The sequence below is a fragment of the Anaerostipes sp. PC18 genome (genome assembly GCF_039789045.1).
GTDB lineage: Bacteria > Bacillota > Clostridia > Lachnospirales > Lachnospiraceae > Anaerostipes > Anaerostipes hominis.
In genome coordinates this window covers 2,926,594-2,967,500 of sequence record NZ_CP121164.1, presented here as the reverse complement: position 1 = coordinate 2,967,500, position 40,907 = coordinate 2,926,594, and the positions used below count along the sequence as shown (strand labels likewise).

Annotated in this window: 46 protein-coding genes, 8 tRNA genes, 1 rRNA gene and 2 pseudogenes (1 of these 57 running past the window's edge); 46 read left to right on the top strand and 11 right to left on the bottom strand. The window is 43.1% G+C overall.

The features are described from left to right. The 16 genes from P8F77_RS15965 to P8F77_RS15890 all read left to right on the top strand — a co-directional run. A 23S ribosomal RNA gene (locus P8F77_RS15965) occupies nt 1-680 on the top strand (it extends 2,223 nt beyond the left edge of the window). Between the two features lie 101 nt (nt 681-781). Further along, nucleotides 782-854 (top strand) — tRNA-Asn (locus tag P8F77_RS15960). A 33-nt stretch (nt 855-887) separates the two neighbouring features. Continuing rightward, a tRNA-Glu gene (locus P8F77_RS15955) sits at nt 888-959 on the top strand. A 16-nt stretch (nt 960-975) separates the two neighbouring features. Further along, nucleotides 976-1,048, top strand: a tRNA-Thr gene (locus P8F77_RS15950). 34 nt (nt 1,049-1,082) lie between these two features. After that, nucleotides 1,083-1,156: transfer RNA gene (locus tag P8F77_RS15945), tRNA-Ile, on the top strand. A gap of 19 nt (nt 1,157-1,175) precedes the next feature. Beyond that, nucleotides 1,176-1,249: transfer RNA gene (locus P8F77_RS15940), tRNA-Asp, on the top strand. Nucleotides 1,250-1,280: 31 nt separating this feature from the next. Further along, a tRNA-Val gene (locus P8F77_RS15935) sits at nt 1,281-1,353 on the top strand. Between the two features lie 24 nt (nt 1,354-1,377). After that, nucleotides 1,378-1,464, top strand: a tRNA-Leu gene (locus P8F77_RS15930). A gap of 36 nt (nt 1,465-1,500) precedes the next feature. Beyond that, nucleotides 1,501-1,574: transfer RNA gene (locus P8F77_RS15925), tRNA-Arg, on the top strand. A 234-nt stretch (nt 1,575-1,808) separates the two neighbouring features. Continuing rightward, on the top strand, nt 1,809-2,483 hold the full coding sequence (locus tag P8F77_RS15920) for a C40 family peptidase (protein ID WP_270433369.1): 675 nt from the start codon (nt 1,809-1,811) through the stop codon (nt 2,481-2,483). A 252-nt stretch (nt 2,484-2,735) separates the two neighbouring features. Next, nucleotides 2,736-2,870 carry a hypothetical protein gene (locus P8F77_RS15915; RefSeq protein ID WP_270433367.1) on the top strand — a complete coding sequence of 45 codons (135 nt, stop codon included), beginning with the start codon at nt 2,736-2,738 and terminating at the stop codon, nt 2,868-2,870. Then, nucleotides 2,864-2,986: a hypothetical protein gene (locus tag P8F77_RS15910; protein WP_270433365.1), complete on the top strand. Its 123-nt coding sequence runs from the start codon at nt 2,864-2,866 to the stop codon at nt 2,984-2,986. The genes P8F77_RS15915 and P8F77_RS15910 overlap by 7 nt, the downstream gene beginning before the upstream one ends. A 113-nt stretch (nt 2,987-3,099) precedes the next feature. Further along, nucleotides 3,100-3,825 carry an ATP-binding cassette domain-containing protein gene (locus P8F77_RS15905; RefSeq protein ID WP_287520320.1) on the top strand — a complete coding sequence of 242 codons (726 nt, stop codon included), beginning with the start codon at nt 3,100-3,102 and terminating at the stop codon, nt 3,823-3,825. Between the two features lie 12 nt (nt 3,826-3,837). Then, nucleotides 3,838-4,761, top strand: a complete 924-nt coding sequence (locus P8F77_RS15900; RefSeq protein WP_148459508.1) for a SufD family Fe-S cluster assembly protein — start codon at nt 3,838-3,840, stop codon at nt 4,759-4,761. Between the two features lie 40 nt (nt 4,762-4,801). Further along, a complete protein-coding gene (locus P8F77_RS15895) occupies nt 4,802-5,188 on the top strand; it encodes a metal-dependent transcriptional regulator (protein WP_270433358.1) in 387 nt (128 codons plus the stop codon). A gap of 43 nt (nt 5,189-5,231) precedes the next feature. Then, on the top strand, nt 5,232-5,996 hold the full coding sequence (locus P8F77_RS15890) for an SDR family oxidoreductase (protein ID WP_024726372.1): 765 nt from the start codon (nt 5,232-5,234) through the stop codon (nt 5,994-5,996). 54 nt (nt 5,997-6,050) lie between these two features. Here the strand turns inward: P8F77_RS15890 and P8F77_RS15885 are convergent, their stop codons facing one another. Both P8F77_RS15885 and P8F77_RS15880 read right to left on the bottom strand, forming a co-directional pair. Continuing rightward, nucleotides 6,051-6,506, bottom strand: coding sequence for a diguanylate cyclase (locus P8F77_RS15885; RefSeq protein ID WP_287520315.1), 456 nt, complete (start codon nt 6,504-6,506; stop codon nt 6,051-6,053). A 164-nt stretch (nt 6,507-6,670) separates the two neighbouring features. Further along, complete coding sequence (locus P8F77_RS15880; RefSeq protein WP_024726375.1) at nt 6,671-7,558, bottom strand: DegV family protein; 888 nt, start codon at nt 7,556-7,558, stop codon at nt 6,671-6,673. A 244-nt stretch (nt 7,559-7,802) separates the two neighbouring features. Here P8F77_RS15880 and P8F77_RS15875 point away from each other — a divergent pair, with 244 nt between their 5' ends. The 15 genes from P8F77_RS15875 to P8F77_RS15805 all read left to right on the top strand — a co-directional run bounded on the left by P8F77_RS15875 (nt 7,803) and on the right by P8F77_RS15805 (nt 20,318). Further along, nucleotides 7,803-8,474, top strand: a complete 672-nt coding sequence (locus P8F77_RS15875; protein ID WP_024726376.1) for a C40 family peptidase — start codon at nt 7,803-7,805, stop codon at nt 8,472-8,474. Between the two features lie 291 nt (nt 8,475-8,765). Then, nucleotides 8,766-10,721 (top strand): PTS sugar transporter subunit IIA, encoded by a 1,956-nt coding sequence (locus tag P8F77_RS15870; protein WP_024726377.1) that lies wholly within the window; start codon nt 8,766-8,768, stop codon nt 10,719-10,721. 39 nt (nt 10,722-10,760) lie between these two features. Then, nucleotides 10,761-11,645, top strand: coding sequence for a class II fructose-bisphosphate aldolase (locus tag P8F77_RS15865; protein ID WP_024726378.1), 885 nt, complete (start codon nt 10,761-10,763; stop codon nt 11,643-11,645). Nucleotides 11,646-11,672: 27 nt separating this feature from the next. Further along, nucleotides 11,673-12,140, top strand: a complete 468-nt coding sequence (locus P8F77_RS15860) for a PTS sugar transporter subunit IIA (protein ID WP_024726379.1) — start codon at nt 11,673-11,675, stop codon at nt 12,138-12,140. Nucleotides 12,141-12,157: 17 nt separating this feature from the next. Continuing rightward, nucleotides 12,158-12,463, top strand: coding sequence for a fructose PTS transporter subunit IIB (locus tag P8F77_RS15855; RefSeq protein ID WP_024726380.1), 306 nt, complete (start codon nt 12,158-12,160; stop codon nt 12,461-12,463). 38 nt (nt 12,464-12,501) lie between these two features. Then, nucleotides 12,502-13,551, top strand: a complete 1,050-nt coding sequence (locus P8F77_RS15850; RefSeq protein ID WP_287520309.1) for a PTS fructose transporter subunit IIC — start codon at nt 12,502-12,504, stop codon at nt 13,549-13,551. Nucleotides 13,552-13,582: 31 nt separating this feature from the next. Then, nucleotides 13,583-14,497 (top strand): cupin domain-containing protein, encoded by a 915-nt coding sequence (locus P8F77_RS15845; RefSeq protein ID WP_024726382.1) that lies wholly within the window; start codon nt 13,583-13,585, stop codon nt 14,495-14,497. Nucleotides 14,498-14,658: 161 nt separating this feature from the next. Further along, entirely contained in the window at nt 14,659-15,327 is a 669-nt protein-coding gene (locus P8F77_RS15840) for an HAD family hydrolase (RefSeq protein ID WP_024726383.1), read from the top strand. Beyond that, a complete protein-coding gene (gene rpiB / locus P8F77_RS15835; protein ID WP_006566381.1) occupies nt 15,324-15,773 on the top strand; it encodes a ribose 5-phosphate isomerase B in 450 nt (149 codons plus the stop codon). Before P8F77_RS15840 ends, rpiB begins: the two co-directional genes overlap by 4 nt. A gap of 28 nt (nt 15,774-15,801) precedes the next feature. Beyond that, nucleotides 15,802-16,659, top strand: a complete 858-nt coding sequence (locus tag P8F77_RS15830; RefSeq protein WP_347256190.1) for a sugar phosphate isomerase/epimerase family protein — start codon at nt 15,802-15,804, stop codon at nt 16,657-16,659. Between the two features lie 12 nt (nt 16,660-16,671). Next, nucleotides 16,672-17,670 carry a dihydroxyacetone kinase subunit DhaK gene (locus P8F77_RS15825; protein ID WP_270432741.1) on the top strand — a complete coding sequence of 333 codons (999 nt, stop codon included), beginning with the start codon at nt 16,672-16,674 and terminating at the stop codon, nt 17,668-17,670. A 120-nt stretch (nt 17,671-17,790) separates the two neighbouring features. Further along, entirely contained in the window at nt 17,791-18,432 is a 642-nt protein-coding gene (dhaL, locus tag P8F77_RS15820; RefSeq protein WP_024726387.1) for a dihydroxyacetone kinase subunit DhaL, read from the top strand. A 228-nt stretch (nt 18,433-18,660) separates the two neighbouring features. Then, nucleotides 18,661-19,047, top strand: a complete 387-nt coding sequence (locus tag P8F77_RS15815) for a BlaI/MecI/CopY family transcriptional regulator (protein WP_024726388.1) — start codon at nt 18,661-18,663, stop codon at nt 19,045-19,047. Between the two features lie 351 nt (nt 19,048-19,398). Then, nucleotides 19,399-19,812 (top strand): amidase domain-containing protein, encoded by a 414-nt coding sequence (locus P8F77_RS15810; protein ID WP_024726389.1) that lies wholly within the window; start codon nt 19,399-19,401, stop codon nt 19,810-19,812. 83 nt (nt 19,813-19,895) lie between these two features. Continuing rightward, nucleotides 19,896-20,318: a hypothetical protein gene (locus P8F77_RS15805; protein WP_024726390.1), complete on the top strand. Its 423-nt coding sequence runs from the start codon at nt 19,896-19,898 to the stop codon at nt 20,316-20,318. A gap of 4 nt (nt 20,319-20,322) precedes the next feature. On the opposite strand, the gene P8F77_RS15800 is transcribed toward P8F77_RS15805, so the two are convergent. The 9 genes from P8F77_RS15800 to P8F77_RS15760 form a co-directional block, all read right to left on the bottom strand. After that, on the bottom strand, nt 20,323-20,667 hold the full coding sequence (locus tag P8F77_RS15800; RefSeq protein WP_024726391.1) for a DUF4368 domain-containing protein: 345 nt from the start codon (nt 20,665-20,667) through the stop codon (nt 20,323-20,325). A gap of 344 nt (nt 20,668-21,011) precedes the next feature. Beyond that, a complete protein-coding gene (locus tag P8F77_RS15795; RefSeq protein ID WP_024726392.1) occupies nt 21,012-21,437 on the bottom strand; it encodes a sigma-70 family RNA polymerase sigma factor in 426 nt (141 codons plus the stop codon). Nucleotides 21,438-21,967: 530 nt separating this feature from the next. Beyond that, entirely contained in the window at nt 21,968-23,329 is a 1,362-nt protein-coding gene (locus tag P8F77_RS15790; RefSeq protein ID WP_024726393.1) for a HAMP domain-containing sensor histidine kinase, read from the bottom strand. Continuing rightward, nucleotides 23,320-23,979: a response regulator transcription factor gene (locus P8F77_RS15785; RefSeq protein ID WP_024726394.1), complete on the bottom strand. Its 660-nt coding sequence runs from the start codon at nt 23,977-23,979 to the stop codon at nt 23,320-23,322. Before P8F77_RS15785 ends, P8F77_RS15790 begins: the two co-directional genes overlap by 10 nt. A gap of 63 nt (nt 23,980-24,042) precedes the next feature. After that, a complete protein-coding gene (locus tag P8F77_RS15780) occupies nt 24,043-24,858 on the bottom strand; it encodes a NisI/SpaI family lantibiotic immunity lipoprotein (RefSeq protein ID WP_024726395.1) in 816 nt (271 codons plus the stop codon). Next, nucleotides 24,851-25,582: an ABC transporter permease gene (locus P8F77_RS15775; protein ID WP_024726396.1), complete on the bottom strand. Its 732-nt coding sequence runs from the start codon at nt 25,580-25,582 to the stop codon at nt 24,851-24,853. Before P8F77_RS15775 ends, P8F77_RS15780 begins: the two co-directional genes overlap by 8 nt. 6 nt (nt 25,583-25,588) lie before the next feature. Next, nucleotides 25,589-26,314, bottom strand: a complete 726-nt coding sequence (locus tag P8F77_RS15770) for a lantibiotic immunity ABC transporter MutE/EpiE family permease subunit (protein WP_024726397.1) — start codon at nt 26,312-26,314, stop codon at nt 25,589-25,591. A 3-nt stretch (nt 26,315-26,317) separates the two neighbouring features. After that, a complete protein-coding gene (locus P8F77_RS15765; RefSeq protein ID WP_024726398.1) occupies nt 26,318-27,019 on the bottom strand; it encodes a lantibiotic protection ABC transporter ATP-binding protein in 702 nt (233 codons plus the stop codon). Nucleotides 27,020-27,465: 446 nt separating this feature from the next. Then, nucleotides 27,466-27,840 (bottom strand): TnpV protein, encoded by a 375-nt coding sequence (locus P8F77_RS15760; RefSeq protein ID WP_024726399.1) that lies wholly within the window; start codon nt 27,838-27,840, stop codon nt 27,466-27,468. 187 nt (nt 27,841-28,027) lie between these two features. Between P8F77_RS15760 and P8F77_RS15755 the strand changes: the two genes are divergently transcribed. The 15 genes and pseudogenes from P8F77_RS15755 to P8F77_RS15685 all read left to right on the top strand — a co-directional run bounded on the left by P8F77_RS15755 (nt 28,028) and on the right by P8F77_RS15685 (nt 40,760). Continuing rightward, nucleotides 28,028-28,192: a FeoB-associated Cys-rich membrane protein gene (locus tag P8F77_RS15755; RefSeq protein WP_081723773.1), complete on the top strand. Its 165-nt coding sequence runs from the start codon at nt 28,028-28,030 to the stop codon at nt 28,190-28,192. Nucleotides 28,193-28,600: 408 nt separating this feature from the next. After that, the gene (locus tag P8F77_RS15750; RefSeq protein WP_024726400.1) at nt 28,601-30,211 is read left to right on the top strand and encodes a CTP synthase; all 1,611 of its coding nucleotides are present in this window, start codon (nt 28,601-28,603) and stop codon (nt 30,209-30,211) included. A 17-nt stretch (nt 30,212-30,228) separates the two neighbouring features. Next, the gene (locus P8F77_RS15745) at nt 30,229-30,909 is read left to right on the top strand and encodes a TIGR00266 family protein (RefSeq protein WP_024726401.1); all 681 of its coding nucleotides are present in this window, start codon (nt 30,229-30,231) and stop codon (nt 30,907-30,909) included. A 240-nt stretch (nt 30,910-31,149) separates the two neighbouring features. Then, the gene (locus tag P8F77_RS15740) at nt 31,150-32,403 is read left to right on the top strand and encodes a zinc-binding dehydrogenase (protein ID WP_024726402.1); all 1,254 of its coding nucleotides are present in this window, start codon (nt 31,150-31,152) and stop codon (nt 32,401-32,403) included. Nucleotides 32,404-32,420: 17 nt separating this feature from the next. Further along, nucleotides 32,421-33,185, top strand: coding sequence for a DeoR/GlpR family DNA-binding transcription regulator (locus tag P8F77_RS15735; RefSeq protein ID WP_024726403.1), 765 nt, complete (start codon nt 32,421-32,423; stop codon nt 33,183-33,185). 38 nt (nt 33,186-33,223) lie between these two features. Continuing rightward, nucleotides 33,224-35,068: a PTS mannitol transporter subunit IICBA gene (locus P8F77_RS15730; RefSeq protein WP_287520214.1), complete on the top strand. Its 1,845-nt coding sequence runs from the start codon at nt 33,224-33,226 to the stop codon at nt 35,066-35,068. A gap of 169 nt (nt 35,069-35,237) precedes the next feature. After that, nucleotides 35,238-35,570 (top strand): transposase, encoded by a 333-nt coding sequence (locus P8F77_RS15725; protein WP_055159092.1) that lies wholly within the window; start codon nt 35,238-35,240, stop codon nt 35,568-35,570. After that, nucleotides 35,567-36,475 (top strand): IS3 family transposase, encoded by a 909-nt coding sequence (locus tag P8F77_RS15720; RefSeq protein WP_289707463.1) that lies wholly within the window; start codon nt 35,567-35,569, stop codon nt 36,473-36,475. Before P8F77_RS15725 ends, P8F77_RS15720 begins: the two co-directional genes overlap by 4 nt. A gap of 48 nt (nt 36,476-36,523) precedes the next feature. Then, nucleotides 36,524-36,718, top strand: a pseudogene (locus P8F77_RS15715) (XRE family transcriptional regulator); the annotation flags it as partial. Nucleotides 36,719-36,852: 134 nt separating this feature from the next. After that, nucleotides 36,853-36,945: pseudogene (locus tag P8F77_RS15710) on the top strand (conjugal transfer protein); the annotation flags it as partial. Nucleotides 36,946-37,067: 122 nt separating this feature from the next. Continuing rightward, nucleotides 37,068-37,673 (top strand): recombinase family protein, encoded by a 606-nt coding sequence (locus P8F77_RS15705; protein ID WP_347256189.1) that lies wholly within the window; start codon nt 37,068-37,070, stop codon nt 37,671-37,673. A gap of 348 nt (nt 37,674-38,021) precedes the next feature. Continuing rightward, entirely contained in the window at nt 38,022-39,500 is a 1,479-nt protein-coding gene (locus P8F77_RS15700; protein ID WP_347256188.1) for a hypothetical protein, read from the top strand. After that, on the top strand, nt 39,497-39,928 hold the full coding sequence (locus tag P8F77_RS15695) for an InlB B-repeat-containing protein (RefSeq protein ID WP_347256187.1): 432 nt from the start codon (nt 39,497-39,499) through the stop codon (nt 39,926-39,928). The genes P8F77_RS15700 and P8F77_RS15695 overlap by 4 nt, the downstream gene beginning before the upstream one ends. Nucleotides 39,929-40,005: 77 nt before the next feature. Beyond that, the gene (locus P8F77_RS15690) at nt 40,006-40,266 is read left to right on the top strand and encodes a hypothetical protein (protein WP_347256186.1); all 261 of its coding nucleotides are present in this window, start codon (nt 40,006-40,008) and stop codon (nt 40,264-40,266) included. A gap of 35 nt (nt 40,267-40,301) precedes the next feature. Then, nucleotides 40,302-40,760 (top strand): immunoglobulin-like domain-containing protein, encoded by a 459-nt coding sequence (locus P8F77_RS15685; protein ID WP_347256185.1) that lies wholly within the window; start codon nt 40,302-40,304, stop codon nt 40,758-40,760. Nucleotides 40,761-40,907 lie beyond the last annotated feature (147 nt).

Genomic DNA, 40,907 nt, shown 5'->3' with positions numbered 1-40,907 from the left:
TGGTTGGGGACAATGTCAGGTGGGGAGTTTGACTGGGGCGGTCGCCTCCGAAAGGGTATCGGAGGCGCTCAAAGGTCTTCTCAGAATGGACGGAAACCATTCGCAGAGTGCAAAGGCAGAAGAAGGCTTGACTGTGACACCGACGGGTGGAGCAGGTACGAAAATAGGACTTAGTGATCCGGTGGTATAACGTGGGATTGCCATCGCTCAACGGATAAAAGCTACCCTGGGGATAACAGGCTTATCACTCCCAAGAGTTCACATCGACGGGTGGTTTGGCCTCGATGTCGGCTCATCGCATCCTGGAGCTGTAGCAGGTTCCAAGGGTTGGGCTGTTCGCCCATTAAAGCGGTACGCGAGCTGGGTTCAGAACGTCGTGAGACAGTTCGGTCCCTATCCGGCGCAGGCGGAGGAAATTTGATAGGAGCTGTCCTTAGTACGAGAGGACCGGGATGGACGGACCACTGGTGGATCTGTTGTATTACCAAATGCATAGCAGAGTAGCCAAGTCTGGAAGGGATAAACGCTGAAGGCATCTAAGCGTGAAGCCCCCTAAAGATAAGATTTCCCATAGAGTAATCTAGTAAGACCCCTTGAAGACGACGAGGTAGATAGGGCAGAGGTGGAAGTACGGCAACGTATGGAGCTGACTGTTACTAATCGGTCGAGGCTTTAACCAAAGAAGGTAAGGAAGATGTTTGATGAAAGGTTCTGTATGTAGTTTTGAAGGTACATCAGAGGAATAATCGAAGGAAAAAAGAGAAAGAATAAAAAGAAATGATCCTCGATAGCTCAGTTGGTAGAGCGCACGGCTGTTAACCGTGTTGTCGCTGGTTCGAGCCCAGCTCGGGGAGGTCAAAAAGACCGTGAAGCGGTCAAAGAAACAAGGCTCCATGGTCAAGTGGTTAAGACACCGCCCTTTCACGGCGGTAACACGGGTTCAAATCCCGTTGGAGTCATTCAGCTTCATACTTCGCCGTTGTGGCTCAATTGGCAGAGCAGCTGATTTGTAATCAGCAGGTTACCGGTTCAAGTCCGGTCAACGGCTTCATACACTTGGACATTAAGTGGTGAGAAGATAAGGACCTTTAGCTCAGTTGGTTAGAGCAATCGGCTCATAACCGATCGGTCCGGGGTTCGAGTCCCCGAGGGTCCATTTGTATACAGTTATTTCTGGCCCGGTGGCTCAGCTGGTTAGAGCGCCGCCCTGTCACGGCGGAGGTCGTGGGTTCGAACCCCATCCGGGTCGTCTCTTTGCTTAAAAAGAGTAATTTATATTTGGGATCATAGCTCAGCTGGGAGAGCATCTGCCTTACAAGCAGAGGGTCATAGGTTCGAGCCCTATTGGTCCCATTTTGAGAGAATTTCTCTCAGGATGCCGTTGTGGCGGAACTGGCAGACGCACAGGACTTAAAATCCCTGGGACTTATACTCCCCGTACCGGTTCGATTCCGGTCAACGGCATTGAGCACTTGTTACAGGTGCTGTTTAATTTCATATGTGGGCGTAGCTCAGCTGGATAGAGCGTCTGGCTACGGACCAGAAGGTCGGGAGTTCGAATCTTCTCGCCCACGTAAAAACCCTTATAAATCAATGATTTATAGGGTTTTTTTATTTATGCACCATACGATTCATGATAAATGTCAGGAGTTTATGGAAAAAATGACGGAAAATTTCCTATTTTGTATGTTAGAAGGTTTACTTTACAGAAGTGTTGTGGTATAATTCATAACTGTAGATCAAATGTAACAATACTGTAATAAACATAAAATTAATATAAAATATCGAAGTAGGAAGGTAACATCTTTATGAAGTCAATATTAAAAAAGACAGCAATATGTCTGCTCGTCTTTTCTATGATCATTACATCAGGATTGGCAGCCCCGAAAAAGGAAGTTCATGCAGCACAGAGTACATACGACGGACGGATATGGAAATCATGGGTAAAACTGAGAAAGTCCAAATCTAAAAAATCTAAAGTGATCCGTAAAATTTCAAAGGGAGAACCTGTGCAGGTTCATTACACGAGCGGGAAATGGAGAAAGGTTACATACAAAGGCAAGACAGGATTTGTCCTGAAAAAATATGTATACATTAACACAAATGCTCCTGAACTGGCAGGAACTGAAGAAGAAAAAGGACAGGCAGTGGCAGCCTTTGCCCAGCGTTTTGTTGGCAACCCATATGTATGGGGAGGAACAAATCTAAACAGCGGTGCCGACTGCTCCGGTTTTGTCGGGGGAGTATACCGTTCCTTCGGATATAAGCTTCCGAGAACGTCTTTCGACCTCAGGAAAGCGGGCAGAAAGGTATCTTATAAAAACAAGCAGCCTGGAGATCTGATTTGTTACAGCGGCCATGTAGCCATGTACATAGGCAACGGCAAAATCGTCCATGCCAGTACAAGAAAAACAGGGATTAAGATTTCTCCGAGGGCCGATTACAGAAAAGTAGTTGCCGTGAGGAGAATCGTAAGAGAATAGATCAAACAAAATGTGCAAGAGAGATCCTGCACATTTTTTTTCATTTCATAGGAAAGTTCTACGACCTTCCCTATGAAATAAAAACGCTCCCCGGGTTGTGCACAGATGCGTAAGGAAATCATTTGCCTTTGGCAAATCGCATCTGGCACGCAAAGTTGTCAAGCCCCTCAAAGATTGAAGGGTTGGGGAGCTGAAGTGTGGGCTTGACCACTTTGTTCTGTTTCCATAATGTTTTGATATAAGGAGGAGCGTATGAAATCAATCTTATTTGTCAATGGATGTATCAGGGGAGAAGAATCCAGAACGTTACTGCTGGCCAGGCGGTTTCTTGACTGGAAGGAACATTTCCGGCTGCCGTATTTCTTGCTTCCGTTTTTCGTATGCTAGGAATTCCGAAGACAGATACGGTGACCGCAGAGGGACTTGACATCATTGGAAATGATGTGAGACTCATCATGAATCAGGCACTGAGAGAGGCAGAACTACTGGCAGGGACTTTTTAGGGAAATGAGAATGAATCTTTTCCAAAACATGGACAGAATTACTTGAAAAACAATATAAAATACGGTTATATAAATATGATAGAATTCAAAAGACAAGAAAAGAGGCTGCAGTTATGTTAAACGTAGAACATTTATCGTACCGGATCAATGAAAATGGTGCAGATGTGCAAATATTGGATGATGTGAGCTTCTCTGTCGATGACGGGGAAATGCTTGTTGTCACAGGACCCAACGGCGGAGGAAAATCAACCATCGCAAAGATTTTAATGGGGATAGAAAAAGCAAGCGGGGGTAAAATCTCTCTGGACGGAGAAGACATCACAGATTATACCATAGACCAGAGGGCGAATGCAGGCATAGGATTTGCATTCCAGCAGCCTCCAAGATTTAAAGGGCTGACGGCTTCCAGGCTGCTGTCTCTTGCGGCAGGGGAGACACTGAAGGATGAGCGGTGCTGTGAATTGCTGAGCAGTGTCGGGCTCTGCGGAATGGAATATAAAGACCGGGAAGTGGATGCCACTCTGTCGGGGGGCGAGATGAAAAGGATCGAGATTGCCACCGTATTTGCAAAAGACCATAAAATATGTATCTTTGATGAACCGGAGGCAGGCATCGATCTTTGGAGTTTTGCCATGCTGATCAAAGAATTTGAAAAAATCCACAGGGAAAACAAGGCAAGTCTGATCCTGATCTCCCATCAGGAGAGGATCATCCAGATGGCAGACCGCATCATGATCATCAGAGACGGGCAGGTTGAAGAGATCGGGTCGAAGGAAGAGGTCTATCCGCACCTCATGGCAGAAGAATCTGAAGAGCAATGTGCCTTCATGCAGGAATAGGGGGATAAGGACATGAAATTAGATCAAATAACGGCGGGAGTGCTGGAGGCTATCGACGGTCAGGGGTTTGTACAGAAAGGCGCTTATAACTTGCGTCAGAACGGACAGGCAGTATGTCACGGCGACAGTGAGAACGTCCGCATCGTAAAGAAGCAGGACAAGCCCGGGATTGATATCTTTATCAGCGGGAAGACAAAAGGTGAGGCAGTGCATATACCGGTGGTTGTTTCTGCTTCCGGTATCACAGATGTGGTCTATAATGACTTTTATATCGAGGACGGTGCAGATGTCCTGATCGTGGCAGGATGCGGCATTCACAACGACGGGGACCAGGAGAGCAGGCATGACGGCATTCATGCATTCCATGTGGGCAGCCATGCCAATGTACGGTATGAGGAGCGCCATTACGGGGAAGGAAAAGGAACCGGCGGCAGGGTTTTAAATCCTGTCACGAAAATCGATGTGGAGGAAGATTCTGTTTTTACACTGGATACGACTCAGATCAAAGGGGTAGATTCGACGATACGGGAGACACACGTGGAGATGGGGGCAGGGTCCAAACTCTATGTAATGGAAAAACTCATGACACATGGGAACCAGCAGGCCATATCAAACATGGACGTACAGTTAAACGGGGAGGAGAGTTCTGCACAGATCATATCCCGATCTGTCGCCAAGGACACATCCACCCAGGTCTTTCATCCGAAAGCCATCGGAAATGCACTGTGCCATGCACATGTGCAGTGTGATTCTATTATCATGGATGATGCAAAGATCAGTTCTATTCCTGAGATCAACGCAAATCATGTGGATGCTCAGATTATTCACGAGGCAGCCATCGGGCGTATTAATAATGATCAGCTCATAAAGCTGCGTACTTTTGGAATGACCGGAGAAGAGGCAGAAGCAGTGATCATAGAGGACTTTTTAAAATAATATTTAAAACAACAGGAGGAGAATAAGGGGGAGTATCAGGATGCTCGAATCAAGGGAAAATTATCTGGAAGCTATCTTAATGTTAAAACAGGAATTAGGGCAGGTGCGCTCTATCGATATAGCCAGAAAATTAAATTACAGCAAACCAAGCGTCAGTCGTGCGGTCGGGATTTTGAAAAAAGGGGGTTATATTCTCGTGGATGCAAAAGGATATATATCCCTTACATCTGAAGGGCTTAAAAAGGCCGAGTCTATCTACGAGAGACACAGGACGCTGACTTCGCTTTTTATGCAGATTGCAGGAGTGCCGGAACATGTGGCCGAGGAAGATGCATGCCGGTGTGAACATGTGCTGAGCGCCCAGACCTTTCAGGGGATCAAAATGTTTTTAAATGAAAATGGAATAAGAAGAAGAGAGGGTGTATAATAAGAGAGAGATAAGGCAAACAGCTGTGCAAGGAGGTAGCAATATGGGAAGACTTGAAGGAAAAGTTGCAGTCATTACCGGTGGGAATTCCGGGGTAGGTGAACAGGCGGCAAAGCGGTTTGCAAAGGAAGGCGCCAAAGTCGTTATCACTGCCAGGAGAAAGGAAAAGCTTGAGTCTGTGGCGGCGGATATAGAGGCCGCCGGATGCACAGTGCTGGCACTGCAGGGCGATATTTCTGTTCCCGGAGACGGCAAAAGAATTGTAGAAGCAGCCGTAGAGCATTTCGGTACGTTGGATATTCTGGTGAATAATGCCGGGGTGCTGGACGAAGGCCTGCTTCCCATCGATAAAGTAGCGGACAGCGAGATCGACAGGATCATTGACATCAACACAAAGGGAACTATGTATTTTATCCGTGCAGCGCTGGAAGTCATGCTGAAAAATAAGAGCGGATCAATTATCAATGTGGATAGTATTGCAGGAGTAAATGGGGGCGGGGGAGCTGCCTACGTGGCTTCCAAGGCAGCAGGCCTGGGTATTACCAAGCACACGGCTATGCGATGTGCAAAAGACGGTGTTCGGTGCAATGCCATTTGTCCGGGCATGATCAAGACTCCGATGACAGCGGGACAGACGATGGACTCTATGGACCCAGATATGATGGGGGCCATGGCTGTACATTCCGATTTGCGGCTTCCTGCATGTTCAGCAGAAGACGTGGCAAATTCCATTTTATTTTTGGCCAGTGACGAGTCTGCTCCTATCACAGGACAGTGTATTGTGCTGGATTACGGCGCAAACCTCTAAGAATTATATGGGCCCGGGATTTTCTCATAGGAGAAGATCCCAGGCCTTTTTCTTTTAATTATGTAAATCAGAAAGTTCGGAACAATAACAGATGTGATTATTTTCATTATTTTTCGCGGAGTACAGTGCCTTGTCAGCATTGGACCATAGGGTTTGAAAATCTTTTCCGTGATCAGGATAAAAACCGATGCCCACAGAGACAAATATATTGCCGTCAAGACTCAGATCTTTCTGACGGGAGTTCCAATTCTCAAAAAACAGCTCCAGCAATTTTTCAAGTCTGTTTTTATGTATGGAAAGACAGGGGATATAAGTAATAAACTCATCACCGCCTATCCTTCCATTGATTGTTTCGCCGGTTATGAGAAAAAGACTCTCGCGCAGGCAGGAAGCTTCATACCATTCTTTATCAATTGAAAAAGTATTTTCAGCGCAGGGAGTTCCAAAGCTTTTGAGAAATTCAAGGGAACTCTGACAAAACTCCCCGGGACCCGTCCCGATTTCTGTCATATGGCAGTCTAAAAATCCCTCAATACTTTTTTCGTCGTTAATGATATTATTTTTATAGGATAAATCCGAGACAGCAAATGTACCGGATTCAAAGATTGTTCCGAGATTATTTTTTGATGGGATGATCCGGATGCCATAAAAAATAAATGGGCAAATAAGTCTACTTAATCCGTCCGTTTATCTCCTTCAAAGAACAGGGCGACCGTTCCCGGCCCCGTATGGGCGCCGATGACGGTTCCCACACTATTGATCACTACATGGCCGTTTAGATTAGGAAATGTGGCTTCTACCAGGTCCGCAACCTGTCTGGCATCTTCATAGCAGGCGGAGTTGGAGATGAAACATTTACCGCTGTAGTCTGTGCCGTCTTTTGCGTGTTCTTCCATTTTCTTAACGATTTCTTTGACGGCCCGTTTTTTTGTTCGGATCTTAGCCCGGGGGATCAGATGCCCCTCAGAGTCCATATTCAGCAGAGGACAGATGCCGAGCATCGTGCCGATAAAACCTGAGGTCTTGGAAATCCTCCCTCCGCGGATGTAGGAAGTGAGATCTGTGGAGAAAAACCAGTGGTGGATCTTCAGTCTGTTGGTGGCTGCCCACTCATAGACATCCCGGATGCTGTCCCCGCGGTCTCTCAGGTCTGCGGCCATATCTACGAGCAGTCCATAGCCGGAAGATGCGCCCAGAGAATCTACGAGAAAGATCTGCCGATCCGGGTATTTTTCTAACAATTCATCCCTGGCGATGCTTGCGGAATTAAATGTTCCGGAGATACCTGAGGACAAACTGATATGCAGAATGTCCCGGCCATTTTTCAAAAAAGGTTCAAAAAATCCAATGTATTCTTCTACATTTATCTGGGAAGTGCTTGCCAGAGCACCTTCCTGTATTTTCTTATAAAACTCTGGAAATGGAATACTCTGCCCAAGATCATCCATATAATCCTTTCCGTCTAACGTTACATGAAAACATACATAAGGAATGTTACGGCGTTCAAAGTATTCTTTTTCCATATCTGCCGTGGAACAGCAGGTCAAAACAAATGGTTCCATAGTACTCCCTTTTCTCTTTCTTTGGGTCGATTGTCTGTTAGCTTCTATTATATAAGAAATTCCAGGAATTATCAAATATGAGCCTGACAGCAGAGAAGAATCGGACTTGTTAATAAAATATGAATAAATATTACGATATTATTACAAAAGACTTTACAATATTATTACGGCGTGCTATAATTCATAAATGTAAACAAAATGTAATAATTACGTAATATATAGAAAGAAGTTGAGTGAGGATACAATGAAAGCAATCGCAAAGAGAACAGCAATTTTTGCAGTTGCATGTTTAATGATAACAGGTACGGCGGCAACATCGCTTCCGGAAAAAGAAGTGCAGGCAGCCTCGGGTTATACCGGATATATTAAAAGTGCAACTACAAGTTTAAAACGGAGTAAATCAAAAAAGTCAAAGACATTAGTCAGAATCAAAAAGGGAAAGAAGGTTACCGTTTACTATACAAGCGGCAGCTGGAGAAAGATTTCCTATAAGGGAAAGACAGGATTTGTCCCGAAAAAACGTGTAAAGATAAGCACAAAAGCACCAAAGCTCAAAGGAAGTAAAAAAACAAAAGGAAAGACAGTGACAAGTTTCGCCAAGAGGTTTGTAGGAAACCCTTACCGCTGGGGCGGAACAAATTTAAATACTGGAGCTGACTGCTCCGGCTTCACAAAAGCCGTCTACCGTTCTTTTGGATATAATATCCCGAGAACTTCCTCCTCTCAGAGAAGAGCAGGAAAAAAGGTTTCTTATAAGAAGAAACAGCCGGGAGATCTGATCTGCTACAGCGGACACGTAGCCATCTATATCGGAGGCGGAAAGATCGTACATGCAAGTTCCAGAAAAACAGGCATCAAGATCTCACCAAAAGCGAATTACAGGAAAGTCGTATCTGTACGGCGGATTGTAAGATAAATACCGGAAGATAAATATCATACCGGCTAAAGAGAAAAAGCCCATGGAATCATTACCCCCTATCCTAAACTCATGATTCCAGGGCTTTTTTTCCATGTTCAGAAAAGGCTAGGCGTAGTAAAATAGAGAAAGTACTCGGTAATTTTAAAAATTATACTAATTGTACCGATATAAGTGCAAAAACTGATTTTATGAGATATATACAAAACCGGTGAAGGATATTATGATTAATACATAAGCAAGATGCTTGCTTAACTTCATCGGTTTTATTCATTGAAGGAGGCCTACGAGATGAATAATTTACAGGAAAAAGTAATACGTAGAATGATTGATACGTATGGTTTTTTCACCACTGATGAACTTTCTGAAATGACAGGAGTTTCTGTCAGCAGCATCAAACACTCTTTAAGCGATATCAGCCGTGAGATAGAGAAGTATGAAGCAAAACTATTGACGGCACCGCGAAAAGGACTGTGTTTGGTCGCAACGGAAGAACAGAGGGAAATGATCCTGGATGACCTCAATGAATATGCCAACAAAGACCCGGAATCATTCTACTACCGAAAGAACTATATATTAGATACGTTATTTTACTATCCGGCCAAATATACGATTCAGCTTTTCTCCGAAGAGCTGTGTGTGAGCAGGAATATCATTCAGAAAGATCTGAAGCATATTGAAGACTATTTAAGTGAGTTTAACCTGACCCTCACAAAAGTAAGAAATCAGGGGATTCAGATCAAGGGAGATGAATTTGATCTAAGACAGGCAATCGTGGATTCTGAAAACAAAAAGTATTGGAAACACGCCTATATTGATAAGCTGCCTGAAAACTTAGACTACCGAATCAGCAAACGGGCCTACACCTTTTTTACCGACCATTATCCTAAAGAAAACATTATGAAGGTGCAGGACAGCCTCCGGAAGGCAGAAGAGTTTTTAAATCAGATCTTTGTGGATATCTCTTTTTGCCGGCTGACGGAATACTTACTACTGACAATCAACCGTATCGGGGAAGGGAAAATCCTCCAAAACGCGGGAAGCCGAAAGATGACCAAGTTAGATACTTCTTTCCTCGATGCGGCTCGGTTGATATTAGATGAGATTATTTCTCAAAACGGAGATATGTCATTAGAATACCAGTTTCTGGCCGCCAAGCTGATGGTTGCAAAGACCTGCGGACACGGAAACCGCCCTAAGGATGAAAGATATGAGAATATCGCACTGGACTATCTATCCATTGTCCTGGCCGTGATGAAGAAAGAAAACGTATTAAAAAATGAGGTTCTTATCAATGACGTCAGTTCATTTTTAGAAAAGATCACGATCAAACGTGATTACAAATTAGTGGAATGGGACGACCTGCACAGAGATGTGCAGCATCAGCTGCAGGATGTATATGCGGCATGTATGACTTATATTTTTGACATTGAAGGTAAGCTATCTGTGATATTGACCCAGGATGAGATTGCATGGATCGCATTGTTGATTCACAATGCGATGATGGACATCAGGGAGGGACGCCAGGCAGTTTTAATGACTGCAACTGATCCTCATACCGCAAGGTACCAGAAGATTAAGATTGAGAATGCAGTTGAAGGACTTGAGATTATAGACAGCATTCATATACGGGACTTTCATCCGGAAACAATGAAAGGACAATTATTGATTTCTACGGTTCCTCTAAAGGAGCCGAGGGAAAATACAATTGAAGTGACAAAACATATCGATCAGGCGGACATCAACAAAATCGCCGTAAGTCTGGATGAACTCGATCATGACAAAAAAATGACGGATGCGCTGGAGACGACAAAGAAGACTTTCAGAGAATCTTTGATCTTAACCGACGTCAATGTCATGGAAAAACAGGATGTGATACAGCTCGCAAGTGACCTTTTGTATGAACAGGGATTCATAGAGAAAGGATTCAGCCAGGAAGTGTGGAAACGGGAATTAAAAAGGCCGTCCACCGTCGGAAGAAACATCGTTATGCCACATATTTACAAAGATTATGTGAAGCAGAGCGGAGTTGCGGTTGTAAGGCTAAAATATCCGATCTCATGGACGCCCAACGAAAAGGTACGGCTGATGTTCCTGATTGCGATTGATTTTGAAACCTCGGAGGAGATTCTTAGGTTTTTCCAGTATTTCTATGGGATGATCGGCAATAAAGAACTGATCGGACATCTTCTGGATGCGGAAGGGCCCAAAGAGTTTTATGAGATTCTAATGAGTGAAGCAGGGTAACAATGGCCGAAAGGCTGCTAATTTAAAGGAGGAAGCACTATGTTAGTAAACATGAAAGAAATTTTAGAGATCGCAGAGAAGGAGCAGTATGCAATTCCATGTATCAACACTCCGAACGTGGAAACCATCCGTGCAGTCATCGGTGCGGCAGAAGAATTAAACACACCGATCATCATTGACCATGCACAGGTACATGATCCGCTCATCCCGATCGAGAGAATCGGGCCGGAAATGTTAAAATATGCGAAGGCAGCATCTGTACCGGTTTGTGTACACTTAGACCACGGCAGTGACTATGATTTCGTACTTAGAGCTTTAAAGGTCGGATTCCCGTCTATCATGTATGACTGCAGCGCACTTCCTTACGAAGAAAACTTAAAGAGAGTAAAAGAATTCGTAAAGATCGCTCATCCTGCAGGAATCACAGTAGAGGCTGAACTGGGAGTTATGGCATCTACTGCAGAGGATACTCATGGAGAAGAGGACGCAGAGAGCCGTGTTCTGACAAACGAAGATATAAAAGAATTCTTCACAGAGCCGGAAGAAGCAAAAGCATTCGCTGAAGAGACAGGATGTGATGCACTGGCTGTATGCTTTGGAACTATGCACGGAATTTACGCAGAGCCGCCGGTATTGGACATTGACAGAGTGAAAGCACTCCGCGCAGCGATTCCGGATACATGCCGTGTCGTTATGCATGGAGCTTCAGGAGTAGAATTCTCTCAGGTACAGGAAGCGATCACAGCAGGATGCTCTAAAGTAAATTACTACTCTTACATGGCAAAGGCAGCCACAAAATTTGTAGCAGACCGTGTTGCTGAGACAGATGGAAAGATTGCATACCATGAATTACAGGAAGAAGCCTATGAATTCATGAAAGGATATGCAAAAGACGTAATCAAGGCGTTTAAAAACGGGAAATAAGATTCGTAAAGGGAGGGAAAACATTTCATGAACAGTGTGGACTTATCCGAAGTGCTGCTCGATGAAATGGTGATCCTTGACCGGGAACCGTTTAAGGACAAAGATGACATGTTTAATGTGATGACCAGGCAGTTTGAAACGGCAGGACTCGTTTCAGACGCCGGGGCATTCAAAAAGGCTTTGGAATTTCGGGAGACTTTGGGGCCGACTTACATGGGCAATATGATTGCCATCCCTCACGGGAAATGTAAAGAGGTCCTGACACCCGGAATCGGATTCTGCAGATGCAGGGAGCCGTTCATTTATGAGTCTGGCGGGGAGTCAGGCGAAGTAAAGTACATCTTTGTTCTGGCGATTTCTGAAAATCAAGAGAATGATTACCATTTGAGAGTGCTGGCAACTTTGGCAGGATTTTTGGCTCACGACGAGTTTTTGGCATTATTAGAAAAGGCTGAAAGTTATGATGAGTTGATCAAAGGGATCAAAGAACTTTAGAAAAGGAGGGACGTATCATGAAAGTTGTTGCAGTAACATCATGTGCGACAGGAATTGCGCACACCTACATGGCAGCAGAAGCGATACAGAAGATCTGCAAGCAAAAAGGTTACAAGTGCAAGGTTGAAAAACAGGGAGCACTTGGAATCGAAGACAAGCTGAGGGACAGGGATATCAAAGAAGCAGACCTGATTGTATTTGCAAACGATGTCGGAATTACAAAAGCAGAACGTTTTACACCTTACAAAGACAAGATTTTTCAGACTAAACCACATGCAGTGATCAAAGACCCAAGTATTATTTTTAGTGAAGTAGAAGAGTAGTAAAAGAGAGAATAAAAATATGAAGGGATGGATGAAAAATGAGAGACGTAGTAGATGATATTAAGGAAGCGTTTTTAACCGGTGTTTCATATATGCTGCCGTTTGTAGTAGCAGGAGGTATTTTAGTAGCTTTAGGGTTCTTGCTGGGAGGATATGATATTCCGAATACAGTGGAGCCGGGAAGAAATTTTGCCTCAACTATCTTCTGGATCGGTAAAATTGGTCTGGGAACATTCATGGTACCAATCTTAGGTGCATATGTAGCATTCTCAATTGCCGACAAACCGGGAATCTGTGTTGGTATGTTTGGAGGCTGGCTGGCAACTGACCCTTGGGGTATGGGATATTCTTCAGGATTTATCGGAGCGCTGATCGCAGGTATCATCGCAGGATATCTTGTAAATGCGTTAAAGAAGATCCCGCTTCCTAACGCTGTGAGATCACTGCTTCCAACCTTGTTCATTCCGGTAATCGGATGTGCGGGTATTTGTTTGCTGATGCACTATGTGATCGGAGGACCTTTAGGGGCATTAACAACAGCATTGACAACAATGTTAAACAACCTGGGAACTGGAAACCTGGTACTCTTAGGTATTGTGCAGGGATGTATGCTGGCATTTGACATGGGTGGTCCGTGTAACAAAGTTGCCTACGCATTTGCCCTGGCATGTATGGAAACAGGAAACTACGCACCGATGGCTGCTAACTTTGTAGCTTGCTGTGCACCGCCTCTTGCAATGGCATTTGCAATGTTAGTTGCACCAAAGAAATTTACAAAAGAAGACAGAACAGGAATCGCCGGATGTTTTGCAGGGGCGTTATGTATGATCACGGAGTTTGCAATCCCGTATGCTGCAAAGAACTTAAAATACATCCCATGCTTTATGGTTGGTTCAGCTGTAGGATCTGTAATGTCTTACTTATGGGGTATTACAATCCGTGCACCTCACGGTGGAGTATTCGTAGTATTTGCAATGAATAAAGTGATTCCATTCTTTATCTGTTTGATCGTTGCAGGAGCTGTCTCAGCTGCATTGATCGTACTTGTATCTAAAACAAAAACAGAGCAGGAATTGGCAGAAGATTAAATAATAATTTCAACAAGACAGGAGAAATAAAATGGCAAAGTTATTTGATATCATGGGACATTTCCCATTTGATCCGGACAAAAAGAAACCGATGCTGATCCGCAAACAGGATTATTCTACAGCGTTATATCCGCCGGACAATGCATTTACATCCGACAATACATTCACAATGATCACAACAGATACCTTTATGCTCGGTATTTATGAGTTGGGACCGGGAGGAGTATTTGCACCGCTTGACATCCATCCTGGAGATGAGTCTTACTACATCTTAAACGGACCGGTTGTACAGAGGAGCGGAAACGGACAGTTTGCTTACTTAGAGACAGGAGAGGGACTGTTTATGCCGGAAGGTGCTTGGCACTGCTGCCATAACTTCTCAGACCAGAAGGCAAGAATCCTTTACTTCATCACTCCAAAAGCATGGAGCGAGTCCATTCCTCCGGCTGTTATCCCGACAGAGGAAGAGACAAAGTTCTACAAAGGACCGAACAATGACAACCTTCCGGATATGAGAGACAAGATCCAGGATATCTCCCGTCAGGGATGCACCGATGATATCGGATGCTGGCCGGTAGACCCGACAGAAGCAAGAAAGACCGGAGCTGTTTACGCAGTGCGTGATTTTGAAAAATTAAACAATGTACACGGAACAACTCATCCAATGCTTATGAGATTTATCACAAGCAACGATTACGGACACTTCGGTGAAATGATCCTTCCGGCAGGTGGATACGGACCGAGATGTTCAGATCCTGACACACATGCAGGAGACGGAGCACTCTACTGTGTTGACGGACCGGTGACCGTAAACTTGGTTGACGCACAGGAAAGCTTTGTTATGGAACCCGAAGATACTTTCTTCCTTCCGGCAGGAACGAAATATCAGTTAGTGAACTTTGAAGCTAAACCGGTGAAGGTTGTATTTGCAGTAACTGAATTATAATCCCATCCATGAAATCACGATAAGATATACATAAATCAACGCAGGAATAGAACCGCCGCAGTGATTGGTGTATAATTAAGAAGAACACATGGTGATTTGCCTTGAAAAGATTCTTTGCGGCATGCCGTGAAGAATCTTTTTGGCAGGAAAGGGGATAAACGATGGGACAATACAAAGGCATAATTTTTGACTTGGACGGGACACTTCTTGATACGATCGGAGATCTTACGGATTCCGTCAATGAGGTGATGGAGAAGTTTGGATTTCCTCTCCACGGTCCGGAAGACTACAAGAAAAAAGTAGGAAACGGATTTAAAAAGCTTGTGGAGAGAAGCCTTCCTGAGGATGCCAGGGATGAGAAGACCATCGATGATGCGGTGGCTGTCTTTGTAGAAGCTTATGACCGGAGGTATCTGGATAAGACTGCTCCCTATGAAGGGATTTTGGAACTGTTGGCGAAGCTTTGTGAGAAGGGGATCGCCCTGGGAGTCAATTCCAACAAGAGATCGGACTATACCAATGCACTGATTGAAAAATTTTTTGCACACATCCCATTTGTGGATGTGTTCGGAGAGAGAGAGGGAATACCGAAGAAGCCGGATCCGGCAGGGGCGCTCGAGCTTTTAAAACTCATGGGGCTTAAAAAGGATGAAGTGCTTTATATCGGGGATTCTGATACAGATATGCTGACAGGAAAGAACGCAGGCCTGGATACGGTCGGCGTTTCCTGGGGGTTCAGGGGAAGAGAAGAACTGGAAGCATATGGGGGAACTTTTGTGGTAGACAGGCCGGAGGAGATATTAGGTCTGTTGGAAAGGAGCGAGCAATGAAAATTTCTTTAGGATGTGACGAGGCAGCCTTTGACTTGAAAGAGGCGATTAAAAAGCATCTGGAGGATGCGGGACATGAAGTGGTAGACAACGGTGTGGGACCGGGAGAAGTGGAACTTTACCCGGATGTGGCAGTGCGTACCTGTGAAAAAGTAACAAGCAACGAATGCGACAGAGGCATTCTTGTATGCGGAACAGGAATTGGAATGGCGATGACAGCCAACAAGGTGCCGGGAATCCGTGCGGCAGTCTGCCATGATCCGTTCTCAACAGAGCGCTCTATCCTGAGCAACGACGGAAATGTTATGTGTATGGGAGCCAGAGTCATTGCACCTCAGCTGGCATTATATTTACTGGACATCTGGATGGGACTGACCTTCAAAGACGGACCGTCCACAGAAAAGGTAGAACGGATCACATATTACGAAAAGCAGTTCAGCAAATAGGACCAAACACTTTTAAGGAGGGTTTTCTATGGATTTTAAATTTGGAGTGGATACATTTATCTGGGCAGAGGCTTATGGGGAGGAACATCTCTGGATCATCCCAAAGGCAAAAGAACTGGGATTTGAAGTCATTGACTTTGCGATTTCCAATCCATTTACATTTCCAGTAAAACAGGTAAAGGCTGAACTGGAACGGGTGGGTATTGACTGTGTCTGCACGACAACACTGACACCGGAGACGAACCCGATCTCCCCGGATCCAGAGATTAGGGCAGCGGGCGTCAAGGCCATGAAAAAATGCGTGGATATCTGCAACGAACTGGGAGCACCGATCCTGGGCGGAGTAAACTATGCGGGCTGGGGTTATCTCACAAAGAAATCAAGAACACAGGAAGAGTGGGACTACGGTGTGGCATGTATGCGTGAAGTGGCTGAATATGCTAAAGAAACAGGCGATGTGACCATCTGTGTAGAGTGTGTCAACCGTTTCGAGACACATTTCCTCAACATTGCGGAGGACGCTGTTCAGTTCTGCAAGGATGTGGGAACAGGAAATGTCAAAGTTCATCTTGACTGCTTCCATATGATCCGCGAGGAGAAGAGCTTTGCCGGAGCCGTAAAGACCTGCGGAAAGGAATATCTCGGATATGTGCATGTCAATGAAAACGACAGGGGAATCCCGGGAACCGGATTGGTGCCGTTTAAGGAATTCTTCACTGCGTTAAAGGAAATCGGTTATGATGGACCGTTAGTCATTGAATCCTTTGACCCAAGCTTTGAAGAACTGTCCGGAAACTGTGCGATCTGGAGAAAGTTTGCTGATACAGGAGAAGAACTTGCCATTGAAGGACTTAAGAATCTGAAAGCCATCGCGGCTGAGATATAGGAGGGAGAACAGATGAATCGAATTGTAAACAATCCTGATTACGCTGTTGAGGATATGCTGAAAGGATTTGTAAAGACACACAAGGATATTGTGGCACCTACAGAAGATCCCCGTGTCCTGAAATATAAAGATGCACCGGTGGAAGGCAAAGTAGGAATTGTCACCGGAGGGGGATCCGGACATAAACCGGCATTTATCGGTTACATCGGAAAGAATATGTGTGATGCGGTAGCTGTCGGGGAGATCTTTTCTTCACCGACTGCCAAAGCATTCCTGGATGCCATGAAGGAGGCTGATTCCGGTAAAGGCGTTGCCTGTCTTTATGGAAACTATGCCGGAGACAACATGAATGTCAAGATGGCTATGAGAAAAGCAAAGAAACTGGGAATCGATGTAAAAACAGTGGTTGCCAACGACGACTGTGCATCTGCACCAAAAGATGAGCTGGAAAAACGCCGCGGCGTTGCGGGCGAAGTGCTCATGTGGAAGGTCGGAGGAGCAAAGGCTTCCATGGGTGCCGATCTGGACGGAGTCATTGCAGCGGCACAGAAAGCGATTGACAACACGAGATCCGTAGGAATTGGAACCGCACCGTGTACCATCCCTGCTGTGGGACATCCGAACTTTGAGATCAAAGACGGTACGATGGAAATTGGAATCGGACATCACGGGGAGCCGGGGATCAATGTGCAGCCGTTAAAGACCGCCAGTGAGGTCGCAGATGAGATGCTGAATATCATCCTTCCGGACCTGCCGTTTGCAGAGGGAGACGAAGTGGTAGTGCTTTTGTCAGGCCTGGGGGCAACTCCGGTAATGGAACAGTATATCGTGTATGACCGAGTGGAAGAAGTTCTCGCAGAAAAAGGAATCAGTGTTCACAAGGCATATGTGGGTAATTACTTTACTTCCCTTGAGATGATGGGTGTGACGCTAACTGTCATGAAGCTTGACGATGAACTGAAAGAATGCATCGACATGCCCAGCGACTCTGTCGGTTTAAAACAGCTGTAAGTCCGGCGTTTTCCATAAATTTGGAGCATCACTGGACCCAAAACAAATTGAAAAGTGTGATCCTTATGTTACAATAAATAACAGAAGAAGCAGTCTGAGTTTAAAGTGAGGAGAAGAATTATGTCAAGTTTTAAAAATGCGGAAGCAGGAGTCATTGTTGATAAGCTGATCAAGACGATTCAGGAGCAGAGGGATTATCTGAGCGAGATCGACGGAAAGATCGGTGACGGTGACCACGGCATCAACATGAATAAAGGGTTTACCATGTGTGAGGAAAAACTCAAGGGACAAACCTACAATATGAGTGAAGGCCTGTGTACCCTTGGAGAGACTCTTTTGGAGGACATCGGAGGTTCTATGGGGCCATTGTATGGACTGTTATTTGATGAATTTTCTGCTGCCAGTGAAAATAAAGAAGTGATCGATGCTGAAGTATTTGGAGAGATGATCAGCGGAGCCGTGGAGGGGATTCAGGAGATCAGTCCGGCCAAGGTTGGTGACAAGACCCTTTTGGATACTTTGATCCCGGCAAAGGAAGCTTTTATGGAAGCCAAGGATGCAGGCAAGGATTTTGCAGAATGTCTGGATGCCATGAACGAGGCTGCAAAAAAAGGATGGGAATCCACCAAAGACCTGGTTGCAAAGATCGGACGTGCAAGCCGTCTTGGAGAGCGTTCCAGAGGTGTTCTGGATGCGGGAGCTACAAGCTGTTATTTTATTATCACGGCGATTGGGAATGGAGCAAAAGAACTGCTGAACTAAATCAGAATTCAGGAATAATGTGACTTGTTTTTGTGAAAGTCATAAAAAGAAAAATGCACCGAATTATGAACTGTCCCCCAAAGTTAGATCAAAAATCTAATGGCTGGGGGCGGTTCATTTTTTTGTTCAGAAAGATATTTTATAATGTTTTATATAGTTACTTGAAAATAAACACGATATGTGCTAAAATATTGTTTATAGTGATAAACAGAAATGAGGAAAAGAAGATTGGAACACAAAGATATGCTCAGCGGCATGGAAAATATAATTATGAAATCTATTTGGAGATTAGAAAAAACGGAAAAAAGGATAACAGTTTATGACATAATCCAAAGTCTGAAGGAAAATTATGAAAAAAAGTACAGCCGGGCAACGATCAGAACATATTTGACGAAACTCGAAAAAAAAGGTTTTATACGTTTGAAATGGGAAGGCCGTTACAGTTACATAAGTTCTCTTGTAAAAGAAAAGGCATATCAGAAAAAACAATTGGAAAATATGAAGGAATTTTGGTTTGATGATTCTTTATCGGATATGATATGTGCTTTTACGGAAACCATTTCACCGGAGGAAGCGGAAGAACTTAAAGATTTAGTAGATAAATTAGGAGATTAGAATGAGGGGTGGTATAGGGCTAGTTAATATGATTACAATTTTATTTTATAGAACCAGGAAATGAAGAAAGATACTGTATAGTGAAGCAAAGTGTAAAAGACAGAGAAGGGAATAGCATAATGATATTATGCGGGTGAAGCTATGAAACATAAATGCTGGCACATAAAACAAATCTTTTCTATTGTACTCATTCTGATGTTTTGCATAGGAATACTTGGGACGGCAAAGGTAAAAGGGAAAACTTTAGATAAGTCAGATAAAATAATGGTGAAAAAAGTTATAGCTAAATATTTTGATGACTAATATCAGTCATTTGTTACCTATAAACTGTCAGAAAATATGGCGGATTATATGATTGATAATGACAATACATTTTTGTATAAAAAGTTATACGAATATGATATTTTAAGCAGTAAAAATATAGGGACAGGGTATGAAGATTATAAACTAGATTTAAAATATTCTGGAATGGATATCAATGAGGCTAAAACTTATGGTCCCAAAGGTAAAGGTTATAATAACAACAAACTTGTAAAATCTTTAACTAATATACAGGTAGGAGATGTACTGCAGAGTAGAGAAGATGGGAAGAAAAATGTTTATAAGCACAGCACATATGTCACACAGATTAAGGACAGGCAGACATTTGTCACACAACATAATCTAAAATCAAGAGCAGTTACCGACTGGATCAGGGCTAATGGTGGAGTGAATCATTGTTATATTCGGGGGATACGTTTTTCCAATGCAAAGTTTGTGAAATAATATAAAAGGTTTGGAAAATGAGACTGCAAACACTTTTATCATTAATTATGCTGTCATTCAGGGCGGCCAGAATGGAGATTAATATGAAACAAAAAATTACGATTCTTTTATTAATCAGTGTGTTGTTGATTGCTAATACAGGATGCAAGAAAAAGGAAATAAATAAACCAGAGTCTACAACGGAAATCAGTAAAAAAGATAAAATTCCAAAGATTTCAAAGAAGGAATTGTCGGCCATGAAAAAAAAGGCAAAAAGAGAGCTAAAACTACATGATTATAATTATAATTTTCAAAAGGTAGAATTTGAACCTGAATATTATAAAAAAATAGGAAATGATTCATGGCAGGAATTTATAGAGAAACATACGGCAGATGGAGATGTAGAAAAATATTCTTTGGATAACATAGTAATCTTAGAGGGATATGAAAAAGATTCATCTGTAGCAGATTTAGTTGTATTCGCCAAGAAAAAAGAAAAATGGAAGTTTTTATATGTTTTTAAATGATGGGTTAAACCAGATAGGGATAAAAATAGATATGTACTGGCAGGAGCATAGATTTTCTCCTGCCACGCCTGTATTTAGGCGGTTTGACGTGTAGTATGCTGCATTTTTCCATTTCCCACATTTCTTCATCCGTTGGAATGTCTACAATCCCTACATAGGAATAATAGATGTCGATTTTCTGTGTCCGTTTCCCGTCCTTTTTTTCACGTTCATGGATTACGATTTTATCCACAAAGGTATTTAAGATTTCGGGCGTCAATTCGTCAATGCGGGTGTACTTTTTGGTGGCGGCTATCAGCTTGGAAACATTGGTGATTTCCGTGTCGGCTTCATTGACTTCGGCGGTCAAGGTTTCGATTTCCTGCTCGGATTCGCAATGCTATGTAACGGCTTTGAAATTCAAAACCATGCTGCCATACGCCAGCCGAAAAGGGCGGCTTACGTTCGCAGCGGTCAACCTTGTCCGTTGGCTGCATTCCATTCTTCCATCTATGTGTGCTTATTTAATTTTGATTTTCCAATTTCCTTATGGGTATTTCAGAATACCATAGCGGCTGCACCCATATCAAGATTTTGGGCAAACTTTTTATTATTCCCTGTGGACGGAAATTTTATTCACCTACTTTGAAAATTGGGCAAGGGAATTTTATCCCTCACCCAATAGTCCATAAGAAGATAGAAAATATTAGATGGTTATAAAATCTTCCGCAGCTTTTTACGCAGATGGTCTAGCCTTGCATAGATAGCCCCTGTTGTCAATCCAACAAGCGGGGCAATCTCTTTTGTGGAATAGCCCTGCATTTTCAGCAGGATGATTTGCAGGGTACGCCTGTCCACCGTAAGCAACGCCCGATACAGAGTTTCGTTCTCAATCTCATCCAGTAAATCGGCAACGGTCTTTACCTCGGCATTCCGCTCCCTGTCTGCCATCCCTTCAAGGTATTCGCCGAAGTCGCTTGTCCAATGGTAAAACCGCCTGTTGGAATTGAAGTCTGCCCTGTCGTCTGTGCGGATTTGCTCAATGGTGTTTTCATCAACTCCATGCTCCCGTAATATTTTTTCCTCGGCTTCTTTCCAGATAAGCCATTTCCTGTTCTCCCGTCCGTTGTTGTAGGACATTCTTTTTTCCTCCAATCCGAAATTTTTGAAATGTAATAATTCAGATTGGAAAGGCGGCGAACGGCAGCCAACATCAGAAAAAACCCCGTGGCACATTTCGATAAAAAACGACAAAAGAAAAACCGCAAAGGGTCTGTGACCCTTACGGTTATAAGTGATACTAATTCTGTTAAGTGGAGATTCTACTTCTGGTTTCATGGCAAGAAGCAGCGTTGCATAAGCAGGGATTTTTTTAACTGGCTTCCTGCCATTCCCCGATATGCTATGTATAAGTCCAATTTGCGTTGCATAAGCAGATATATTACTGCCCGAAAAAAGGACATAAAAAAATCCCTCCAAACTTTAAAACAGGTCTGGAGAGTGTCTGTTAAGTCTTTTCGGGCATAGCAATACCACCCACCACACGCCGTTTTTTTATTTGGTGGGCTTTAAGTTCAACCGTTCACTTTTAAAATACTACGAAATATTTTTGAAGATTTCATAAAGTTTTGCAAAAATAATGAGCGATGTTTCCCATCGCCCATTAAATCCTAATATGGAATTTTTATTTTAACCTCTGCACCGCCTGTATCATCGGAATTTTTAAGAGTAAGTTCCCCATTGTGTTGCTTTACAATGCTGCTTGTGATATAAAGCCCCATGCCAAAGTGCATATTAGAGCTTCGGCTGTTGTCGCCCATAAAAAACTGCTCCCTTGCATGGTGCAAATCCTCATTTGTAAAACCACTTCCCTCATCTATTATAGAGATTTGTAGAAAGTCGTCCGGCTTTTGCACCTCTACATAGACTGTCCCTTTTGGTGGAGAGTAATCTAACGCATTGCCTATCACATTCATAATTGCCCGTTCCAGCAGTAATTTATCCGCTTTGAAAGTTCCTAAGTTATCCCCTTTTTTCATGCGTAGACAAATTCCTTTTGTAAGACATAAGGCGTTTGTCTGTGCTTCAATCTGTTCCATATAATCAGATATATCAAATTTCTCCAAATTGAGCTGATACCCGGCTGCCGTTCGGGATATATCAATCAGCGTTTTAATATAAATGCCTATCTGCCCAGAGCTTTCTGTAATGTACTCAGCATATACACGTTGTTCATTGTCAAGTTCTGTTTCACTTATTAAGTCGATGTTTCCTTGAATAACGGTTAAAGGTGTTTTCAAATCGTGAGCAAGTGCCGCGATTTGTTCCCTTTGTCGTTGTTCTGCGTTCCATTGCTTCTCTAAAGAAGATTTCAGATTGTCTTTCATATCAGAAAAAGAACGCAGTACATCTTCAAATTCTTTGATTTTTGAGTGTCCGACTTCAAAATCAAGATTTTGTCCTGCAACCTGTTTTGTTGCTTCAAAAAGCGGTGAGAGCTGTACCCGCATATTCTTTGCAAACTTTGCTGTTAATATTACACAAACCGCAATGCAGTTTATCCCTATGAGGATATATAACAAAATTTCCGGTGAGGGGAAATGCTCATAAAGCCACTCATTCGTAAACTGTGAGCCAATGTAATATTGAAGCACTACATATTCAGTTTCGCGTGTAACAAGCAAATACTGTTTGTTAATGTTTTCGTTTATCTTTCCATATATGGCATAATCCATAGCCCGGTCTAAATCGTCACCCTCTAAGGACGTTTCTATCATTTGATAATTCTTATCCAACACTAAATACTTGCACCCCATAGGAAGCTGCACATCTGTTAAATTTGGTGTTGCGGCAATAATAGGAACAAGGTCTTTTGTACTGCGTTCTGAATAATCAGCATAAGCAATAAATCCTGTGCTTGCTCCTGCAAAAATAAGACTAAATGGAATAGCTACAGAAGCTATCAGTCCGATTAGCAGCATACATAAAAATTTCCAAAAAGAAAATTTCAGTGACGTTGTTTTTATTCCCATTTGTACCCAATCCCCCAAACTGTAGTTATCGGCTGAATATCCAGTCTGCTTAATTTTGCCCGGATATTTTTGATATGAGTGGAAATGGTAGAATTATCGCTGTCGCCCTCCAAGCTGAAAACAGCTTCATAAATCTGTTCTTTTGAAAATACCTGTCCTTTATTTCTTGCAAGGTATTCACAAATCAGATATTCGCTTTTGGTTAGGGGAACGGGTGTATTATCTACCCGTAGTTCCTTTGCGGACAAATCAATTTTTATCCGTTCAAAGGTAAGGGCGGTATGCCGTTCCCTGTGTTCCCGGCGTAAGTGGGCATTTACCCTTGCCCGCAGCTCCGCAATGCGGAATGGTTTTGTCAGATAGTCGTCTGCTCCCAAGCCAAGCCCGAATGTAATATCATTTTCCATTGTCTTAGCTGTCAAAAAGAGAATAGGGCAGTCGACCAATGAACGGATTTTATTGCAATAAGAAAATCCGTCCATATCCGGCATCATTATATCCAGTATAATCAAATCGTATCTGTTCAGCTTATCAAGCGGAACCTGTGCGGCAGACGTATAGGCAGTAATGAAATGCCCGTCTTTTTGCAGCCCATTTTTTACAAGCTCTAAAATAGATCGTTCATCATCAACCATAAGGATTGCTGCCATAGTGTCGCCTCCTTTCGTTGCTTTTTTCGCATTATAGCATAATCCGTAAGGGCAGAAAAGCGGTCATTTCTGCTCTGCAATATAGTAGCGGTTATTTATTTTTACCGCAACCGCTTCTGTTTTATCCGTACCGCAAATCTCGTAAACGTCTGTGTAAAACCATTGTTCCCGCCCCTGTCCGGCGTTTTTTCCGTTCCAGTCAATCTTGTTCAAATCTTCTTTGGACAAAGGGCGTTTCGTTTCCGTATCGAATGTAACGCTTTTTGCAAGAATATCAATCCAGCTTCCTAATTCATCATTTGATATGGTATCAGAGGTTACTTGATAAATAATCCCGTCACAAAGGAGCTGCGTTGCATTTTCGGGATTGATTTCAAACTTTCCACTCATAGACTGCTCTGTGTCCTTGAAGTCAAAGACCGTATCTGTGTCTTTGATATTTTCTTTTCTAACAGCTTTGTGATACCCTCCGTTTACATCTACAATCAGATAATCGTCAGCGTTGGGGGCTGCGTACACATTCAAGAATGGGATAATATAAGCAGCTTCCGGGGCTTTATCCGCTAAATCTGCCAACGTCCGAAAGGTAGCGGCTTCTATGTTTTCCTGAAGCAATACTTTTCCTGTTTCGTCTACCGCTGCAAGCTGCCGGATATATCCAGTCCATTCCCCAAGCCCGCCATTAGAAACGGTATCCTCCAAAATCGTATAGTCGTTTCCCTTAAAGGAAAATTGCGTCACATTCTCTGCGTCCAGATAGCATTGCTCTTTATCACTGGAATATTCCTTGATTTTTTCCTGTAAAGAACAGCCCGCAAGAGAAAAGCATACAACAAAAGCAAACAGCAAGACGATAACCATTTTTCTATTTTTATTCATAATTTTTCCGTCCTTCCCAATGAGAAAACCATAATAAGGTCAGCAACAAGCCGCCTGTCGTTAATACTGCAATCCATATTTTTTCCGTTCCATAGTTGAAAATTTGTCGGCTCAAAATATCCTGTACCCAATTCATAGACCATGAAAAGGGAATATACCTCGCTATGCCTTTTAGTTCGATATTGCTATATAAGATACATTGCAGACTTTCAAACACGCCCCAAAACAGGGATAACCCTAATCCAAATTTGAAGCTAAGGAACAGGTGCAAGATGTATATTATCAAATTACAAAATGCCATCCCGGCGGCGGCTCCAATCAGCATTCCGAGCTGCACGGTATCAGCCATTCCCAAAAGATGTATGCCAACCACAAATAACAGGAACAGAAAGAACAGTGCAAATACCCCCGAACCATAAAGATAAGTTAATTTTGCAAGCATATTTTTGTGTCGGTTCGGTACAGCAAGCAGCGTCTGGAAGTGTGAAGCCTTTTCTTCCAGTGCAACATTCAGACCGACAATAACGCTTATCAACAATGGAAAAAACGTTGTCGTAATTTCCAATATCATTTTGAGCTTTTTACTATCTGCTGTGCTGGCATACTGGAAATAGTAAGCAAGAAATAACAATGCCCCGATAACAGGTATACAAAAATGAATGGCCCAAAACGGTGTATGCTTCGTTTTTTCCTGTTCAGAACGAACCGCATAAATAAAACCCATTTCCGTCTACCTCCCTTTGGAAAAATCCTTTGCGTCGGCATAGGATAAAATAAGAAACAAGAGTATTGACAACGCAATGGAAATCATAATGGCTATAGAAAATCCACAATTCCCCGCATAAGTTCCGTTTATTTCAATTCCCATAAGCGGCTCTGCCAGTTTTGCCGCCCAGCAATACGGTACAAACCACCATGCGATTGTATTTCCTAATGCAGTAGCAGTAGACAGAACAATCCCAAGTATTGTATTTAACACAATCGGCACAAACATTCCCGTTTTGCGTGCTAAGTACAGGCACAAAGGAATTTGCCAGACAGACGCAAGGATAATCCCGGTACTTCCTGTAATGCTGTGTAAAACAGAATATACTGCCGTTGCCGGAGCAATGATATTACTGATAGAAATAAGCAATGCTAAAAATATCGCTGAAACAAGCAGTTTTTCGACTAAGATAATGCCCTTGGCAAATTCAAATCTCGAAAGGTTCACAGGCATAGAAAATACCGAATAGTATTTCCCGGCGTTTTCTTCTTTTCTGTGTGACAAAGAACACAAAATTGCGATTGCTCCCGGAAGCAAAAACGCATACCACCAGTAAAGTGTCATGTACTGATACCCCATAAATCCACCCATAAGACACGCAAAAATAGCTGTGATTAGTGGAACAATGAAAATCAGTTTGTTCGATATTGTCCGCTTAAATTTCAAATGTTCTGATTTCAGATAGTTCATGCCTTAACCCTCCCTGTGATTGCTTTTTGCAACGTCCATAAAAAGCTGTTCCAAATTTTCGTTTGCGTTCAATTTCCCCTCATATCCAAGGACGCCACCCGCGATAATGCCGATATGGTCAGCTATCTGCTGCACTTCTGAAAGAATGTGGCTGGACAGGATAACCGTAATACCTTTAGCCGGAAAAGAACGAATAAGCTCTCTAAGTTCTTCAATCCCAATCGGGTCAAGCCCGTTGGTTGGTTCGTCAAGTATGAGCAGTTTCGGGTTGTTTAGTAATGCAACCGCAATTCCAAGACGCTGTTTCATACCAAGAGAAAACTGTCCGGCTCTTTTCCTGCCTGTTTCCGTCAGTCGGACGATTTGCAGCACTTCGTCAATCCGCTTATCTGTCAGTCCTAAAATAGTAGTCCTTACTTTCAGATTTTCATAGGCGGTCAAATTTTCATAAAGCGGCGGCATTTCAATCAACGCTCCGATATGGTTTAAATCGCTGCGTTTCCATGCGTGACCGTCAAATTCGATATTTCCAGAGGTCGGTTTCAAAATGCCCGTAATCATTTTGAGCGTCGTAGATTTTCCAGCTCCATTCGGTCCCAATAGTCCATAGACGGAATTTCTTTCAATGTTCAGCGATATGTTGTTTACAGCCGTCTGTCCGCTGAAAGATTTGCAGAGGTTTGTTGTTTTCAAAATCATTTCCATATTCTGTATTGTCCTTTCTTTTGATTATGGGAAAAGAATAGCTGATGTTTTTGAAGATTTCATAAAGATAAGGAATCTTTTTAAAATCCTGATTAACGCCTGCCATATCAGTATAAGGTAAATGGGAAAAGCTAATTTTGCTTTATCGGGTTATCTTTTTTCGGGCATCGGCAAGTTTAACAGCTCCTTTTGGAATGAGCCATACCCGATTGATATTCAATATGCCCTCAATCCGATTTTCCTTACAGAGCCTTTATGCTCGCTTTACCGATATTCCCCAAAGCCCCACTGCTTCCTGTGCCGTCATATACTCAAACATTTCTTTCTTCCTCAAATTGTACTGTATCTACTATAGCCGTTTGAACAAACATATCAATTCATAAAACGCGAATTTTTATCCCACAAAAAAGAAAAACGACAGAGCTTTACACCCTGTCGCCACTCCATTATGTGTATAAGATTTCTTCCTCCACAATCTCCCTCGCACAAGTCCTTATGTTATTGAGCCGTCCTGTCCATTCTAAGGCGTTTTCCTCCTTTAGGCGTTCCGTTATGCCCTGTGCCTGTTTCATACCCTCTATGAGCCTTTCAAAACATTCCTGTGCCTGCCTGTCAATGTCGGCAAGGTATGTATTCAGCCTGCCGCTTGTGAGAAGATTGGTGTATGTAACTTTGCGATACTGCTTCAGATAGTCCAGATGCCGCTGTCCCCATGTGCCTATCGGCTGTTCTTCTTCGGCGGGTACAGTCAAGCATGGTATTAAGTAATCACTTTCTTTCCGATATGTACCGCCTAACTGTTCGAATAATGATTTTGCCATTTTGTAATTCCTTCAAATAAGATATTCACTCCACGTTGTTATGTCTGCTGTCTTAAACAAAATTTTGAGTTTTCTCCTTATCTGGTTTCATTCATAGTTAAAACTTATGATAAGAAGAATTGACTTGAGGATATCTTCATGCTATGGTTAGTAGAATGAGATTAATTATCAATAATGGAGGAAGCCAATGAGTCTGACAGACGGCATTATCCTGATTTTGGCGGCGGGGATCGTTCTCTTTGTGATATGGAGATTCATCTCACGCGTCCGGCGGGGAGAGACAGGGTGTGGCTGCGGATGTGAGGGCTGTTCCAAGGCCTGTCCATCCAAACAAAAAAAGGAAACAAAGTGAGTAAAAAGCTGTGAGGAAATTTATCACAGCTTTTTGTAATTTTAAAGTTGACATGTAAAATTATGTATGTTATATTATTACCGTAGAAAGCACCACACAGTGCCTCTTTTCTGAACCTCATTCAGTAAGATCTATTTCATCTTTCCTTTGGCATTCGCCAATCATACCCCAGTGATAGAACTTAAGAACCAACAGTCAGTTAAGAAAGCAACGATTCCTTATTTATTTTTCATCAAGAGAAGAGGAATACTGTACCTGGTGCTTTCTTTTTGTGGTATAATATTTATATCTGAGTAAAAATCTATTTTCAAAATTTTGTTTGTTAGGGGAGCTGAGGTGGGCTTGCCCACTTTGTTTAAATATGATATTATAACATTTTGTAATTATTAGAACTTAGGAGGAAAAATCATGCCAGTAAAATACGTATTTGTCACCGGCGGTGTTGTTTCAGGCCTTGGAAAAGGAATCACTGCAGCGTCTCTGGGACGATTACTGAAAGCGAGAGGTTATCACGTAACCAGCCAGAAGTTTGATCCATATATCAATATTGACCCGGGAACCATGAACCCGATCCAGCACGGAGAAGTTTTTGTGACGGATGACGGGGCGGAGACAGATCTTGACCTGGGACACTATGAGCGATTCATCGATGAAGGCCTGAACAAAAAATCAAACGTGACAACAGGAAAGGTTTACTGGAATATTTTACAGAAGGAACGGCGCGGAGATTACGGCGGCAACACGGTTCAGGTGATCCCGCATGTGACCAATGAGATCAAGAGCCGTTTTTATAGAAATGAAGAGGCAACGGAACAGGAAGTGGCGATCATAGAGATCGGTGGTACTGTGGGAGATATTGAGAGCCAGCCATTTTTAGAGGCGCTCAGACAGTTCCAGCATGAAGTGGGACATGAAAACTGTATCCTGATCCATGTAACGCTGATCCCGTATTTAAAGAGCTCAGGAGAGTTAAAGACAAAGCCGACTCAGGCCAGCGTCAAGGATCTCCAGGGTATGGGAATCCAGCCGGATATCCTTGTGTGCAGATCAGACTATCCGCTGGATGACGGTATTAAGAGGAAAATTGCACAGTTCTGCAACGTGGAAAAAGAGCGTGTCATCCAGAACTTGGATGCAGAAGTTTTATATGAAGTTCCGCTCATGATGGAAAATGAACACCTGGCACATGAAGCGTGTGCCTGCCTTCATCTTCCGTGTCCGGAGCCGGACCTTTCGGAGTGGCGCAAGATGATCGACAACTGGAAGCATCCAAAGCATAAAGTCGAAGTGGCTCTGGTCGGAAAGTATGTGTCACTTCACGATGCCTATATCAGTGTGGTAGAATCTCTGGAGCATGCGGGTGTGGCCAACTCGGCAGACGTGAGCATCCGATGGGTGGACTCCGAGCGTGTCAGCTCTTACAATGTGGACGAGATGCTGGGCGGCGTTCAGGGTATTATCGTTCCCGGAGGATTTGGAGACAGGGGTATTGAGGGCATGATCTGCTCCATCCAGTACGCAAGGGAACACAAGATTCCTTATCTGGGACTGTGCCTTGGCATGCAGCTTACCATTGTGGAGTTTGCGAGAAACGTCCTTGGCTACGCAGATGCCCACAGCAAAGAGTTTAATGAAAATACGGAACATCCGATGATTCATATTATGGCAGATCAGGACGGAGTGACCAATATCGGAGGTACACTGAGACTCGGATCTTATCCGTGCGTATTGGCAGACGGTTCCAAAGCCGAAGGACTTTACGGAACTAAAGAGATTTCAGAGCGCCACCGCCACCGCTACGAGGTAAATAACAAGTATAGGGATGTACTTCAGGAAAACGGCATGATGCTCTCAGGATGCTCACCGGACGGGCGTATCGTAGAGATGATTGAGATACCGTCTCATCCGTTCTTTTTAGCAACACAGGCACATCCCGAATTTAAATCAAGACCAAACAAAGCACATCCGCTGTTTAAGGGATTTATTGAAGCGTCTTTAAAAAGCGGAGGAATGATCTGAGAAAGGGGTGAGGCAGTATGAAGCATGAAATCATCGGAAAGACAGTACCGGCAGTAGAAGTGGAACTTGACAAGGGAGAAGCAATGTTTACCCAGTCAGGAGCTATGGCATGGATGGACTCTTCGATCAAAGGGGAGTCCAAGATGGAGGGCGGATTTTTAAAAGGGATCGGAAGGAAGATTGCCGGAGAGTCACTCTTCATGGTGACTTATTCTTCTGTAAAAGATGGGGCGAAGATTGCTTTTGCATCAACTGTTCCCGGGACGATCCTTCCACTTCAGTTCCAGGGGACCGGAGGAATGATCTGTCAGAAAAAGGCTTTTCTGTGCGCTCAGAGGAGCGTTTCTCTGGAGACTATATTTACGAAGAAGCTGTCAGCAGGAGCTTTCGGAGGAGAGGGCTTCATACTGCAGAGACTTTCCGGAGACGGCATGGCATTTTTGGAGGTCGACGGGGATGCGGTGACTAAGGAACTGGCTCCGGGAGAGACCATACTCGTAGATACCGGAAATGTGGTGGCCTTTGAAGACGGCATAAGTTATGAGATCGAGCGGATCAAAGGTGTTAAAAATATTTTTTTCGGGGGAGAGGGATTATTTCTCACTAAGCTTACCGGACCGGGAAAGATCATATTACAGACACAGAATTTCAATGATTTTGCTGGAAGGATTGCATCGCTGATACCTTCCGGCAGCTGATTACAGCACATATAAGACAAAAGAACTGCCCGAAACAACCTACCAGGGCGGTTCTTTTTTTGTTATGTAATAGCGTGCCAGGCAACAAAAAAAGCCCATCGGGCAGGATACTCACAAATGGAAAAATTTAAGAATATTTAATATTCATATTGCCAAATGAAAATAAAAGTGGTATGATATTTTCATAATAAAAATAAATGAAAATACATGAAAACACATGAAAATCTCAAGGAGGGCATTATGCAGGTAAAAGGTGTAAGATTGTACGGAGTGGATGACATCAGATTAGAAGAATTTGAACTGCCGGAGATCAAAGATGATGAGATATTGGTAAAAGTTGTAAGCGACAGTATCTGTATGTCAACATGGAAAACTGTGAAACAGGGCGCTGGTCACAAAAGAGTGCCCAATGACGTGGCAGAGAACCCGGTATTAGTTGGACATGAATTTGCCGGAGACATCGTGAAAGTAGGAAAGAAGTGGCAGGATAAGTTCAAACCTGGACAAAAGTTTGCCCAGCAGCCGGCAATTCCGGGACAGATGGAATCTCCGGGATATTCTTATCAGTACTGCGGTGGTGCAGCAACCTACTGTATCTTCCCGAATGACATTATTGAAAAGGGATGTGTATGGACTTTTGAAGGCGACAGCTACTTTGATGCCTCTGTGGCAGAACCGATGTGCTGTGTCATCAGCGGTTATCATACAAATTACCATACGGTTCCGGGAAGCTATGAGCATGTCATGGGGACAAAAGAAGGCGGAAATATCCTGATCCTGGGCGGATGCGGACCTATGGGACTGGGTGCTGTAAGTTATGCGCTGGCTTTCGAGAATAAACCAAAACGTGTTGTAGTCACAGATATCAGCGATGACCGTGTAGAACGGGCAAAACAGGTGATCTCCATTGAAGATGCAAAAGCGGCAGGCGTAGAACTTCACTATGTGAATACTGCGGCTATGAAAGACCAGGAAAAAGAACTTATGGACATCACAGAAGGACATGGATATGATGATGTATTCGTATATGTTCCGATCACTGGCGTTGCAGAACTTGGAAATAAGCTGCTCGCTTACGACGGCTGCATGAACCTGTTTGCAGGACCGACAGATCCAAAGTTCTCAGCAAATATGAACCTGTATGACTGCCATTACTCCAGGACCAAAATTCTGGGAAGCACCGGGGGAACCATTGATGATATGAAAGAAGCGATCAACAAGGCGGCATCCAAAGAAATTAAACCGGCTGTTATGATCACACATATCGGAGGAATTGACGCAGTTGCAGAGACAACCAAAAATCTTCCGGATATTCCGGGAGGAAAGAAACTTACTTACATGCAGTTCGATATGCCGCTCACTGCCATCGATGATTTCAGAAAATTAGGGGAGAAAGATCCTCTGTTTGCAAAACTTGCAGATGCATGTGACAAACACAACGGCCTGTGGAATGCAGAAGCAGAAAAGATTTTATTTGAGCACTTTGGGGCATAAGATAAAGAGGGGTGCCAATGTTTGCAGAGGAAAGAAGAGAACAGATTCTATTATATCTTAAGAAGCATAAGCGGGCTGAGGTGAAAGAGCTTATCGAAGAGTTTCAGGTCACCGGGGCGACCCTGCGGGCTGATCTGCGGGCGATGGAAGAAGAGGGTTCCATTGTCCGAACCCATGGGGGCGCACTGCTCAAAGAAGATGTTTTGCAGAAAGAAGAATTCTTATCACTCAGAAGAGGGCACGAAGAAGAAAAGAAAGCCATTGCCAGAATCGCCAGAGCTTATGTGCAGGAGGGAGACGCGGTTATCTTGGACAGCGGAAGCACCACACTGGAGCTTGCACTGCTGTTAAAAGACGCGAAAAACATCAAAGTTATTACCAACGATCTTCAGATTGCGTTGGAACTACAGGAAAATCCGTGGATTGAACTCTATATTGTCGGGGGGAAAGTGAGAAATAATTTTCGCCTGACTCAGGGAGCTATCGGCACTGACTTTATTAAAAGTATTGCAGTCAATAAAGTATTTCTGTCTCCCAATGCCCTGTCGGTTTTCGGCGGAGCGACCACGAGCAATGAAGAGATGAAAGTGATCAAGCGGGCCATGATGGAAGCGGCAGGCGAGATTTACATGCTCTGTGACAGCTCAAAGATAGGACAGAGAGCTTTCTGCAGGTTTGCCAGACTGAGCGAATTTAAACTGATGCTCACAGATTCCGGAATTTCCAAATTAGACAAAAACGCAATAGAAGAACAGGGACTTGAAGTAAAGATATGCAAATGAGGGGGGAACGTTTGCATGGGAATGAAGGAGATGAATATATGAAAAACGCAGTACAAAGATTTGGAAAGTTTTTGAGCGCAATGGTCATGCCGAATATCGGCGCATTTATTGCATGGGGATTAATCACGGCCCTGTTTATTGAAAAGGGCTGGTTCCCGAACGCAAAACTTGCAACTATGGTAGATCCGATGCTGAAGTACATACTTCCGGTCCTGATCGGTTATCAGGGAGGTAAACTCGTAGCCGGAGACCGGGGCGGGGTCATCGCAGTCATCGCCATCCTGGGTGTGATCTGCGGAAGTGATGAGGTCATGTTCATGGGAGCAATGGCTATGGGTCCTTTTGCCGGATGGGTCATCAAGAAGTTTGACAAAGCGGCAGAGGGGCGTATTCCGGCCGGATTTGAAATGCTGGTCAACAATTTCTCTGTCGGTATCATCGGAATGATCCTGGCGATCATCGGATACTATCTGATCGGACCGGTTATGACAGCAATCCTCACCGTGCTCACGGCAGGAGTTGATTTCCTGATCGGACACAGCCTGCTGCCGCTGGTATCTGTATTCGTGGAACCTGCAAAGGTACTGTTCCTTAACAATGCTATCAACCATGGTATCTTTACTCCGATCGGAGGAGAGCAGGTACAGGCAGCCGGGAAATCAATCATGTACATGATCGAGGCGAACCCAGGCGCAGGCCTTGGAGTTCTGTCCGCATACTGGGCATTTTCCAAAGACAAAAGAACAAAGGATTCCGCACCGGGTGCGATCATCATCCACTTTTTTGGTGGAATCCATGAGATCTATTTCCCTTATGTACTGATGAATCCTGTTGTTATCATTGCATCCATCGCAGGTTCTGCCTGTGCAGTATTCTATTACTCTTTGTTTAACATCGGACTTACCGGACCGGCATCGCCTGGATCCATCATCGCCTTTTTAACAATGGCGCCGAAAGGATCAACGCTTGCCGTACTGCTCGGAGTTGTGATCGCTGCGGTTGTATCTTTCCTCGTAGCGGCCCCGATCATCAAGATGTCCAACGGAAAGAGCCTGGAAGAAGCCTCAGACAGTGTCCAGAATATGAAGGCTGCCAGCAAAGGTATTGCAAAAAAGGCAGGAGAGATCAAGAAGATCGTATTCGCCTGCGACGCAGGTATGGGTTCCAGTGCCATGGGAGCAACCAAATTCAGAAACAGGATTAAGCCGCTTGGGCTTGGCATCACAGTGATCAATTCCTCTGTTGATACGGTGCCTGCCGATACGGATGTGGTTGTATGTCAGGAGGTTTTAGCAGACCGTGCGGCCAAAAGTGCGCCAAATGCACAGCTGGTAACGATCAAGAACTTTCTCCAGGATGAGGCCATTGACGGTTTGTACGATAAACTGGCCCAGGGCCGGGAAGAAGGAGCCGTCTCTGTAAAAGAACAGACAGAACAGGCGTCTTCAGAGACAGAGGCAAAACCGATGGTCATGGTGAGGGAAGGAATCAAGCTCGGACAAAAGAGTGTCTCCAAAGAAGAAGCCATAGCGGCAGCAGGAAACTTACTTTATGAGCTGGGTTATGTAGAAAAAGAATATATTGAAGCCATGCAGGAGAGAGAACGCACAGTCACCACCTATCTTGGTATGGGAGTTGCGATCCCTCACGGAACCGGAGACGCGAAAAATAAAGTCAAGAAAACCGGTATTGTCCTTGTCCAGTATCCGGACGGTGTGGATTTCGGTGACGAAAAAGCTTACCTAGTGTTCGGAATCGCAGGAATCGGCAATGAACATCTGAAACTGCTTGGAAAGATCACACAGGTGATCGACAGTCAGGATAATCTTGACAAATTACAAACAGCGGGCAATGTCCAGGATGTTTTGGATATGCTGAAATAAAATGAAAATGAGAGCTTTTGCAGGGCAGGCCGGAGTAAGGACTGTCTTGCAGAAGCTTTTGTTTTGAGAAATACTTAACATATGACAAATAATGGTGTGGTATAAAAAAGTTGACAGTTTATTCTCAAGGATTTCATAATAAAACCAAGAGAATAAGGAGGTATTCAAAGTGGCACGTAAATATGACCATGAATACAAAGTACAGGCAGTAAAACTTGCCAAAGAAATCGGAGGCGCCAAAGCGGCTAAAGAACTGGGAATCCCTGAAGGAACCATCCATACATGGCTGAAAGCCGTAAGAGCTGGCAAGTTGGATATTGGGGAAGGTTCCCATACCCCTGCCAGCGCAATGAGCCTGTCAGAAGAGATTACCATGCTGCGTAAGAGGGTTAAGGAGCAGGATAAAGAAATCCGTCGCCTAAAGGAAGAAAACGAATTTTTGGAGGAGGCCAGCGCTTTTTTCGCCGCCAGCCGTCGGAAGTCAGTAAAAACCAGAGAATGATCTTTTTGGCTTTGAAAACAGAGGACGGCAGGATTACCGGGAAAATTTCATTTTATTGCCGAATGCTTGGTATCAGCCGGCAAGGCTTCTATAAATATCTTGAAACCAAAGATCGTCCCTGGAAGTACCAAGACCTGGCGGATGCCATGAAAGAAATCGCCAGCGAGGATGAATGTAACGATACTTACGGACGGATTCGGATGTATCAGGCACTGTGCCTGAAGCGGCCGGAGGGAGTGTCGATTCCCAGTGAGCGGACCGTATACCGGGTCATGGACCAAATTGGCCTGAGCCATCGCCCCAAGCGAAGACCGAACGGGATCACAAAGGCAGACCGGGAGGCTATGAAATCAGATGATCTGCTGAAACGGGATTTCCATTCAGATGCCCCATTAGAAAAATGTATTACAGATATCACGGAAATCCCGGCGTCCAATGGGAAACTGTATGTATCTGTGATTTTCGACTGCTTTGATCTTAGCGTCCTTGGTCTGGCAATGGAAACAAACATGAAAGCAGATCTGTGTGTCCATACACTGGAAAACGCCCTGACTGCTTATCCTGCACTGGAAGGCGCTATCATCCACAGTGACCGTGGAACACAGTACACCAGTGAGGTCTACCGTCAGGCCATTCGGAAGTATCACATCCATCAAAGCATGAACAGTGCCGGAGGACGCTGCCATGATAATGCCCGTTGCGAGAGCATGTGGGCCAGAATGAAGACAGAACTTCTCTACGACCGCTATGAAACAAAGCAGATGACTGTAGAGGAATTAAAGGTACTCATTTGGAGATACTTCCTCAGCTACTGGAATAACCGGAGGATATGCTCTGCCAATGGCGGGCTTCCACCTATGATAAAACGCAGGCAGTATTATGAGGATTTGGAACTGGCCGCATAGTCAGTGATATGCTTGAGAAAAATGTGTCAACTAATATTGACAATATCACATTTGAAATTTCAGAAGATTTTAGACCGTTATGATGATTTATACAGCATGGATATGTTCGGGGAAAGCACAGAGGGACACAAGTATAAAACACCTTACTATGCTGTAAAAAGGATAAATCCAAATTCAAAGGAAGATGTGGAACTTTTACAGGAAGTATTAAGGAATAATTATTTTAATGATGAGGACGAGTAACTTTTTTCCTCTTGCGAGAAGATACAGCAAACAAAAAGCCCGATCAAGAGTGCAAAGCACCACCAATGGTGGCAAGCTCTTGACAGGGCTTTTTCTTTTCTGTGCTGGGTAATCAAGAGGAAGAAAGGGATAAAATCTGATTTATGGTAAATCAGACGAAGGCAATGCAGGTATCGCAGTTTGAGCTTGTGCTACATAAGGATAGTAACCGGAAGATTGTAAGATAGATTTATAACAGCGTGCATTTTTTTGTAAGTCTGCACGCTGTCCTTTGCCTTTCATTCATCTTTTATCCTAATACCTTGATTATAATCTCCTTTGTGGATAATAGACAAAGGAGGAATTTAATATGGCGAAATACGCATATATCCGAGTTTCAAGCAAAGACCAGAATATCGCAAGGCAGGTGGAAGCCATGCAGGAAATTGGACTGACAAAGAAACAGATGTATATTGATAAACAATCAGGAAAGGATTTTATACGCAAGAATTATCAAAGGCTGGTAAAAAAGCTGAAAGCAGGCGACGAGCTTTATATTAAGTCCATAGACCGTCTGGGACGTGATTATGATGAAATACTAGAACAATGGCGTTATCTAACAAGAGCAAAAGACATTGAATTGATTGTGTTGGATTTCCCTCTGCTTGATACCAGAAATCAAGTGAATGGCGTTACAGGAAAATTTATAGCAGATTTGGTATTGCAGATACTTTCCTATGTCGCCCAGATTGAAAGAGAAAATACGAAACAAAGACAAGCGGAAGGAATACGTATTGCAAAAGAAAAAGGCGTACAATTTGGCCGACCAAAGCATGATTTCCCAGAACAATTTGAAGAAATTTATCAACTGTGGGAAACTGGGGAAATCAGTATGCGTGAGGGTGGACGACGACTAAATACCCATCACACAACATTTGCGAGGTGGATAGCCCGTTATCAACAACAAAAGGCATAAAAAGTAGACTTTCTACACCACTTCTAAACTTTGGATTTTTGTATTGATTTAAGTTTAAAACCGCTGTTTTTATCCAAAATTATCCTACACTAAATGATAGCACACACGGCACAAAAAGTCTGCTTTTTGTGCCGTACATACTTCTACTATTCAATCCTTTTTATCCTGATATGAATATCATAATCTACATTGAGGAGAGGGGGAAAACGAGATAACGGCAAAACGAAAATTTCTTGTAATGGGAAATTGGGAGAGCGAACCAGAAAAACAGTGGCTCATGAAAATGCAGGATTTGCCCTGTCTGGTTCAAGACCTCCAAAAAATGAATAATTAAAAAGGAGAAAAAAGATGAAACCAAAAAAAACAAAAAGCATTCTCGCCTGCGTGGTTATCTTATGTATGGTCTTTGGTATTCAATCTAATCTTGCCTTCGTTTTCGCACAGGAAAATGATGATACCATAGTGCAGGAAAATATAACTGATTATACAACAGATGAAACTGATACGGCTGGTGCAACAATGGACGACACTAAAGATACAAACACAACAGGCAAAGATAAGGTAAACACAGAAGCAGAGAGTGAACCTGTGAAGATGAACAATAGTATTACTCCTGCAAGTGAAAAAATCCCACAGTCTGATGGTGCGGTGGTAGACAGTGAAACGACTATCACTAGTGATACTACTTGGAGCAATGAAACAATACTGACAGAAAGTTTAAAAGTAAATCCTGATGTTACTTTAACTCTTGGAGCAAATGTAACTATCTCTGGAAATATCACTATCTCTGGCGGAGGTACTATCAAACGTGATACAAATTATACTGGTATATTGCTTTCTGTACCCGCTGGCTCTAGTCTGACACTCAACAATATTACTGTGGATGGTGGTGCAATTTTTGGAACAATATATAATCCTGAATATGATGTAAATGAGGTTTCTTTTGCAACGCTAGGACATAGTTTATATAACATAGGTACAAAGAATAGTGATTCTATAGTCTATGTGGAAAATGATGGAGAACTTGTGATTTCTAGCGGAACATTATTAAAAAATAATGACCGAACAAATGGTAAAATGGAAGCAAGCAATCCGACTGCTGGAGCAATTAACAATTTGGGCAAAGTTACTATGAATGGTGGAATGATTACACGCTGTCGTGCGGGAGCTGGTGGAGCTGTCTTTAGCAGAGGTACTTTTATTATGACTGGAGGCGAAATTTGTAATAACGCTGGATATCGTACTGTGAATAGTGACTATGCAGGAGGTGGATTACGAGCAATCGGTCCAGCATATCTGAGTGGTGGTATTATTCATCATAATGTTTCGAGCTATGGCGGTGGTATTTATTGCGAAAATACATTAGACATTGGTGGCAATTTTCAACTAAAAAATAACTATGCAACAGCTGCTGGTGGCGGTATTGGGTGCTCATGGGGTAGCAATGGTCTTCCATCAATAAATATGATGGGTGGCGAAATTACCAACAATCAGATCGGTAGCGAAACAGTTTCATGGGGTACACGAGAAGGAGCAGGTATTACTGGTGCATATTACAATTTCAATATGACGGGGGGGATAATTAAAAATAATACTATTGCAGATGATGCTAAAGGAGATAAACGTTCTATTGATATACTCAATGCTTCACACACCTCAAATACTCATACATTTAAAATTAGCGGAAATTCTATAATCGGAAATGGAAAATCTGGTGGCTTAGGTTTATGGCATGAGTGGACTTTTAAAAATACATTTTCTACTGTCTCTTATACACATCTGACGCTTCAAATATTTATATTACGGAAAATTATTATTCAGGTTTGAAAGCAGGTGTAATAATTATTCAAGCTACAAATGAATACAAAATTGTTTCCAGTGATATTGAGAAAATCCACATTGGCAATGAAAATCTTTTTGCTTATCTCGACTCAGCTAATAATGTTGTTAAAATTACTGATTTGAGGCTTAATGGTGGAACAGTTACGGATACAAGTCCTTTAGGAAAAAGACAGTTGCCAGTTCCTGTCAAGGAAGGCTACATCTTCAATGGTTGGTATAATAAAGAAGAGTTTAATGGTGAAATAATGAATACAGTTGAAGAGGGACAAATCTATTATGCCAAATGGACTGAAAAAACGTCTACATCTGTTTCTTTCAGAGAGAACTTAAATTTGAATAAAATCTATGATGGAAATGCTATGTCTTTATCAGAAAATGATTATATCGTAACAGAGGGTGCAGGAAAAAAGTAACATTCACTTATCAAGAAAAAGATGGCAACAAATGGAAAGATATTACTTCTGCTCCGATAAATGCTGGCACATATCAAGTGAAAGCAATTGTTGCGGAAAATGATACTCATAAGCGAGCAGAAACAGACTGGAAAGAGTTTATAATCAGTAAGGCAATGCCGACTTACGAAGTACCAACTAACTTGACAGCTATTGTTGGACAGACCCTTGCAGACGTAACACTTCCAGAGAGCTTTGCGTGGCAGGACGATACAACAACTTCTGTTGGCAGTGCTGGAACAAATACATTCAAAGTGACATATACGCCAAAAAAGATACGACTAATTATAATACTGTAACAGATATTGAAGTTACATTGACAGTCAATCCAAAAATGGAAGAATTAAACGCAATTCCAACAATCAATGCCAGTGATAAGACATTGACAGTTGGCGATACATTCAATCCATTAGAGGGTGTTACTGCTTCTGATAAAGAAGACGGCGACCTTACAAAAGTAATCGAAGTCTTAGAAAATAACGTAGATACAAGCAAGGCTAGCATTTATGAAATTACATACAAAAGTAACAGACAGCAAGGGGGCTTCAAGCACAAAACGATTACCGTTACTGTCAAGGCAAAAGACACACAAAATCCAACAATAGATGATAACAAGAAACCGTCTGCAACGGATACGGATAAGAAACCAGCAAGCACAGATAAACAGACAACGTCTAACAGCCCTAAAACTGGTGACAGCACGAATATGACAACATGGCTTGCGCTCATGTTCGTATCTCTTGGTCTGCTGGCTGGCGTATTCACAGTAAGGAAATCACGCAAAAGCAGATAAAGACTGCGGGGAATTTTATGGATAGAGATATTTTTGAGGACATGGATAGAGATATTTTTTTGAGGACATGAAGTTTGACCTCTATTCCAAAGAAACAAGAATTTTGTGACTATGTTTTTCGTGCGGAGCTGTCTATATTTATGATGA

Coding starts and splice junctions, on each gene's coding strand:
- P8F77_RS15905 (WP_287520320.1), top strand. CDS start 3,100: ATGTTAAACGTAGAACATTTATCGTACCGGATCAATGAAAATGGTGCA.
- P8F77_RS15760 (WP_024726399.1), bottom strand. CDS start 27,840: ATGGCAAAATCATTATTCGAACAGTTAGGCGGTACATATCGGAAAGAA.
- P8F77_RS15860 (WP_024726379.1), top strand. CDS start 11,673: ATGAACAGTGTGGACTTATCCGAAGTGCTGCTCGATGAAATGGTGATC.
- P8F77_RS15770 (WP_024726397.1), bottom strand. CDS start 26,314: ATGAACTATCTGAAATCAGAACATTTGAAATTTAAGCGGACAATATCG.
- P8F77_RS15875 (WP_024726376.1), top strand. CDS start 7,803: ATGAAAGCAATCGCAAAGAGAACAGCAATTTTTGCAGTTGCATGTTTA.
- P8F77_RS15870 (WP_024726377.1), top strand. CDS start 8,766: ATGAATAATTTACAGGAAAAAGTAATACGTAGAATGATTGATACGTAT.
- P8F77_RS15765 (WP_024726398.1), bottom strand. CDS start 27,019: ATGGAAATGATTTTGAAAACAACAAACCTCTGCAAATCTTTCAGCGGA.
- P8F77_RS15750 (WP_024726400.1), top strand. CDS start 28,601: ATGCCAGTAAAATACGTATTTGTCACCGGCGGTGTTGTTTCAGGCCTT.
- P8F77_RS15730 (WP_287520214.1), top strand. CDS start 33,224: ATGAAAAACGCAGTACAAAGATTTGGAAAGTTTTTGAGCGCAATGGTC.
- rpiB (WP_006566381.1), top strand. CDS start 15,324: ATGAAAATTTCTTTAGGATGTGACGAGGCAGCCTTTGACTTGAAAGAG.
- P8F77_RS15685 (WP_347256185.1), top strand. CDS start 40,302: ATGGAAGAATTAAACGCAATTCCAACAATCAATGCCAGTGATAAGACA.
- P8F77_RS15865 (WP_024726378.1), top strand. CDS start 10,761: ATGTTAGTAAACATGAAAGAAATTTTAGAGATCGCAGAGAAGGAGCAG.
- P8F77_RS15885 (WP_287520315.1), bottom strand. CDS start 6,506: ATGACAGAAATCGGGACGGGTCCCGGGGAGTTTTGTCAGAGTTCCCTT.
- P8F77_RS15890 (WP_024726372.1), top strand. CDS start 5,232: ATGGGAAGACTTGAAGGAAAAGTTGCAGTCATTACCGGTGGGAATTCC.
- P8F77_RS15825 (WP_270432741.1), top strand. CDS start 16,672: ATGAATCGAATTGTAAACAATCCTGATTACGCTGTTGAGGATATGCTG.
- P8F77_RS15755 (WP_081723773.1), top strand. CDS start 28,028: ATGAGTCTGACAGACGGCATTATCCTGATTTTGGCGGCGGGGATCGTT.
- P8F77_RS15805 (WP_024726390.1), top strand. CDS start 19,896: ATGAAACAAAAAATTACGATTCTTTTATTAATCAGTGTGTTGTTGATT.
- P8F77_RS15720 (WP_289707463.1), top strand. CDS start 35,567: ATGATCTTTTTGGCTTTGAAAACAGAGGACGGCAGGATTACCGGGAAA.
- P8F77_RS15855 (WP_024726380.1), top strand. CDS start 12,158: ATGAAAGTTGTTGCAGTAACATCATGTGCGACAGGAATTGCGCACACC.
- P8F77_RS15735 (WP_024726403.1), top strand. CDS start 32,421: ATGTTTGCAGAGGAAAGAAGAGAACAGATTCTATTATATCTTAAGAAG.
- P8F77_RS15900 (WP_148459508.1), top strand. CDS start 3,838: ATGAAATTAGATCAAATAACGGCGGGAGTGCTGGAGGCTATCGACGGT.
- P8F77_RS15785 (WP_024726394.1), bottom strand. CDS start 23,979: ATGGCAGCAATCCTTATGGTTGATGATGAACGATCTATTTTAGAGCTT.
- P8F77_RS15700 (WP_347256188.1), top strand. CDS start 38,022: ATGAAACCAAAAAAAACAAAAAGCATTCTCGCCTGCGTGGTTATCTTA.
- P8F77_RS15810 (WP_024726389.1), top strand. CDS start 19,399: ATGATTGATAATGACAATACATTTTTGTATAAAAAGTTATACGAATAT.
- P8F77_RS15915 (WP_270433367.1), top strand. CDS start 2,736: ATGAAATCAATCTTATTTGTCAATGGATGTATCAGGGGAGAAGAATCC.
- P8F77_RS15745 (WP_024726401.1), top strand. CDS start 30,229: ATGAAGCATGAAATCATCGGAAAGACAGTACCGGCAGTAGAAGTGGAA.
- P8F77_RS15880 (WP_024726375.1), bottom strand. CDS start 7,558: ATGGAACCATTTGTTTTGACCTGCTGTTCCACGGCAGATATGGAAAAA.
- P8F77_RS15775 (WP_024726396.1), bottom strand. CDS start 25,582: ATGGGTTTTATTTATGCGGTTCGTTCTGAACAGGAAAAAACGAAGCAT.
- P8F77_RS15850 (WP_287520309.1), top strand. CDS start 12,502: ATGAGAGACGTAGTAGATGATATTAAGGAAGCGTTTTTAACCGGTGTT.
- P8F77_RS15705 (WP_347256189.1), top strand. CDS start 37,068: ATGGCGAAATACGCATATATCCGAGTTTCAAGCAAAGACCAGAATATC.
- P8F77_RS15910 (WP_270433365.1), top strand. CDS start 2,864: ATGCTAGGAATTCCGAAGACAGATACGGTGACCGCAGAGGGACTTGAC.
- P8F77_RS15920 (WP_270433369.1), top strand. CDS start 1,809: ATGAAGTCAATATTAAAAAAGACAGCAATATGTCTGCTCGTCTTTTCT.
- P8F77_RS15845 (WP_024726382.1), top strand. CDS start 13,583: ATGGCAAAGTTATTTGATATCATGGGACATTTCCCATTTGATCCGGAC.
- P8F77_RS15895 (WP_270433358.1), top strand. CDS start 4,802: ATGCTCGAATCAAGGGAAAATTATCTGGAAGCTATCTTAATGTTAAAA.
- P8F77_RS15830 (WP_347256190.1), top strand. CDS start 15,802: ATGGATTTTAAATTTGGAGTGGATACATTTATCTGGGCAGAGGCTTAT.
- dhaL (WP_024726387.1), top strand. CDS start 17,791: ATGTCAAGTTTTAAAAATGCGGAAGCAGGAGTCATTGTTGATAAGCTG.
- P8F77_RS15780 (WP_024726395.1), bottom strand. CDS start 24,858: ATGAATAAAAATAGAAAAATGGTTATCGTCTTGCTGTTTGCTTTTGTT.
- P8F77_RS15795 (WP_024726392.1), bottom strand. CDS start 21,437: ATGTCCTACAACAACGGACGGGAGAACAGGAAATGGCTTATCTGGAAA.
- P8F77_RS15790 (WP_024726393.1), bottom strand. CDS start 23,329: ATGGGAATAAAAACAACGTCACTGAAATTTTCTTTTTGGAAATTTTTA.
- P8F77_RS15840 (WP_024726383.1), top strand. CDS start 14,659: ATGGGACAATACAAAGGCATAATTTTTGACTTGGACGGGACACTTCTT.
- P8F77_RS15740 (WP_024726402.1), top strand. CDS start 31,150: ATGCAGGTAAAAGGTGTAAGATTGTACGGAGTGGATGACATCAGATTA.